The organism is Providencia sp. CIM-Carb-044 (assembly GCF_033901115.1).
Taxonomy (GTDB): Bacteria; Pseudomonadota; Gammaproteobacteria; order Enterobacterales; family Enterobacteriaceae; genus Providencia; species Providencia hangzhouensis.
Genome location: NZ_JAXADV010000003.1, coordinates 306,782 through 364,452 on the forward strand (window position 1 = coordinate 306,782; position 57,671 = coordinate 364,452).

The window sequence follows — 57,671 nt, forward strand, 5'->3', positions numbered from 1 at the left end:
TCTTTGCACAATTTAATTCTTCAATACCGCCATCAAGCAGTAAGAATACAAATGGTGCGGCACTGCCATCCATAATAGGGATTTCAGGCGCATTGACTTCAATAACAATGTTATCGATACCTAACCCTGCTAAGGCAGCATTCAAATGCTCAACAGTCGAAATACGCACATTATCTTCATTGACTAAGCAAGTACATAACATGGTGTCACGAACTGATTTCGCATCTGCCGGAAAATCAACCGGTGGATTAAGGTCAGTACGACGGTAGATGACCCCGGTATTGGCCGGCGCTGGACGTAATGTAAGCGTAACTTTCTTGCCGGTATGTAAACCAACACCAGTCGCTGTAATAATACGTTTTAGTGTCCGTTGTTTGATCATCGTATTTTTCTCGCAATGTTATAAGTCCTACTGATCATCATACAAGATAATCAGTAGGAAATTTTAGCACAAAAAGCGGAGAAACCAATATAAATAAAATTAATCGGCCTGTTTACGCAAGAACGCAGGAATATCAAGATAATCTGGTTCTTTATTTGTTTGCGTATTTTGGTCATTGACCGCTTTAGCCGCTGGTTTCTCTTCTGTTAATGAAGACATGCTATTTTGCATTTGCTGATAGCGCTGTTCCATTGACGCCTGCTGAGACATTTTATTGCTAACTAAAGTAATTTCTGGACGTTTGTCCATACCAATACCTGTAGCAACAACTGTAACACGCAGTTCTTCGTGCATTTCTGGGTCAAGAGATGTACCGATTACCACAGTTGCATTATCAGATGCGAAGGCACGAATAGTGTTACCCACCGTTTCAAACTCATCTAAACGCAGGTCGAAACCAGCTGTGATGTTAACTAATACACCACGTGCACCAGACAGGTCGATATCTTCAAGAAGTGGACTAGAAATAGCCATTTCTGCCGCTTCTTCTGCCCTATCTTCACCACGAGCAACACCTGACCCCATCATTGCGTAGCCCATTTCTGACATCACAGTACGTACGTCAGCAAAGTCTACGTTCATTAAACCTGGGCGTGTAATCAGTTCAGCGATACCTTGTACTGCACCTTTTAGTACGTCATTTGCCGCACCAAAAGCATCCAGTAATGAGATACCACGACCAAGTACTTTTAATAATTTATCATTTGGGATAGTGATCAATGAGTCAACATGTTTTGACAACTCAGTGATACCTGCCTCTGCAAATGCCATGCGCTTTTTACCTTCGAAATTGAAAGGTTTAGTCACGACAGCAACTGTCAGAATACCCAATTCTTTGGCAACCTCGGCAACGACCGGAGCTGCACCAGTGCCTGTACCGCCACCCATACCTGCTGCGATAAAGACCATATCCGCGCCATCTAAAGCATTACGCAGCGCCTCACGGTCTTCTTCAGCGGCATTACGGCCAACTTCAGGGTTTGCACCTGCACCCAGACCTTTGGTAATACCGGTACCGATCTGGATAGTTTGTCCAACTGCGGTTTTACGCAGCGCTTGTGCATCTGTATTGACAGCGAAGAATTCAACGCCTTCAATACGTTCACGCACCATGTGTTCAACGGCGTTACCGCCGCCGCCGCCAACGCCGATGACTTTAATCACCGCATCGTTGGTTAGCTCCATTGGTTCAAACATAATGTCTCTCCGTTTTGTGCTTACTACTTTTGAAGCTAATAATATGCTTCTTTATCAAAATTAAAATTCTTTTCTCAGCCAACTGGTGATTTTACTAAACCATCCACTAACTGATGCACGTTTTTCTACTTCGGTATCATCGCCTAAATGGCTTTCTTTACCGTAATGCAGAAGCCCTACTGCTGTTGAATAATATGGCTCCTGCGCATAATCCGTTAACCCTGTGATGTTGAGCGGTGTACCAATTCGCACTTGCGTATGGAACACTTTTTGCGCACATTCGACTAAACCATCAATTTGTGCGGCCCCACCAGTCAACACGATACCAGCTGCCAAATGGTGTTTGACACCTTGTTGGCGTAACTGTTCCTGTAAATTTAAAATTTCTTCATTTACTAAGTTTAACAGCTCAGTATACCTTGGCTCTATCACTTCTGCTAAGGTTTGACGCTGTAGACTTCTTGGTGGTCGCCCACCAACACTTGGTACTTCCACGGTCTCGTCTTTACTCACGATAGAACCGACTGCACACCCATGACGCACTTTAATGGCTTCTGCATCACTGGGTGGTGTTCCAAACGCATAAGCGATGTCGCTTGTCACCACATTGCCTGCATACGGGATGACTTTTGTATGGCGCAAAGCCCCGCCAGTGTAAACCGCCATATCCATAGTGCCGCCACCGATATCAACGACACATACACCTAATTCACGCTCATCTTCCGTTAAAACGCTATAACTTGCAGCGAGACCGGCAAAAATAAGCTGGTCAACTTTTAACCCACAGCGTTCAACGGCTTTAACAATATTTTTTGCCATATCGTTATGGCAGGTGATCAAATGGACTTTGGCTTGCATACGTACACCGGATAAACCAACCGGGTTTTTAATCCCTTCTTGGTAATCTATTGCAAATTCTTGCGGTATCACGTGCAAAATTCTGTGCTCATCGCGAACACGTACCGATTTTGCTGTATGCACAACACTGTCAACATCTTCTTGCGTCACTTCTTCTTCTGAAACTGGCACCATACCAATCTCATTTTGGCAACTGACGTGCTTACCCGATAGTGCAAGGTAAACTGATGAAATTTGGCAGTCGGCCATGAGTTCTGCCTGGTCAATGGCTCTTTGTACACATTTTACCACTGATTCAAGGTCGTTTACGCCACCTTTGTCCATTCCACGAGATGGACAACTTCCCACCCCAATAATATTAACCATACCATCGGGCAGAATTTCGCCAACAAGGGCTGACACCTTGGAAGTTCCAATTTCAAGGCCTACCACTAATTTTCTGTCCGTTGCTTTAATCATTTTTTCTGCCTAATTTTTGTTATTAGTCATCGTCTTTATTGTAACTCCGGTGGAGCATCAACCAACAGTGGCGCCCAGCCCACCGCAGCACCACTGGAATAACGTAAGTCAACATAGTCAACGCGTTTATCCGTTGTTTGCTGCAAAAGCGGATACAGTTCAAGGAACCTATTTAACCGCTCTGACACATCTTTCTTACCCAGTTCGATTCTAACATCGTTGTCTAAAATAATTTGCCATGCATTTCTGGCTGTCATCGATAGCGATTTTAGCTTTAGATTATGTGCAGCTAATGTGTTCTTAAAGACTGTGAACTCTTTAAGAACCTCTTTTTGGCTACCTTGTGGCCCATAAAGCAACACATAATCGCCTTTACCATTTTCACTAACCGGTAAGTTAAATACCCGACCTTGTTCATCCACCATGTTTTGGTCGTTCCACCTAGCGAATGGGCGGTATTCAACAATATGAATTTTCAATTCATCTGGCCATTGTTTACGCACAGTCACTTGGCGTACCCATGGCATCATGCTTATTTGCTTCTGGATAGCGTTGACATCGACGGTCATAAACGTCCCCGGCTGCCCTAGCGCTAAAATAGCCTTTCTAACATCATCATTTTTGGTGTAATGGCGCTCACCCGTTAACACTAACTTGGACATCGGCAGTCGATCCGCATCTTTCATCCAAGTCATTACCATCCAACCACTCCAGATGATAGTGCCAACCACAAATAGGAAGAAAAATAACCCACCTAAAAATGCACCATTACTAGGTCCTCCAGAACGAGGATCCTCATCGTTCTTTTGATTATGATGCCTAACATTTAGTGCTGCTTGTGACATATCAACGAGCCAATCTCAAAATTTGCACAACTAACTGTGAAAAACTCATACCTGCCTGACGAGCAGCCATTGGCACTAGGCTATGGCTTGTCATACCTGGAGATGTATTAACTTCCAACAGATAAAATTGGCCATCGCTGTCTTGCATTACATCAACTCGCCCCCAGCCTTCACAACCAACAACTTGGTAAGCTTTCAGCGCTAAGTCTGCGAGTTCTGACTCAAGCTGTTCATCTAAACCACTTGGGCAAAAATATTGAGTTTCATCAGATAAATATTTCGCTTCGTAGTCATAAAAAATACCTGGTGGTTGAATACGAATTGGCGGTAGAGTGTTGTCTCCTAACACCGCGACCGTGAACTCAGGACCACTCAGCCATTTTTCAATTAACAACGTTTCATCAAATTGAAACGCAAGATCCAGTGCAGCAGGCAATGCCTCTAAGTTATCAACTTTACTCATACCAACACTGGAGCCTTCAAGGCTTGGCTTCACGATAAGCGGTAATCCGAGAAATTGCACTTTAGCGACAATTTGCTCATAAGAAGCCTGCTTATACTGCTGTTTTGTTAAGTAAACATACGGCGATACACTTAATCCTGCACCTTGCCATAATTGTTTTGTTCTCAACTTATCCATGCTAAGCGCTGAAGCCATAACACCACTGCCGGTATAAGGCAGATTTAGTGTTTCTAACAGCCCTTGTAATGTACCGTCTTCACCACCGCGGCCATGTAACGCAATAAAAACTTTGTTGAAACCTGCATCTTTCAATGTTTCTACAGGGAAATCTTGAGGGTCGATAGGATGAGCATCAATACCTGCTTGGCGTAGCCCTGCCAGCACAGCATTTCCTGACTGAAGTGAAACTTCACGTTCAGCAGATGAGCCTCCTAATAGAACCGCAACTTTCTCTGTCATTTTTATTCCTCAATCATCGGTGGCTGTAATTTTGCTTCTGCTAGGCTTTTGGCTATTTTACCAATATTTCCTGCGCCTTGAACTAAAATTAAATCATTTTCATCAAGAGTTTGAGCTAAAATATGTGGAATTTGTTCAATATCTGCAACATAAATAGGATCAATCTGACCACGACCACGAATTGAGCGGCACAATGAGCGGCTATCCGCACCTGGTACATGCTTTTCGCCCGCTGAATATACGTCTAACATTAGCAGCACATCAACCTGCCCCAAAACGTTAACAAAATCATCGTATAAGTCACGAGTACGAGTATAGCGATGCGGTTGGAATACCATAACAATACGCTTATCTGGCCAGCCTGCTCTCGCGGCTTTAATCGTTGCATCCACTTCGGTTGGGTGATGACCATAGTCATCCACTAGCATCACTTCACCGTCTTTGTCATTCACATTTCGCAGAGGGAAATTCCCTAGGAAATCAAAGCGACGCCCTGTTCCTTGAAATTCAACTAGTGCAGATAAAATATGTAAATCGTCAATACCTTCTTCTGTGGCGACCGCCACTGCGGCTGTCGCATTGAGAGCATTGTGACGCCCTGGTGCATTTAGAACCACCGTCAGTTCTGGCATATTTTCACGGGCAATAGTGAAAAAGCCTTGATTTCCTTTTTGCTCATATTGCGTGATACGCACATCAGCGTCTTCACTAAAACCATAAGTGGTGATATAGCGACCAATTTTGGGTAGCAACGAACGAATGACTGGATCATCAATACACATCACTGCGCGCCCGTAAAATGGCAAATTGTGTAAGAAATTAATGAACGTATTCGTTAAATTATCGAAGTCACCTTGGTAAGTATCCATATGGTCTGCTTCGATATTGGTCACAACTGCAACTAACGGTTGCAAATGCAAGAATGAAGCATCGCTTTCATCGGCTTCTGCGATCAAGTAGCGGCTACTACCTAAACGTGCATGCGTTCCTGCTGATTTAACCAATCCCCCATTCACAAATGTGGGGTCAAGGCCTGCTTGTGCATAAATCCCAGAAATCATTGCTGTCGTAGTGGTTTTCCCGTGGGTACCTGCAACAGCAATGCCATGACGATAACGCATTAATTCCGCTAACATTTCCGCACGACGAATAACAGGAATACGCAATTCTTTAGCGGCTTGAATTTCTGGGTTCTCACTTGAGATCGCTGTTGATACGACGACGACACTCGCATTTTCAACGTTCTCTGGACGGTGATTAAAGTAAATCGTTGCCCCTAATGCGGTTAATTGTTGAGTCACTGCATTCGGAGCTAAATCTGAACCACTAATTTCATAACCTTCATTTGCCAACACTTCAGCGATACCACCCATGCCAGCACCGCCGATGCCGACAAAATGGATGTGCCTGACTCTTCTCATTTCTGGCACTGATGTTCTTAATTTCGCTAATTGTTGTGTATTCACTATATTTCTTCGCTTCTAATTAATTCGGTATCAATTATGACTAATATTATTTAGCCACTTCACAGATCACGGCAGCAACTCGCTCTGTTGCATCAGTAATTGCACAACTATGTGCTTTTTCAGCCATTGAGAGTAATTCGTTTCTGTCCCATTGCCCTAATAAGCTCGCCACAGCATCTGCGGTAAATTGTGACTGTTCTAAAATTTTAGCCGCCCCCGCTTTTTCTAGCGGTAATGCGTTCCAATACTGTTGACGGTCTTTATGTTGAAAAGGAACAAAAATAGCCGGTAAACCTGCGGCTGCAATTTCACTTACGGTTAGTGCGCCAGACCGACAAACAACAATATCTGCCCATGCGTAAGCTTGCGCCATATCATCAATAAATTCAGTAACTTTATACTCAGAATTGACTGAAACTTGCATGTGCTCATTATACAATGCTTCTGTCGATTCCTTACTGCCTTTTCCCGCTTGATGCCAGATATTTAACTGTTTGCCTACTTTTTCAGCAACCAGAGGCATCACCTGATTTAAAATCCGTGCCCCTTGGCTACCACCGACAACCAATACGCGTATAGCGCCTTCTCGGCCCGCTAAACGTTCCTGTGGTGCAGGTAGAGCCAAAACATCTTCCCGTACTGGATTCCCTACAACTGGTGCGTCAGGAAATGCCCCCGGAAAGGCTTGTAATACTCTTTTTGCAATTCGAGATAGCCATTTATTCGTTAACCCTGCAATACCATTTTGTTCATGAAGCACAACGGGTACACCACATTGCCATGCCGCAATACCACCGGGCCCCGAAACATAGCCTCCCATGCCTAATACAGCATCTGGCTGATAACGCTTGATAATTGTTTTTGCTTGGCGAATCGCTTTATAAATACGCCATGGCGCCCCCAGTTGGGCGGCAATGCCTTTACCCCTGAGGCCAGAAATTTGAATAAATTCAATATCGATACCGTGTTTAGGCACTAATGTTGCTTCCATTCGGTCAGCCGTGCCTAACCAACGGATTTCCCACCCTTGAGCCTGCAAATAATGTGCCACGGCTAAACCTGGAAAAACATGTCCTCCAGTTCCACCTGCCATGACGAGTAATTTCTTTGCCTGACTCATTTAGTGCTCCTTACAAACGCCTGCGCTTTTTCAAGGCGTGTTTCAAAATCAATTCTCAGTAATATCGCAATGGCAGCAGCCATTACCAGTAAACTCGAACCACCATAACTAATTAATGGCAATGTTAACCCTTTTGTCGGTAACATTCCGGATGCAGCCCCAACGTTAACTAAGGCTTGGAAGGTAAACCAAATACCAATTGAACAAGCTAAATAACCACCGAATAATTGGTTTGACATCAATGCGCGACGGCCAATCATCATTGCTCTAAATGCCAACATAAAGACCATCAGCAGAACCAATACAACGCCAAAATACCCGAGCTCCTCAGCTAAAACCGAGAAAATAAAGTCTGTGTGTGCTTCTGGCAAATACTCTAATTTTTGTACTGAATTACCAAGCCCTTGCCCAAACACTTCACCACGACCAAAAGCCATTAAAGATTGGGTTAGCTGATAACCACTGCCAAACGGGTCATCCCACGGGTTCAAAAATGATGTAACACGACGTAAGCGGTACGGCTCAAACCAAATCAAAGCCAATACCCCCACTGCGCAAGCGGCAATACCAATAATAAACGGCGCTAACCTTGCGCCCGCTAAAAATAACAATCCCAGAGTGGTAACCACTAATACGATAACGGTCCCTAAGTCAGGCTGTAATAAAAGCAATGACGCCATAACAATCAAAATACACATCGGTTTAATAAAGCCAAGAAAACGGGTTCTGACTTCATCGGATTTACGCACCAAGTAACTGGACACATAGCAAAACAACGTAAATTTCGAAATTTCTGCCGGTTGAATTTTTACCAAACCGATGTCTATCCAGCGTGATGCCCCGTTAACTGAACTTCCTGCAACCAGCACCACCACTAGCATGCCAAGTGAAACCATCAACAAAATGAAATTGTACTTTTCCCAAACTGCCATCGGGATACGCATGACACCCAACGCTAAAATAAATGCGATAACGATATACACCACATCACGCTTAGCGAAATAGAACGGGTCTTCTGTTAAGCGTTGGCCAACTGGCATGGAAGCGGATGTAACCATGATAAAACCCACTGCGGCTAAACCGAATGCCAACCACACTAATGTACGGTCGTAAAGCGTTGAGCCTGAAATCACGCCATTTTTTTCACCAATGACCCAATTTTTTAAACGCATCGCACCCGGTATCGTCATTAACCTAACTCCTGGGCTAATTGAGCAAAGACAGTTCCACGCTGCTCAAAACTTTTAAACTGATCCAAACTGGCACATGCAGGGGATAACAGCACCATGTCCCCCGCTTTTAATTGTGGCGCAATTTGGCGTAAGCTTTGTTCCATAGTCTCAGTCAATACTGATTTTTCAGGTGCCATATCAGCTAATGCTTTCCCATCACGACCAAAGCAATATAAGCGGTAGTTATCCGCAGCAATATATTGTTTTAATGGTGAAAAATCGGCTGACTTGCCATCCCCACCTAATAATAAATAGATATTGCCATCCACGTGTAACCCATTTAACGCCGCTTCTGTACTTCCAACATTTGTGGCTTTAGAGTCATTAATCCAGCGAACACCGTTATTGAATAACACTAATTCGAAACGATGTGCTAACCCCGTATATTCTTTCAATACTTGAAGGCAAGCTGGACGAGGAATATCCACTGCATCCGCCAATGCTAACGCGGCTAACGCATTAAGGTAATTGTGTTGGCCGGTTAAGTGCATTTCATTGACATCTAATAGCTCTTTTCCTTGAGCCACTAACACCCGTTTTTGGGTATCAAAGAAATAATCACCACTATTTAAGCCAAAGCTAATGCATTCATCCAAAGTATGATTAGCGGGTAAGGTCAGTATATCTTGTACGTTAACAATGCAGTTTTGAGCATTGTGATAAATTTTTAATTTCGCTTCACGGTACTGTTCTAGACCTAATGGATATCTATCCATATGATCTTCACTAATATTTAAGACTGTCGCGGCGGTCGCTTCTAAACTTGAAGTGGTTTCTAATTGGAAGCTGGAAAGTTCTAAAACGTACAGATTATGCCCTGCATTGAGTAATGAAAGTGCTGGCGTACCAATGTTGCCACCTACACCAACTGAAATACCCGCTGATTTAGCCATTTCGCCAACCAATGACGTGACAGTGCTTTTACCATTTGAACCTGTAATCGCGACAATCGGTGCATCTGCTTCACGGCAAAATAATTCGATATCACCCACAATTTCGATGCCATTTTCTGCAGCCTGCTGTAATTGAGGGGTCGCTAACGCAATTCCTGGACTAGCAACAATTAAATCGGCGGCCTGTAACCAGCTATTATTCAAACTACCACTATGGCACTCTACATTTTCTGGGAGTTTATCTACACCAGGCGGTGCTGCACGGGTATCCATAACGCGAGGCACCACGCCGCGCTCAAGGAAAAAGTGAACGCAAGATAGGCCGGTGATCCCCAGCCCAATAATAACGACGTTCTTACCCTGATAATCAACCATCTTAACGCACCTTCAAGGTTGCCAGCCCAATCAGGACTAGCATTAACGAGATAATCCAGAAACGCACGATAACACGTGGTTCTGGCCAACCCTTCAATTCATAATGGTGGTGAATTGGTGCCATACGGAAAATACGTTGTCCACGCAATTTAAATGAACCGACTTGTAAAATAACTGACAGCGTCTCAACGACGAACACACCGCCCATAATCACTAATAAAAACTCTTGGCGCAGTAATACCGCAATAGTCCCTAGTGCACCGCCAAGCGCCAATGAGCCGACATCGCCCATAAATACTTGCGCTGGGTATGTGTTAAACCATAAGAAGCCTAACCCTGCCCCCACAATGGCAGTACAGACAATCACCAGTTCACCTGCATGGGGTAAAAATGGAATATGTAAGTAACTGGCAAAGTTGACGTTACCTGTTGCCCATGCCACTAATGCAAAACCTGCGGCAACAAATACCGTTGGCATGATAGCTAAGCCATCCAAGCCATCGGTTAGGTTTACTGCGTTACTGGTTCCAACAATCACAAAATAGGTCAGCAAAATATACAGCATGCCCAGTTGTGGCATTACGTCTTTAAAAAATGGTACAACTAACTGAGTTGCTGGGGTATCTTTACCAATCGCGTACATGGAAAAGGCAACAATTAACGCAATCACGGATTGCCAGAAATATTTCCAACGCGCGATTAAGCCACGAGTGTCTTTACGAACCACTTTCCGGTAGTCGTCAACAAAACCGACAATGCCATACCCGACTAGCACGAGTAGTACACACCAAACGTAAGGGTTGTCTAAGCGAGCCCATAACAACGTTGAAACGGTAATTGAAAATAAAATCAATAACCCGCCCATGGTTGGGGTCCCACGCTTACTAAAGTGAGACTCAGGGCCTTCGTTACGAACGACTTGACCAATTTGCATTTTCTGCAGGTAAGCAATTAAATGAGGCCCCATCCACAGAGCAATGGCGAGTGCCGTCAGCAAACCGACAATGGCCCTGAACGTCAAATAAGAAAAGACGTTCAGAACAGAAAACTTGTGGACTAACATTTCGGCAAGCCAGACTAACATTCGAAGCACTCCTTCAATGCATTCACAACATCTTCCATCGCGGAGCTGCGTGAACCTTTAACTAAAATAGAAACAACGTCCTTCTGCTGCGCTAGCGGAATTAGTCGGGTTAATAAATCTGCTTTCACTGTGAAGTGCTCACCACACTCACTAAATTGGCTGATCAACTCACTTAACTGACCAACACTGAATACCTTATCTAAACCCGCCTGCTTAGCGGCAACACCTACACGTTGGTGGCAATCTTCGGCATAATCACCCAGTTCCCCCATATCCCCTACCACTAAGATGCGGTAACCCGGCATTTTTTCGAGGACCTGAATTGCTGCGATCATTGAGCCATCATTGGCGTTATAAGTGTCATCTAATACCACTTTGTGTTCACTCAAGCGCACAGGGTATAAACGCCCAGGTACCGCTTGCGTTTTTGCTATGCCGTTTTTGATATCTTCTAGGCTAGCGCCGACAGAAATCGCCAATGCACTTGCCGCTAACACATTAGCAATGTTATGCCGCCCTGGTAATGGCAAGGTGATATCGACACTACCAACAGGGGTATGTAACACAAAATCTGTTGTTAGCTGTTTCACTTGAATATCAGAAGGATAGAAATCCGCTTTTGCTTGTGAAGTTAGCGAGTAATACCAAACAGTTTGGCGTGGCTGAAACTGCCATTTTTCACTGTAGCTATCAAGGTTAACAATTGCGGTTCCTTCTTCTGGAACACCTTGATAAATTTCACCTTTGGCTGTCGCAACCCCTTCCGGTGAACCAAAGCCCGCTAAGTGCGCAGCAAATAAATTGTTAACTAACGCCGCTTCTGGTTTAACAATATTGGTTGTGTAGGCGATTTCATTTGTGTGATTAGCACCCATTTCTATCACAGCGAATTCATCATCATTTGTTAAACGAAATAGTGTCAAAGGCACACCAATATCGTTGTTTAAATTACCGGCGGTATATAAGGTTTTACCGCGCTCAGATAAAATGGATGCGGTCATTTCTTTAACAGATGTTTTGCCCGAAGAGCCCGTCAAGCCAACGATTCGAGCTCTGCTCTGCTGACGAACCCATGCAGCCAATTGGCCCATCGCAATACGCGAGTCTTTCACGATAACTTGTGGGCAATCTACATTCAGCTTGCGCTCAACAAGTAACGCTTTAGCTCCCGTAACCACCACTTGTTGTGCGAAATCATGGGCGTCGAAGCGTTCACCTTTTAAGGCAATAAATAGGCAATTTTCAGCAATTTTGCGGCTATCGGTACTAACAGAGCTAATCAAAACATTGGTATCTGGAGCAGACTCAATCTGCCCTTGGGTAATCTGTGCCAGCTGAACGAGTGTTAAAGAGATCATGCGATTACCCCCAACAAACGTGCCACCGTTAAACGGTCGGAGTAATCTAGCTTGCGCTGACCAATAATTTGATAATCTTCATGACCTTTGCCTGCAATCACAATCACATCATCAGGAGATGCCTGCAAAATGGTGTTTGTCACTGCTTCTGGACGACCTGGAATGGCCAAGGCACGGCTGGAATCTAATAGTCCAGCCATGATGTCATTAATAATGTCGATAGGGTCTTCGCTGCGCGGGTTGTCATCTGTGATCACGATTTTATCTGCATATTCTTCTGCTGCGGCTCCCATCAGAGGGCGCTTACCTTTGTCACGGTCACCACCGCAACCAAATACACACCATAATTGCCCTTTGCAATGTAAGCGTGCTGCCGCTAAGGCTTTTTCTAAGGCATCAGGAGTATGCGCATAATCAACAACAACTGTCGGTTTATTCGGTGCACTAAACACTTCCATACGGCCGCAAACTGGTGACAATGAAGATGTAGCAGCCAGCAGTTTGTTTAACGGATAATCCATCATCAGCAAAGTTGCCATTGCCACTAATAAGTTGCTGACATTAAATGCTCCCATCAATGGGCTTTCAAAGTCACCATTTCCCCATGAGGAATCAAAATGGATAGTGGCGCCTTTGTCGTGGTATTCAACTTCCGTTGCTTTTAACCATGGGCCTTGCCAATCTTGAGGAATTTTGTTTTCCATGGTCACCGCGCACGCTTGTGGTAAACGCTGCAGCCACTTCAAACCAATCGCATCATCCGCATTGATAATTTGCGATTTTGTATTATGTGTGGAAAACAATAGCCATTTCGCGGCTTCATAGCTTTCCATATCGCCGTGATAATCAAGGTGATCACGGCTTAAATTAGTGAACACAGCGGCATCAAACTGTAAGTCTGCGACACGGCCTTGTACTAATCCATGGGAAGAAACTTCCATCGCTGTTAATGTTGCTTTTTGGTTCAATAACTGGGTCAATTCAAGTTGAATATCTACCGCAGAGCCCGTGGTATTTTCGCTTGGTGACACATGGCCTAATAGGCCATTACCCACGGTTCCCATTACTGCGCTAGTTTCCCCTAGCCCTTGAGCCCACTGAGCAATTAATTGTGTGGTGGTGGTTTTACCGTTAGTCCCCGTCACACCAACGAGTTTCATTTTTGCAGAAGGTTGGTGGTAAAACTCACCGGCCAGTGCAGATAAACGGTTATTCAGGTCATTCAAATAAATAACAGGTACGCCATGAACGAAACGAATTTCGCCTTCAACGGCTTCACCTTCCGCCTCTGCTATTACAGCGGAAACCCCTTGAGCAATCGCTTGAGGAATATAGTGTCGCCCATCCGATTGATGACCTTTTATTGCAATAAACAGATCGCCCGCGGCAGCCTTTCGACTGTCTAGCGTCATCTCACGCAGTGAGATTGGAGTTGTGCTCACACCAAAGGGTGAGAGTAGGTCACAAAGATTACGATCTGCCACTTTTAACCTCTTTTTGACTATTTACGATTTCATTTTGTTCGTTTGGTTGCAATGCATCGGGTTCAACATTCATCAACCGCAAGACCCCACCCATGATTGAGCCAAATACGGGGGCAGAAACCGCACCACCATAGTATTTACCTGCACTTGGCTCATTGATAAGCACAACTAACGCATAGCGTGGATTACTCGCAGGCGCAACACCTGCGGCATAAGCTAAATATTTATTAACATAGCGCCCTTCAGGGCCCACTTTTTTTGCTGTACCGGTTTTAATGGCAATGCGATAGCCTTTAATGGCTGCTCGAGCTCCCCCGCCGCCGGGTAGAGCTACACTCTCCATCATATGCACCACAGTACGCATAATTGGCTCAGGAAAAACACGCGTCCCTGGCACGGGAGGGTCAACTTTAGTGATTGATAGAGGCCGGTAAATACCGAAACTCCCTATCGTTGCATAGGCTCGCGCTAACTGTAACGGTGTTACCATTTGCCCGTAGCCAAAAGAAAAGGTGGCCCTTTCTAAATCAGACCACCGTGTTTTTTTACTTGGAAAGATGCCACTACTTTCCCCGACTAACCCCAGATTAGTCGGCTTGCCAAACCCAAAGCGGCTATACACATCCACCAGCTCAGTGGCAGGCATCGCTAACGCAAGTTTTGAAACACCTACGTTACTCGACTTCTGTAAAATCCCAGTAATAGTTAGCTCAGCGTATCGTGCTACGTCCTTGATCTCATGACCACTAATACGATACGGATAAGTATTAATTACTGAGTTTTCTTTAATAATTTTGTTATGTAGCGCACTCATTACCACCATAGGTTTTACTGTTGAGCCCGACTCAAAAATATCCGTAATGGCGCGGTTACGCATCGCATCCATTGATGTACCCGTTAAGTTATTTGGGTTATAGGATGGGCTATTCGCCATTGCTAAAATTTCACCGGTATGAACATCAACTAAAATTGCCACACCCGATTCCGCTTTATTTTCCTGCACACCACGTGTTAATTCACGGTAAACAATGGATTGAATACGTTCATCAATACTTAATGTCAGATTATGCGCAGCTTGGCTGTCAATAGACGAAATGGTTTCAATCACTCGCCCATTACGGTCTTTACGGACTGTACGTTCACCCGGCGCACCTTTTAACCAACGGTCAAAGCTTTTTTCGACGCCTTCAATCCCTTCACCATCAATGTTTGTTACCCCCAGTAAGTGAGCGGTAACTGGGCCTGATGGGTAATAACGACGAGATTCTTTGCGTAAGTAAATACCCGGTATTTTTAATTTTTTAACGTAATCACCAATAGATGGGTTAACTTGGCGCGCTAAATACACAAAACGGCCTCTTGGATTGGCCGATATTTTGCTCGTAATTTGTTCTAATGGAATTTCAAGTGCGTCTGCCAGTGCTTTCCAGTGTTCGTCATTGCTTATTCCCCCTTTTTCAAATACCTCTTTGGGGTCTGCCCAGATCGCATTGACTGGCACACTCACGGCAAGTTGCCGCCCTTCTCGGTCGCTAATCATACCTCGTGATGTCGCAACTTCTTGCACTCGTAAAGAGCGCATATCGCCTTCTTTCACCAGTTTCTCTGGCGCAATAATTTGCAGATAAGCCACCCGCGTTAACAACCCTGCTAACGCTAAGACAATGCATCCGCACAGCAAAATAAAGCGCCAGCGGACAAAGCTGGTACTTTCTTCTTGTTTCTTATTTTTCGCTGTTTTTGGTGCTTTCATTAGGAACCTTTTTATTGCTTAGAAACAATAATTTTTTCTTGTGATGGTTCAACTTGCACCATCTGTAATTTTTCAACCGATAAACGTTCTATTCGGCTATAGCTCGCAAGGGCGTTTTCTTCAAGGATCAAATTACGCCATTCGATATCTAACAAGTCTTTTTCTTCATACAACTTATCTTTTGCGGCCGTTAGTAAACGCGTTTCATGTGCCGTCGTTACCACAAAAACAGCACTGATAATAATTGCCACTAATAAAATCAAAGGAACGATGCCATAACGAAATAAATCACGCCCAATGACGCGAGCTAGGCTGTGCCTTTCTGGAACCATTATTCCGCCGCCTTCTCAGCAAACCGCAACACGGAACTACGTGCGCGTGGATTTTCATTAATTTCGTTTTCCGAAGGTTTCATCTTACCTAGGTCACGTAACTGCGCTGCACCTAATTCTTTAATCTGCGCTTCAGTAAGAGGAATACCTGCTGGCACCGATGGACCTTTACTATTTTTGCGAATAAACCGTTTTACTAACCTGTCTTCCAACGAATGGAAACTGATAACTGATAAACGCCCTTGTGGTGCTAAAACGTTCATTGCGCCTTCTAACGCTTTTTCTATTTCTTCCAATTCACTGTTGATATAAATTCGAATGGCTTGGAAGCTACGCGTCGCTGGGTGCTTATGTCGGTCTTTCATTGGGCTAACTTTTGCAATTAATTCAGCAAGATGCCGTGTGCGTGTTAACGGTTCTTCTTCCGGGTTATGATTACGCTCAACAATCGCTCTCGCAATTCGTTTCGCAAAACGCTCTTCACCAAAAGTTTTTAAAACCCAAGCTATGTCATCCGCTTCTGCGTCCATCAACCATTGCTGTGCAGATTGCCCTTTGGTTGGGTCCATCCTCATATCTAACGGCCCGTCACGCATAAAGGAAAATCCGCGTTCAGCGTCATCTAACTGGGGTGAAGAAACGCCTAAATCCAGCAGTACGCCATCAATTTGCCCGACTAACCCTTCTTCTTCGACATACTCTGCAATCGCAGAAAATGGGCCATGTTTAATCATAAAACGAGGGTCATCAATAGTTTGAGCCGCTTTTATTGCCTCTGGGTCACGGTCTATGGCGATTAAACGACCATTTTCGCCAAGCTGACTTAATATCAACCTTGAATGACCACCACGACCAAATGTGCCATCAATGTAGATACCGTTAGGTTTAATGTTTAAGCCATTAACGGCTTCATCCAGTAATACTGTTACGTGTTTAAATTGCTGTTGCGTCATTATTAAAGTGACAAATCCTGTAAGCGGGCTGAAAGTGGTTCATTGGTAAGGCGCTCAGCGGCAATATCATCTTCCACTTGCTGATACCAAGTTTGTTCATCCCAAAGTTCAAATTTATTAATCTGGCCAACCAACATGACCTCTTTGGTTAGCCCTGCGTGTTGACGCAATGTACTGGCTAACAAAAGACGCCCCGCGTTGTCCATTTGGCATTCACTTGCATGGCCCAATAACAGCCGTTGCACGCGTCGTTCAGCAGGGTTCATCGTCGATAACCGAGAAAGCTTTTCTTCGATAATCTCCCACTCAGGTAAGGTATAAAGCAGCAGACATGGCTGGTGAAGGTCAATGGTACAAACCATTTGCCCTTTCGATTCCTCGTTCAGCATTCCTCGATAACGAGTCGGCACGGTTAGACGCCCTTTGCTGTCGAGATTAACCAGTGTTGCCCCACGAAACATACCCGATTAAACCCCTTTTATTTCCAAGCCACCCACTTTACCCCACAATTCACCACATATAAAGTTTACGAATGGTATGAAAACGTTGTCAAGCCAGTCGCACTCAGCTTTAGCTTTATTTACAGAACAATTCAGAAAAAATAAGGGTAGGTAAAATATGACTTGGAAAGAAAATGCGAAATAACAAGTTGATATAATTAATATATTTTATAAAGTGCAACTTAAATAAGCGAGATCACTCTAGATTGCTGCAAAATCATACAAATCATTATAAATTCAACTTAAGTCTCATTTTTAATCAGTATATCTTGTACCGGTTATTTACTTTTATTGAGTCCCCAAATAATCATTAATATCTAATAATGGTAAAAACACCCCGAAAGAAAAATAAAATCATTAAATATCAACATAATAAATAACTGTTTTAATAAACAGTATTTAATTTTAAATATTTATCGCACAAATCAGTAATACATCTACAATAAATTTATATTAATTTAATCATCCGATTTAGCTTTCATTTTAAAATCAGCAATAAATATCTTAAGATAAATCCTAAAGTTAAATATTTACCTACTTTTAGCTTATAAAAAAAAAGCCCCTATAAGATAGGGGCCGTTATATTACTCATTATTGTGACCAACATCACTCATTATCGTGTAAATATTCACTGTTCGATTAAAGTTAAGTCTATTTTACTACTGCTTACGACCTAAACTTCCACGACGGCATAAATCACGGCGAATGCGAGTAATACCAGGTTCCGGTTTTTGCTTTTCATCAAGGCTGGCAAGTACTAATTCTAAAATACGTTCAGCGATATCCCTATGGCGTTGTGCAAGGGAAAGCACTGGGCACTCGAGAAAATCTAATAACTCATTATCACCAAATGTGGCAATGACCATGTGCTCAGGTAAACGACCACTACGTTTCAACGCAACATCTAATACTCCTTGTAGTAAGGAAAATGATGTTGTAAATAACGCGTCAGGCATCTCGTTACCGCTATCAAGCCAATGTGCAAAAACCTCTGCTGCTGAATCGCGTTCATAGCTATTTGCATACAGATAATCAATCTTGCGCGGGTCTTCATGCCATGCTTTACGGAAACCTTGCTCGCGTAAATAGCTGACAGACAGTTCAGGTAACGCCCCCAAATACAATACGGATTCAGCATTAAACTTGCGTAGTTCTGCTGAAATCATGAAAGCATCTTCTTGGTCATCACCAACGACACTAATAAAATGCTCTTTTTCAAGGGCTCTATCAAGTGCGATAATCGGTAAAGAACGGTTCGCCCAACGCTGATAAAACGGGTGTTCCGGCGGTAAAGCTGTCGAAACAATAATGGCGTCAACTTGTCGTTGTAAAAGGTGCTCAACACAACGAATTTCATTGTCAGGTTGGTCTTCTGAGCATGCTATCAGTAGTTGATAACCACGTTGACGCGCCTGCCTTTCAAGGTAATTTGCTATACGGGTATAGCTGGTATTTTCCAAGTCTGGGATCACTAACCCTATAGAACGGGTACGCCCTGCTCGTAGCCCCGCAGCAACTGCATTTGGATGGTAATTGTGCTCTCTGACGACTGCCATCACTTTTTCTACAGTTTTATCGCTGACTCGATACTGCTTGGCCTTGCCGTTGATCACATAACTAGCCGTTGTGCGGGAAACACCCGCTAGACGGGCTATCTCATCCAGTTTCACGTTAACCTCTTTACAATTTTGGGAATAGCCCCGAATCATTCGGGGCCTTAAACGCGATTATTCTACCTTCGGAAGATAAATTTTTCATCGCATAATTTTATCACCGCGTGAAACTCCGACGATCCCTGAGCGTACAACTTCAACAATTTCAGCAACACCACGCACTGATTCGATAAAAGCATCCAGTTTTTCGCTTGTTCCCGCTAGCTGAACGGTATAAAGCGTTGGGGTTACATCAACAATTTGTCCACGGAAAATATCCGCACAGCGCTTCACTTCATCACGCCCATATCCAGAGGCCTGTAGCTTCACTAACATGATTTCACGTTCAATATGTGCTGACGCCGTCAGCTCACTGACACGTAGCACATCAACCAATTTATGCAATTGTTTCTCAATTTGCTCAAGAACTTTTGCATCCCCTTTAGTTTGGATAGTCATACGTGACAATGTTGGATCGTCCGTTGGCGCCACGGTCAAACTTTCAATATTATAACCACGCTGAGAGAACAGACCTATGACACGGGACAAAGCACCTGATTCATTTTCTAATAAAACGGATAAAATACGACGCATGATCAGGTCCTCTCTGTTTTGCTCAACCACATTTCATCCATTGCGCCACCACGGATCTGCATTGGATAAACGTGCTCAGTTTCATCAATATTTACGTCAACGAAGACTAATCGCTGATTTTCATTTACTTCAACAAGGGCTTGTTTTAGTTTTTCTTCCAGCTCATCAGGTGTTGTTATCGAAATACCAACGTGGCCATAAGCTTGCGCTAACTTGATGAAATCAGGCAATGATTGCATGTAGGATTGCGAATGGCGGCCTTGATAAATCATATCTTGCCACTGTTTTACCATGCCTAAGAAACCATTGTTTAAGTTGAGTACTAAAACGGGTAAACCATATTGCAGGGCTGTTGAAAGCTCCTGAATGTTCATTTGGATACTGCCGTCTCCGGTCACACAAACAACTGTCGATTTTGGATGCGCTAATTTCACCCCTAATGCAGCAGGTAAACCAAAGCCCATCGTGCCAAGACCTCCAGAATTTATCCAATGACGAGGTTTATCAAAGGGATAATATAATGCGGCAAACATTTGGTGCTGCCCGACGTCAGATGTCACATACGCTTCACCTTTCGTTAAACGGTAAATCATTTCAATAGCTTGTTGTGGCTTAACTTTTGTTGGGCTGGTTTCATAACGTAAACATTGTTTACTACGCCACTGTTCAATTTCTTTCCACCATGCAGTGAGCGCTTGGTTATCTTGTTTTGCTGAAGCTTGGTCTAACTGACCTAACATTTGCTTTAATGTAAGTTTCGCATCACCCACGATTGGGATGTCCGCATTAACCGTTTTTGAGATAGACGTTGGGTCAACATCAATTTGGATAACAGTCGCATTTGGGCAGTATTTTTCTAAGTTGTTCGTTGTTCTATCATCAAAACGAACACCAACAGCAAAAATCACATCTGAGTTATGCATAACCTTATTAGCTTCATAGGTTCCATGCATTCCAAGCATCCCGACAGACTGCTTGTGAGTTTCTGGGAAAGCTCCTAACCCCATTAAGGTTGATACTACTGGTAATTGTAGTTTTTCTGCCAACTCAATAAGTTCAGCAGAGCAATTCGCGTTAATCGCTCCCCCGCCAATATAAAAAACCGGTTTTTTTGCCGAAACTAATTTAGTTAACGCTTTTTTGATTTGACCTTTGTGGCCTTGCAGCGTTGGGTTATAAGAACGTAAAGAAACATTTTCTGGATAACGATAAGCAAACTTCAAGGCAGGGTTAACAGTGTCTTTAGGGAAATCAATAACTACAGGCCCAGGACGCCCACTTGCCGCAATATAAAAAGCTTTCTTGATGGTTTCAGGAATTTCTTCTGCGCTTTTAATTAAAAAACTGTGCTTTACTATTGGCCTTGAAATCCCAACCATGTCGCATTCTTGAAACGCATCATTACCAATTAGCGAACTGGCAACCTGCCCCGATAACACCACCATCGGTACTGAATCCATATAAGCTGTCGCAATACCCGTAATCGCATTCGTTGCCCCTGGCCCCGATGTCACTAACACGACCCCAACATCTCCTGTTGAACGTGCATAACCATCAGCCATATGCACCGCAGCCTGTTCATGACGCACTAATATGTGTTCTACCCCGCCAACAGTATGAAGTGCATCATAAATATCCAATACGGCACCGCCTGGATAACCAAACACGTGCTTTACTCCTTGGTCAATCAACGATTTGACGACCATTTCCGCTCCCGACAACATCTCCATGAGTTTGCCCCCAGACATTATTTGCAAGTGAAGAGGTATGCTCTACCTCTTTATTTTTATCATTTAAATAGTGAAATTCGTACTATTAACATATCTCTCCGGCTGAAACGAAGCAAACACCATTTCAGTGCAAGGATCACGAAACTTTCACATCATCTTGAACATGGGAATTTGATAGATAAATTGACTGCGTATGAAAATAATAGAAGGAAAAATGACTGGCATGAATGAAAAAACAGTGCAACTTTAATTAGTTGGAACCGTTACAATTTTTAATATTGAGCTATTATTTGAATGAATAAATAAAAACAGAACAAAAACAAGACCTGACTTACCCATAATACAGGTAAGCCAGATAATTAAATGGTAAATTATTCTTTGTACATCGATTCAATTTCTAATTGATAGCGCTCAGAAATGATTTTACGACGTAGCTTTAAAGTCGGCGTTAATTCACCTTTTTCCATTGAAAATGTGGTTGGTAGCAATGTAAAACGCTTAACTTGATGGAAATTTTCGATATTCTTTTGTAAATCTTTTAAGCGACTTTCGAATAATGCCACAATATTCGAGTCTTTTAAGAGTTCTAAACGATCTCGATATTTCAGGTTTATTGAATGGGCATATTCTTCTAAGCTGTCATAGCAAGGCACAATAAGCGCTGAAACAAACTTACGAGCATCGGCAATGACTGCGATGTGTTCAATAAACTTGTCTTGCCCTAATACGCCTTCAATCATCTGCGGTGCAATATATTTTCCGTTAGACGTTTTCATTAAATCTTTTAGTCTATCTGTAATATATAAATTACCTTGTTCGTCAATTTTCCCTGCATCACCTGTTTTTAACCAGCCATCCGCTGTAAATGTATCTAAGGTTTCAATCGGGCGGTTGTAATAGCCTTTCATAACCACCGGCCCTTTTACTTGTATTTCATCGTCTTTACCAATACGCACTGAAACAGAAGATAGCGGTGTACCGATCGAGCCTAATGGGTATTTCCCTTCTTCCCAGCAAGATACCGTGGCACAGGTTTCTGACATACCATAGCCGTATTTAATGTTTACCCCTGCAGAAAGGAAAAATGCAATCACATCGTCATCAAGACGGGCACCTGCAGCTGGCATGAACCGAATTCGCCCCCCTAACCCTTCACGAATTTTATTGAGGACCAGTTTGTCGACCATCGGGAAAATAGCGCGGTTAATAAAAGAGGGTTTGCGGCCTTTTGCTAAGGCTTTCACTCGGCTTCTGCCAAGGGATAATGCACAGCGAAATAGTGCCCTACGTACTAAAGGTGCTTTTGCCACTTTACTGTGTATTGCTGAATAAACTTTTTCATAAAAACGCGGAACCGCACACATTACTGTCGGTTTTACCTCAGCTAATGCTTCACGAACCTGATTGGTGTCCGTTAAATAAACGTTTAGTGCTCCAACGTGCATAACGTAAAAGCTCCACGCACGTTCAAAAACATGTGAAAGTGGTAAAAAACTTAAAGAAACATCATCAGCGGTGAGTTGTAATCGTTCGTCATGGAGATACAGCTGCGCAGCCATGTTGTAGTAATCCAACATAACGCCTTTGGGTTCTCCGGTAGTACCTGATGTATAGATGATGGTAAATAAATCACTGAGATTATGCGCAGCGATGCGTTCATCCAGTTCTGCTTGGTATGCGGTTTGTGATTGCGCCATAAACGTGGATAAATGCATGGTGTTGATTGAAATATCAGCCAACTTAACATTGTCATTCATCACAACAATCGTGGTTAATTGAGGGCAAAGAGCGGGTAATTGGCATGCAACTTGATATTGCGCCTCTTCCCCAACAAATAACACTTTAATATTTGCGTCGTTAATAATATACGCAGCTTGCTCGACACTGCTAGTCGCATAAAGTGGCACCGTGACCGCCCTAATTTGTAACGCGGCAAAATCCACTAATGACCAATTCATACTGTTGTGGGCAAATAACCCAATATTTTCTTGTGCGATAACGTTTAATGCTAAGAGGTGTCGAGAAATTGCTGAAGTGCGATCGCCAACCTCCCCCCACGTTAATGAGCTACGTTGCCCGTTATCCCATTGACTGAAAGCTATCCGGTTCGCTGATTCTTGTGCAGTAACCCTGCTACGTAAGCGATTAACCAAGTGGTATGGATATAGATTTTCAGTAATCAAAGTTTATTCCCTATAAGTCATTATCGATATAAGCTACTCGGCACATTCACAAGCACTTAACCATTCTTATTATTTCAGCTTACAAGTGTTAGCTGAATATTCGCAGTGTATCGACTAAAGAGATGCGTGAAAAGCATTTATATGTAAATTTTTTGCAAATGTTATGTCTGCTACAAAACTCACCATAGCACCTACGATAATGAGTTAATCAGCTTGTTGGCATGTATATTTTGTTATAAGCACGTTTGCAGAAATATAGAGGTTGTTGGCCTTAAGGGACAATTTCATTTGTTATTTTCCCTTAACAAAATGAGCTATTTCTTTCTCATCAGTTCGAGATAGCCTACAACCTCTAATATTTTAAATAGGCGTGTTATGCCGCAACAGGCTGTTCAGAGAGTTCCTCAATCAATTGATTAAATTGAGACTTCATCCATTGATGGCCTTTATCCCTAACCGTTGATTCATGCCAAGTTAAGTAACAAGGCAGTGTATCCTTAAGCCAAGGTAACGTTAACGTACGTAATTTAAGTTGCCCAAAGTGATGATTAACTAACCATTTTGGCACAATAGCCACGAGATCAGTTTGAGCAACAATACTCAATACACTATTTAAGTCAGTCCCTTGATAACTAACCGTATGCGATAACTCAGTATTATTATAATAAGGTTTACTAAATGACCCCATGTTATCCATTGACATAATAGCGTGGCGTTCATTATTTAGTTCAGTTTCAGAAATTGAATTACCAATACGTGGATGATGATTTGCCACCACTAATACCAATTCGTCATCAAATAAAACCTGATGTTGAAATTCCGTCTTTTCTAATTGATTATAGCCAAGGAAGAAATCCATTTCTTGGTATTTTAATTGATGAGCAATTTTATCACCCATAAAAGAATGAATGATTATATTAATATTAGGCGAAACTACCTTAAATTTTTCGACAATAATAGCAGCTAGGCGAATATCTAACGGTGAACAGATAGATAAATTAAATACCCGATCACTATTTTGTGGGTTAAAACCTGCGCTAGGTAATTCATTATGAACTAATTGTAATGCTTGCCTAATAGGCCCAAATAATTGTTTAGCACGCGATGTCGGCTGAATACCACGCCCATACCGCACAAATAACTCGTCATTAAACATTGATTTTAAACGTGAAACCGCATTACTTACTGCAGGCTGAGACATCCCTAGAACTTGCGCAGCTTTTGTCACATTTTGCATCTGCATAACCACGTCAAAAACCGTTAATAGGTTAAGATCAACATTACGTAAATGAATATCGCTACTATCTTTTTTAGCTGTTGAAATTGTATCAAAATCAGTCATTTTTTACTCCACTAATATATTTATCATTTTTCATTAACGAAAAGAGTCATTCATCTAAAGAAACCGACGAATATATAAATTCATTAAATATTATTCTTAAAACAACTTATAGATAATAAGCTATTTCGCTTTCCCTGCATTTATTAAAACGACGTTTATATTACTTAACCTATTAATTAAACTTGCAGTATAAATATCATCATAAAACGTAAATATTCATCAAAATAATGAGTGATAACTACTAATTAGACTTGCAATCACTCACCGTAAAAATAATAAAGCAATTTTTGCAAGAAATCATAATAAATCGTATTTAGAATCAATAAATATCCTCATTATCAGATTATTTTTTAAATACTCATTTATTAGATAATTAACTTAATTAAAAAGCATTGGTGTAGGTGATTCATTCCTTGCGTTGAACTTCAACTCATAGGAAAACAGAAAAACATCATAAAATTCAACACATTAAACCCAATCAATACTTAGACAATGCCTGATTGAAGAATTTTACCCTTATAATTACATAAAAATCCAGACAAAACAGAAGAGTTACACCAAAAAAATAGCAACAACCACCAACTAAAAGCCATAATTCATGATTGGTAAAAATATGCTAAAAATCTATGATTGACATTAACTTTAAGATAACGTATCAATAAATACAGTTTAATTAAGATACTCAAGAGAGACGGTTGCAATGACATTTTCTATTCGCCTACTAAGCCTACTACTACTCGCATTAAATTTGCGCGGTATGCTTATGGACGAAAAATAGAAACAAACTGTCCACAAACATTAAGAACCCGCGCAACCGCGGGTTTTTTTATGCCTGCGGCTTTGGAAGAACATAACACTCAGTAAAAACAAAATTCGATATGAGGAACACAATATGAGCAACCAAGTCATTATCTTTGATACCACCTTACGCGACGGTGAGCAGGCATTACAGGCTAGTTTATCAGTCAAAGAAAAATTACAAATCGCCTTTGCGTTAGAACGTTTAGGCGTTGATATCATTGAAGCCGGTTTCCCAGTCTCTTCACCAGGTGACTTCGAGTCCGTTCAAACCATTGCCAGAGAAATCAAAAATAGCCGAATTTGTGCATTAGCACGTTGTATTGAAAATGATATTGATGTTGCAGCCGAGTCATTAAAGGTCGCTGAAGCCTTTCGTATTCATATTTTCTTAGCCACCTCCAACTTGCATATGGAGAAAAAATTAAATAAATCCTTTGATGGCGTAATGGATATGGCAATCAATTCCATCAAGCGCGCTAGACGCTATACCGACGACGTTGAATTCTCCTGTGAAGACGCCGGCCGTACTGACCCTGACAATTTGTGCCGTATTGTTGAAACAGCTATAAATGCGGGTGCCACCACCATTAATATCCCAGATACTGTTGGTTATACAACGCCTTACCAATTTGGCGGAATTATCACTGATTTGTATAACCGTGTGCCAAATATCGATAAAGCCGTTATTTCTGTTCATTGCCATGATGATTTAGGGATGTCGGTTGCTAACTCAATCAGTGCCGTGCAAGCCGGTGCCCGCCAAGTAGAAGGGACAATTAATGGCTTAGGTGAACGCGCTGGCAACACGGCATTAGAAGAAGTGATTATGGCAATTAAATTGCGCGAGCAAATGTTAAATGTGCATACCAATATTAATCACAAAGAAATTTACCGGACCAGCCAATTAGTTAGCCAATTATGTAATACACCAATCCCAGCGAATAAAGCGGTTGTCGGCAGCAACGCATTTGCTCACTCATCAGGAATTCACCAAGATGGCGTACTGAAAAACCGCGAAACCTATGAAATCATGACGCCTGAGTCCATTGGCTTAAAAGAACAACAACTGAATTTAACCTCACGCTCAGGCCGTGCCGCTGTTAAGCACCGTATGGAGGAAATGGGGTATCACGAAGGTAAAGACTTCAAGTTGGATGAATTATATACTGCATTTTTGAATTTAGCCGATAAAAAAGGTCAAGTGTTTGACTATGACTTAGAAGCCTTGGCTTTCTTTACTAAACAACAAGATGAAACTGACCACTTCGTAATGGACTATTTCAGTACGCAATCAGGCTCTAGTATTGTTGCGACAGCAACAGTCAAAATGCAGTGTGGTGATGAAGTGAAGTCTGAAGCTGCAACCGGTAATGGCCCCGTTGATGCGATTTACCAAGCTATCAGCAACATTACACAATTCCCTATGAAGTTAGTCTCTTATCAGCTGTCAGCTAAAGGCCACGGCGAAAATGCATTAGGCCAAGTAGATATCGTGGTTGAATGCCATAACCGTAAGTTCCACGGGATGGGGTTAGCGACAGATATCGTTGAATCTTCAGCAAAAGCCATGGTGCATGTGTTGAATAGCATTTGGCGCTCAGAGCAAGTTGAAAAAGAAAAACAAAAAATAAATCAAGAATCACAATCAAACACAAAGGAAGCTGTTTAACAATGTCTAGTTATAAAATTGCCGTATTACCGGGAGATGGCATCGGTCCAGAAGTGATGGCGCAAGCTCACAAGGTTTTAGCTGCTATCAGCAAACGTTTTGCAATAACAATCAACACCACTGAATATGATGTTGGCGGTGCGGCAATCGACAAGCACGGTGAGCCATTACCACAGGCCACAGTAAAAGGTTGTGAGGAAGCTGACGCTGTCTTATTTGGTTCTGTCGGTGGGCCGAAATGGGAACACTTGCCACCTGATAGCCAGCCTGAACGTGGTGCATTATTGCCTTTACGTAAGCATTTTAAATTATTTAGTAATTTACGCCCTGCTCGCTTATATCAAGCATTAGAAGCATTTTGCCCATTACGTGCAGACATCGCAGCTCAAGGCTTTGATATTCTTTGTGTGCGTGAATTAACAGGTGGGATTTACTTCGGTCAACCAAAAGGCCGCAAAGGTGAAGGCCAAGAAGAATACGCATTTGATACTGAAGTTTATCACCGCTATGAAATCGAGCGTATCGCACGTATTGCTTTTGAATCAGCCCGCAAACGTAATAACAAAGTCACATCAATCGACAAAGCAAACGTGTTACAAAGCTCGGTCTTATGGCGTGAAGTGGTCAATCAAATCGCAAAAGAATATCCAGATGTTGAAGTCAGCCATATGTATATCGATAACGCAGCCATGCAAATGATCAAAGCCCCATCACAGTTTGATGTGGTGTTATGTTCTAACTTGTTCGGCGATATCATTTCTGATGAATGTGCGATGATCACCGGTTCCATGGGCATGTTACCTTCTGCGAGCTTAAATGAAGTTGGATTTGGTTTGTATGAACCTGCGGGAGGCTCTGCTCCAGATATTGCTGGAAAAAATATTGCCAACCCAATTGCACAAATTTTATCTGCTTCCATGTTGCTAAGATTTAGCTTAGACCAAGCCGATGCAGCAGATGCAATCGAGCGTGCGGTCAATAAGGCCTTAGAAGAAGGTTTTAGAACATCAGACTTAGCAGGTGCAGGTCAGTCAATAAGTACCAGTGAAATGGGCGATATTATTGCTCGTTATATTGTAGAAGGGGTTTAACATGGCCAAGACTTTATATCAAAAATTGTATGATGCCCACGTTGTCCGTGAGGTCGAAAATGAAATCCCTTTGATTTATATCGATCGCCATTTGGTACATGAAGTGACATCACCTCAAGCGTTTGATGGTTTGAGAACTAAGAAACGTCCTTTACATCAACCAAGTAAAACTTTTGCCACAATGGATCACAACGTATCAACGCAAACCAAAGATATTAATGCGTGTGGCGATATGGCTCGTATTCAAATGCAAGAGTTGATGAAAAACTGTAAAGAGTTTGGCGTAACTTTATATGATTTGAATCACCCATACCAAGGTATTGTCCATGTGATGGGGCCTGAGCAAGGTATTACTTTACCCGGTATGACCATTGTATGTGGAGACTCCCACACCGCAACACACGGTGCATTTGGCTCATTAGCCTTTGGTATCGGAACATCTGAGGTTGAGCACGTGATGGCGACTCAAACGCTGAAACAAGCACGCGCTAAAACAATGAAAATTGAAGTCGTAGGCAAAGCTCCAGCAGGTATTACCGCAAAAGATATCGTTTTAGCGATTATCGGTACAACGGGCAGCGCAGGCGGTACTGGCTATATTGTTGAGTTTTGTGGTGAAGCTATAGAAAACTTAAGCATGGAAGGCCGCATGACGGTATGCAATATGGCAATTGAATTAGGCGCGAAAGCGGGAATTATCGCACCGGATGAAACCACTTTTGCCTATATGAAAGGTCGCCAATTTGCACCTAAAGGCCAACAATGGGACGATGCGGTTGCTTATTGGAAAACATTAAAAACGGATGATGATGCACAATTTGATAAAGTCATCACTATTCAAGCAAGTAGCATCGCGCCACAAGTCACTTGGGGAACCAACCCTGGGCAGGTGATTGCCATCAACCAGCCGATCCCTGCTCCTGAGTCATTTGCAGACCCTGTTGAACGAGCTTCCGCTAAAAAAGCATTAGCTTACATGGGGTTAGAGTCTGGCATTAAATTATCTGATGTCAAAATTGACAAAGTATTTATTGGTTCATGTACGAATTCACGTATTGAAGATTTACGTGCCGCTGCTGCAATTGCAAAAGGTAAAAAAGTGGCTAATGGCGTACAAGCTATTGTTGTTCCGGGATCTGGCCCTGTTAAGGCCCAAGCTGAGCAAGAAGGTTTAGATAAAATTTTCATTGAAGCGGGTTTTGAATGGCGTTTACCGGGTTGCTCTATGTGTTTAGCGATGAATAATGACCGCTTAAACCCTGGCGAACGCTGTGCATCAACCAGTAACCGTAACTTTGAAGGCCGCCAAGGTCGCGCAGGTCGTACTCACTTGGTTAGCCCAGCAATGGCAGCTGCCGCAGCGATTAATGGCCATTTTGCTGATGTACGTGATATTCAAATCTAAGGAGAAAATGATGGAAAAGTTTATTACACACGTCGGGATTGTCGCTCCTTTAGATGCAGCCAATGTGGATACTGATGCCATTATCCCTAAACAGTTTTTGCAAAAAGTGACTCGCACAGGTTTTGGGCAACACTTGTTTAATGACTGGCGCTTTTTAGATGAGAACGGGCAACAACCTAACCCTGATTTCGTCTTAAATAAGCCAGTTTTTAAAGGGGCAAGTATTTTATTAGCTCGCGAAAACTTTGGTTGCGGTTCATCCCGTGAGCACGCACCTTGGGCATTAACTGACTTTGGTATTCAAGTGGTTATCGCCCCAAGCTTTGCTGATATTTTTTATGGTAACTCGTTCAACAACCAATTATTACCAATCAAATTAAGTGAAGCTGAAGTGGATGAGCTGTTTAACTATGTTAATAGCCATGAAGGTTGCCAGTTTACGGTAGACTTAGAAGCTCAAACCGTGACTGCTGGTGATAAAACCTATCATTTTGAAATTGATAGCTTCCGCCGCCACTGCATGATGAATGGCTTGGATAGTATTGGTTTGACGTTGCAGCATGTCGACCAGATCACCGATTTTGAAAGCAAGATTCCATCCTTTATGCAGTAAATCCTTTTCTACGCCTACTTTGGTGGGCGTAGTTCCTCTTTTAGCTCTAATTATCCAACTAAACCGCCTACTTCGCACCAAAAATGCGGAATTCATCCATCATTAAAAATTTACAATCCAAAATCACTTCCCCGTTAATATCTTCCTGTATAATTAATAACAAAATAAGATTTTTGCCTTTAACTGAACGATTTTTTCTAAATAGTTCGCACTGTAGCTAGGCGGTGAGAGAAGATATCTTGGGGAGCATACATAAGTATGTGACCCAAGTAGCTGAACGAAACCAACAACGCGACAGTGCGAAATATGACGAAAAAATAAAAAAAAGCCGGTAAAAACCGGCTCGGTGATAAACACCATTACTCTAAATGGGGGAGTCGGCCTGCAACATGCAGACCAAACGAGCTACTTACTGCCTTCTATTATCGTGAGATTTTAGGAAATTAAAATTGATGTATTTTTTGCCGGAGTTCCTCTTTTATGTCTAATTCACGATTACAAACCCAGTTCATTCGTCTCTGGCAACACTTTCAGGGCCAAGACAGTGAAACAACTCTGCAAGATATCGCTGATACGCTGTTTTGCTCTCGCCGTCATGTTCGGACGCTACTTAATAATATGCAGTCACAAGGTTGGCTCAGTTGGCAGGCTGAGTCTGGTCGAGGAAAACGCTCGGCCCTTATTTTTCATGTTAATGGCTTAGAGCTACAACAGGCACAGGCTGAACAACTACTCAAAGAAGAAAGTATTGAAAAACTTGTCGCCCTAGTGGGTGATAAGGAAACCATTCGCCAAATGGTATTGTCTGAACTGGAACGCAGCTATCGACAAGGTAAGAATTTATTACGGATTATTTATTATCGAGATTTCCCGACACTTCTTCCTGGCGCCCCCATGCGCCGCTCAGAAATTCACTTGATGAGTCAAATATTTAATGGCCTTACCCATATAAATGAGGAAAAAGGGGAAGTGGAAGATGGCCTTGCCCACCATTGGCAACCCATCAGTGATACCCAATGGCGTTTCTATTTACGCCCTGCTATTTATTTCCACCATGGGAGAGAAATGGCTGCCGACGATATTATCTATTCCCTTTTACGCTTAAAAACCTGTTGGCCGCTATTTTCACATATACAATCCGTCAGCTCACCGCAACCTTATGTTATTGATATCACGTTAAGTGAGCCTGATAAACAGCTACCTTGGTTATTAGGCAGTCATCATGCGGCTATTTTACCGAAAGAGTGGGAGAGCCTCGAAAACTTTAGCCGTTGTCCTATCGGCACTGGCCCCTATCAAGTAGAAAAAAACTTGCCACAAAAGCTGACTATCACGGCTTTCGACCGCTATTTTGGCTATCGTGCACTGCTAGATGAAGTGACCATTTGGGTGGTTCCTGAACTTTCAGAACAAATGGTTTGTACAACATTAAAAATGGATGGTGACAAGCACCATAATGATTCACTTGAAAGCCGCATGGAAGAAGGCTGCTATTTCCTCTTAATGGATCAGCGCTCACCGGTTGCTCAGCGTGAAGATGTCCGTAAATGGTTATGTAGCTTTTTAACACCCGTCAACCTACTTGCCCATTGTGAACCGTTTTATCAGCGCCATTGGGCGCCAGCTTATGGCTTATTACTCCATTGGCATCATAGTAAAATGCTAACCTTGTTCCCTAAGCCTGAAGATTTGACTGAGCTGACTGTTACTTTTTATCGCAACCACCATGAGTTCTATGCGATTAGCCAAATTATGAAACGCGTGTTACAGACACAAGGCGTGGAGCTCAAGATTAATATCATTGATTATGATGATTGGTTTAATGGCAATGGGCAAAGTGATATTTGGTTAGCAACAGCTAACTTTTTTAAACCTCTTGAATTTTCTATCTTTGCTACCTTGTACGAAATGCCATTACTGCGCGAATGCCTTAATAACACTCTCCGCGATGAACTTAATCTATGGCGTAATAACCAATTAGATGTAGAAGCCTGGTGTGAAAGCTTAATTGACTCGCAAATTTTCCACCCTATTTTTCATCATTGGCTTGAACTACAAGGCCAAAAAACCATGCGCGGCGTACGGATGAATACCTTTGGCTGGTTTGATTTTAAATCTGCATGGTTTAAACCCTCTGAGGATAACCTAGCAAAATAATGATAGTTATAAACAGATAAAATGAATAATAAGGATGTTATTCACTTTTTCTGTGGATATCCATGTGAACAACCTCATGGTAATCAGGGTATATCCCCAAGCCACTTTTTTATCAAAAAAAAGAATAGTCAAATAATCATTGATAAATCAAATAAGTAAATAACAAAAAAGCGTTTTATCCACTGGCTATTTTTCTAGCTAAAATACTTAAGACTTTAACTGAGCAAAGATCAAACAACGTTGTATTTATCCACAAGATATGTGCTCAACTTACTCATATTTTGTGATATTCGTCATAAAAACCGTTTAGTCAAGGCTGTAAATACACACAGTAATCTCTATTTTTCACAGTTATCCAGAAATCCTGTGGATAACCTAGTGCATGATCCTGTGATTATCTTGGGATGAACTTGAATAACCTCTGTTATAATTTATGACCTAGATGAATAAATAACATTATATCCCTATATATCAAATAGTTAAAAACATCAAAGAAAAAGTGTTATACTTCTTCAGTTCTATGTATTTTCACTGGCTACTTTTTATACATTAATATTCAAACCATGATGCCATTTATTGCGCCACCGCCACCTGATAACGAAGCAACCTTAATGGGTCGAGCGCAAGCCCTTGCTGGCTATACGCTTGGTGAGCTCGCCCAACATGCTGCTATCCCTATCCCTCCTGACCTCAAACGAGATAAAGGCTGGGTTGGTATGCTATTGGAATATTATTTAGGTGCGAGTGCGGGAAGCAAGGCAGAGCAAGATTTCGCTCATATTGGGATTGAATTAAAAACCATTCCTATTGACCGTTATGGTGCTCCACTCGAAACGACCTTTGTTTCTGTAGCGCCATTAACGGGGAATAGTGGCTTAACATGGGAAAATAGCCATGTTCGCCGCAAACTATCCCGCATTTTATGGTTTCCTATCGAAGGGGAAAGGCAAATTCCACTCTCACAACGCAGAGTCGCAAACCCGTTAATCTGGAGCCCATCTCCCTTTGAAGAACAGTTACTAAGACAAGATTGGGAAGAGCTAATGGACCTCATTGTATTAGGCAAAGTGGAAAGTATCACTGCACGCCATGGGCAGGTATTACAGATCCGCCCTAAGGCCGCAAACAATAAGGCACTAACGGAAGCGATTGGTGAGTTCGGTCAACCGATTATGACGCTACCTCGTGGTTTTTATCTCAAAAAAGATTTTACCGCGCCCCTGTTAGCGCGGCATTTTAATCTAAGTTAGTCGCTAACCATCGCCTGTACCAAAGCAGACGATAAATTATTATCACTGTTTAATTTGTTAATTAGAAGGTACTAAGATGTTTGAATGGATACTGGACCCCAATGCTTGGATGGCACTCGCCACACTAACCATATTAGAAATTGTCCTAGGCATCGATAATATTATTTTCCTCAGTATTGTGGTGAGCAAGCTTCCAAGCCACCAGCAAAATAGTGCCAGACGGACAGGCCTTATTGCGGCAATGGTGATGCGCCTTGCGTTATTGGCTTCGATTGCTTGGTTATCACGCCTTACCACGCCGCTTTTCACTGTCGCAGACCATGTTGTATCCGCTCGCGATCTCATATTATGCGCAGGTGGGATTTTCCTTATTTGGAAAGCAAGCCAAGAAATTTTTGATACGATTGAAGGGGAAAGTGAAAATAATCTAGCAAATAAAAAAGTGAGCTCATTTTGGGGCGCTATCGTGCAAATTGCTTTATTAGACATTATCTTCAGTTTAGATTCCGTGATCACCGCAGTGGGGCTATCAGACCACTTATTTATCATGATGGCAGCGGTAGTCATCGCTGTACTCATTATGATGCTTGCGGCCAAACCCATTGGCGACTTTGTTGAGCGCTACCCCTCCGTAAAAATCTTAGCCTTATCGTTTTTGATTCTAGTTGGTTTCACTTTACTACTTGAAAGTGTTCAAGTTCACGTATCAAAAGGCTATATCTACTTTGCGATGTTCTTTTCCATGGCAGTACAAGTCCTTAATATCTTGCGCAGCAAAAAATGGAAAACCAGAAATCAAACTAATTAAGATGGTGACCTAACCGCCTGTTTAGCCGCTAAAATAGCCCCCTCTACCGCTTTTTTTGCTTGCGGGCTATTTTTCCAGCAACTTGAACCTGTCAATGCAGCACCAGAAATTAAAATTTCATCGTAAGATGCTTCACTCAGTTGTGCGAGTGAGCTAAAACCCATTTGTTCTAAGCGGCTAATCACCATGGGACCGACACCTTTAACGGCCAACAAAATCTGCTTTTCTGATTCGGAAAATGCCATTTTACTCTTCTCTTTGTTAATGAATTGATGTTTATTACGCTAATATTTTGCATTTTACCTATTTAATACTTTAAAATTGTAACTATAACAATGCCAGTTTTAATAATTATTAACTGACCTATCTTATCACCCAATCTGTACCTGCTCTGTGTTAGGAATTCACCATGTATAACGTTCCACTAACCAACCTGAATCAACACACGATGAAATTACCTGATAGCCGTCTATTTTGCTGGTTCGAATCAGGCCCTAAAACAGGTTTTCCTGTTATTTTTTGTACTGGAGCGGGAATGAGTGGTTCATTAGGATTTGGTTTGGATTTACTCGAAAAACTAAATATTCGTTTAATTGTTCCTGAACGCGCGGGTCTTGGTGAGTCAACATTTCACCCTGAAAAATCATTGAAAAGCTTTGCTATGGATGTTCAAGCCCTACTAGATGAACAATCTATTACTCAATTTTCAGTTGTCGGTTTTTCTCAAGGCGCCGTTTTTGCCATGGCCGTCGCCCACTATTGCCAACCTATTTCACTGTCTATCGTGTCAGGACAAGACCAATTTGAATACCCTGCAACTCGTGCGGTACTCAGTGCTGATGTTGTGAACATGCAAGAACAAGCCCTTAACACCCCTGAAGCGCTGTCTGATTGGTTATTAAAAAATGTCACTGGTGAGTGGTTATTAGCATTTATTCTTAATTGCAGCGCAGAAATAGACCAGCAACTTTATAATGAAGAACATTTCCTTGAGGCATATAGCCATTGCATGCGACGTGCTTTCGCCCAAGGCAACCAAGGTTATGTTCAAGACTTATTAATTGCATTACAGAAATGGGAATTCACCCCTGAAACGACCCGCGTGCCAGTCTCTTTATGGTATGGCGAACTCGATATGAGTACAGTTCATTCCCCTGATTTTGGCAAAATATTAGCCAGCCGTTTTCCCAATTGCCAACATCATTTATTAAGTGATGAGGGAGGCTCCCTACTTTGGACACAAGCAGAAGCTATTTTAGCCGATATTCAGCAGCACGCTACATAAGCAAAAACCGCGATGAGTTATTCATCGCGGCTATTATTTACATCCTAGATTCACATAAGTGAATTAACGGTACACAATCCCGCCATCAGTCAAAATAGATTGACCAGTAATATAGTCAGAATCATCGCTCGCTAAGAATGCAACCAAACCAGCCACATCATCTGGCGTTTGCGCACGACCTAATGCGATGCCTTCGACATATTTTTTATAGGTTTCACCTTTTGGCGTACCGGTGATTTCAGAGAAGCGCTCATCAATCTCTACCCACATATCTGTTCCAACAATACCTGGGCAATAAGCATTCACAGTTATACCTGAACTTGCATACTCTTTTGCAGCCGCTTGAGTTAATGCACGTACCGCAAATTTTGTAGCGGAGTAAACTCCTAACATCGCAAAACCATCATGTCCTGCAATAGAGGAGGCGTTGATGATTTTTCCTTTTTGTTTACGTTCTTGGAATTTTTCACTGGCAGCTTGAATTCCCCACATGGTTCCATCTACGTTGATTTTGAAGATTAAATCCATATCTTCTTGGCGAACATCAGCGATTGGCTTAACTTGTGCAATCCCTGCGTTATTAATCATTACATCAAAACCACCTAACTCAGCTTCTGCATGAGCCACCGCAGCAAAAACTTGGTCACGTTGACTGATATCTGCGGCAAATGTTGTTACTTTACGGCCTAAAGCTTCAATTTCTTTGGCAACATCTTGGAGCTTGTCTTTTTTCAAATCTACCAGTGCGATATCAGCCCCTTCTTTCGCTAAACGTAATGCGATACCACGGCCAATCCCTTGAGCTGCACCAGTAACTAAAATAACTTTATTATTTAACGCCATACTTATCTCCTACTGAGTAATAGCCAAATTGACTAGTTCACCTTTAATATTAAGTTAGCAACAATAACAACAAGTTACAAAGCAATGATTTTACTCTAACATTTAATATTTATAAAAAATATTACACTATTAACATGGTGAATATATTTTTTTTACCGTAGAAAAAAGCATATAGACGTAAATTACAAGATTATTGTTAATAAAAATCATTCTCAAATCAATAAACAAAAAGTGCGATTCCTTCATTTTCAGTACAATTAATAATCACATAGATAAATTGTGGATATAAAAAAGCCACCAATCGGTGGCTTCTTGATACAGTAAAATATAAATAACTTATTTTTTAGCAGCTTGGATATACAGCATTTCTAATGCAATAGACGCTGCGGCGAGTGCCGTGATTTCAGATTGGTCATAAGCCGGAGCCACTTCGACTAAATCCATACCCACGATGTTTAAAGACTGTATTCCACGCAATAATTTCAATGCACGATCTGACGTTAAACCACCAATAACAGGGGTTCCTGTCCCCGGCGCAAACGCTGGATCAAGGCAGTCAATATCGAAAGTCAAGTAAACAGGTAGGTCGCCAACAATCTCTTTGATTTGCGCAACCATATCATCCACACTACGATCATTCACCTGACCTGCATCCAATACAGTAAAGCCATTGTCGCTGTCATGTTCGGTACGAATACCAATTTGTACTGAATGATTTGGGTCGATCAGACCTTCTTTTGGTGCATGATAGAACATGGTTCCGTGGTCAAATTTGCTACCATTGCCATAGGTGTCCGTGTGTGCATCGAAATGAACTAAGGCCATTTTACCAAAGTGTTTCGCATGAGCTCGCAGCAATGGCAGTGTAACGAAATGGTCACCACCAAAGGTCAAGCAACGTTTACCTGATTCAAGTAGTTTTTCAGTGTGTGCTTGCAGCTTGTCACTCATGTCTTGCGCATCACCAAAAGCAAATACCACATCACCACAGTCAACAACATTCAAACGGTCTGTTAACTTGAAATTCCAAGGCCAGCGGTGGCTTTCCCATGCAAGATTTGTGGAAACTTGGCGAATTGCGGCTGGCCCATGACGACTACCTGCACGACCTGAAGTTGCCATATCGAAGGGTACACCGGTGATCACCCACTCTGCATCTGAACTATAAGGCTGAAAATTCAGCGGGAAACGTAAGAAACCAAATGCGTTAGAAACCAGTGAATTATCAACTTGATTGCCTAAAGTACTATTAATCATTTCTGTTCCTCAAAATAGGCCTGCCCGTTAGCAAGCCCTTTTAATATTCGATTCGAATCGTTTTACCTAAATCAACTTCGCGCAGTATAAATAATAAACAAATCATGTTATTTGCACAAAGTTATTATCTGTTCAGTATCTTAATGCGCTAAATAGTTCGTGCTGTCGCTAGGCGGCAAAATGAGCCAATCCCTAGGAGCATACACAAGTATGTGACTAGGGTTGGCAAATGCAGCCAACAACGCGACGGTGCGAAATATAACGCGCATTTACTCGTCTTCTAAATAAGTATACCCATATAGGCCATTTTCGAATTCTTCTACAAAATCTTTTTGCAGTTGCTCACTCAAGCCTGTCCCTTTTACTTGCTCTGTGAAACTTTCTAATAGGACTTCTGGGACTAATTTGACGTATTGCAGCATATCTGCCACAGAATCGCCCTCTTCACTTTGCAAGTAACGCAGATTACCTTGGCTATCAACCCAGACATCTATTGCTGCGGTATCACCAAACAGATTATGCATATTACCTAAAATTTCTTGGTATGCCCCAATCATAAAGAAACCTATCATTGGTGGGTTTTCTGGGTCATATGCAGGCATTGGCATTGTGGTTTCAACGCCATCACCATCAACGTAATGGTCAATAATACCGTCTGAGTCACAGGTGATATCTAACAGTACTGCACGACGGTCTAATGGTTTATCTAACCCTTCAATCGGTAATACTGGGAACACTTGGTCAATTCCCCAAGAGTCTGGTAGCGATTGGAATAAGGAAAAATTCACATAAAACTTATCAGCCATGCGCTCTTGAAGTTCGTCGATTATCGGACGATGAGCACGATTGCTTGGATCTAAATCCTGTTGAATGCGGCGGCAAATATTTAGGTATAACTCTTCTGCCCATGCACGTTGGGTCAAATCTAACACACCATGAGCATATTGAGTGTGCGCTTCTTGTAAGTCGAACTGGCTATCATGCAACCATTCGCGTAATGAACGGCTATTACCTTGGTGCTGCATTGACTCCCACGTTTCCCATAAAGAAATTAATGAACGTGGCGCATCTTCATGAGGCGGTGTTGTTTTGGTAAATTCATTACGTTCAACCCCAATCACATTGGACACTAACACCGTATGGTGCGCTGTCAACGCACGGCCTGATTCCGTAATTACCGTTGGATGTGGTAAATCAAACTCTTCACACGCATCCCCAATCGCCCAAATGACATTGTTGGCATATTCATTTAAGCCATAGTTGACTGAGCAATCGGATTGAGAGCGAGTACCTTCATAGTCAACACCTAGGCCACCACCCACATCAAAGCACTGAATGTTGACTCCTAGGCGATGCAATTCAACATAAAAACGGGCTGATTCACGGACACCGGTTGCGATATCACGAATATTAGCCATCTGGGAGCCTAAATGGAAATGAAGCAACTGCAGGCTATCTAGGCGATTAGCATTGCGTAAAATTTCCACTAATTGCAGTACTTGAGTTGCAGCCAAACCAAATTTAGATTTTTCACCGCCACTTGCCTGCCATTTACCTGAGCCTTGGGAAGCCAAACGGGCACGAACCCCTAAGCGTGGCGTGACATTTAAGCTTTCCGCTTCTGCCAATACCATCTCAATCTCAGACATTTTTTCGATAACAAGGTAAACCTTGTGACCCAATTTTTCCCCAATTAATGCTAATCGGATATATTCACGGTCTTTATATCCATTACAGACGATAACGGTTTGTGTTTTACCTGCGTTCGCTAAAACGGCCATTAATTCAGCTTTTGAACCCGCTTCAAGCCCTAACGGTTCCCCAGAATTAACCAGTGATTCAATGACTCGGCGTTGCTGGTTAACTTTTATTGGATAAACCAGGAAATAATCGCCTTTATAGCCATAAGACTCACGTGCACGTCTAAATGCTGCGTTTATTGAACGTAAACGGTGCTGCAAGATTTGCGGGAAACAAAACAGTGCAGGCAAGCGTAAATGCTCCTGCTCTTCTTTAACCTGATTAACGAGGTCAGCTAAATCAACAAAGGTGTCAGGGTTCTCAGGGTTCGGGCAAACACAGACATTTCCGCGCTCATTCACCTGATAGTAACCACCACCCCAATACGCGATGTTGTACGTCTGACGCATTTTGCGAGCGATATTATCATTCATAATAAACTCCTTTTATGGAGGGGTGAGTGACGCGTTCTCCTTCCTGATGCATGTCAGTGAAGACATAACACTGCAAGGCAGTTATGTCGGGGAAACGGCAATACTCAGATTTTAATAAAAAGTGCTTAGAACTTCTAAACAGTGACAATATACGACCTTAAGCTGACAGATTAATGACTCAGCCTCGAAGGTGTATTAAAGATGTGACGGTAACTTCGTGATGAAGTAAAGAATGACAGGAAAGTAAATGCCAAAGTCACGCGGCGATCCGCATATGACGGTTGGATACTGTTATTCAGTAGATTATGGATCATTACCCATTAACCCCCAATATAACTGTTTACCCCTTTAAAATTTCAATGTGGTAGCACTATTTTGGCAGTTTGACCTGTTGATTTAAGCTATATCACCTTATTTTTTATTGAAATTCAAAAGTTTATAAACATTCCTGATAGATAGCAGAAATTTTATATTATTCTGCTGGTATATAACGGGAAATAACAACCATCCGTTACGGTCGCAGTTTATACATCTATTGCGCTCAAAAAGCAAAACCAAAATGACTAAATTGCGATAAAACTTTACCAATGGTTGTTTTATGTCTCTATTCGTTTTTTATATAAATACAGGTAGAAATTTTTACTGTATGGGACTAAAATAGCCGTCTAGATGTTAAAACATCCAATTATAAATTTGCGAATTCTTAAGGTATTAATCTCATGGCTACACATCTCTTTACTTCTGAGTCTGTATCAGAAGGGCATCCAGATAAAATTGCTGATCAAATCTCTGACGCAGTACTTGATGCTATTCTGGAACAAGACCCGAAAGCTCGCGTTGCCTGCGAAACCTACGTCAAAACAGGTATGGTAATGGTCGGGGGAGAAATCACCACCAGTGCTTGGGTTGATATTGAAGAAATCACGCGCAAAACTGTTCGCGAAATTGGCTACACCAGTTCCGAAATGGGCTTCGATGCCAATTCATGTGCCGTTTTAAGTGCGATTGGTAAACAGTCGCCCGATATCAATCAAGGTGTTGACCGTGTTGACCCATCAGAACAAGGTGCCGGTGACCAAGGCCTAATGTTTGGTTATGCAACCAACGAAACTGATGTATTAATGCCTGCTCCTATTACTTATGCACACCGCTTAGTTCAACGCCAAGCAGATGTCCGTAAAAATGGCACATTGCCATGGTTACGCCCAGATGCAAAAAGTCAGGTTACTTTCCAATACGACAATAATAAAATTGTCGGTATTGACGCTGTTGTTTTATCTACTCAGCATTCTGAAGATATTCAACAAAAAGACCTGCATGAAGCCGTGATGGAAGAAATCATCAAGCCAGTCCTACCGGCAGAATGGTTATCAAAAGATACAAAATACTTTATTAACCCAACAGGTCGCTTTGTCATCGGTGGTCCTATGGGTGACTGCGGTTTAACAGGCCGTAAAATCATTGTAGATACCTACGGCGGTATGGCTCGCCATGGTGGTGGGGCATTCTCTGGTAAAGACCCGTCAAAAGTTGACCGTTCAGCAGCCTATGCAGCACGTTACGTGGCAAAAAACATTGTCGCCGCGGGCCTTGCTGACCGTTGTGAAATCCAAGTTTCTTACGCTATCGGCGTGGCAGAACCGACATCGATTATGGTAGAAACCTTTGGAACAGGTAAAGTTGATGAGTCATTATTGATTCAATTAGTTCGTGAATTCTTTGATTTACGCCCTTACGGCTTAATCAAAATGCTTGATTTATTACACCCGATTTACCAACAAACTGCTTCATATGGCCATTTTGGTCGTTCTCAGTTCCCTTGGGAAAAAACTGACAAAGCTGAAGCATTGCGTGCCGCTGCAGGCCTGTAATCTCTTTAGTCAATAAGTCACATACAAAAACCCATCAAATGATGGGTTTTTTATTGCTCACAATGAGCGATTAATTTTTTTGCGTAAACTGGAAGATAGCCATCCCCGCAACCATTGCTAATGTAAATATTATCCCTTGTGTCAATCCCATTCCTGTTAACAATAATGCAGGTCCTGGGCAGATCCCTGCTAACCCCCACCCCACACCAAATAACACACTTCCGGTGACTAGTTTTTTATCTATCGTTTGATTGGTAGGAATTTGCAATGGGCAATTAAGTACACTAACAGAGCGTTTTTTAACCCCTAAGAAAGCAATACCACTGATTACCATTCCAACTGCCATCGTAATTAATAAAGAAGGATCCCACGTTCCCGTAATATCTAAAAATGCCAAAATTTTTGCTGGATTTCCCATCCCGGCAATGACCAATCCTAAACCAAACAGTATCCCTGAAATTAATGCGATAAGAATAGGCATTGCTTTATCTCCCTATCCCATAATGGTTGGCTAGTGCGACTGTCGCAAAAGCAACAATCATAAAGACTAATACTGCAACAATTGAACGACGGGATAACCTTGCCATGCCGCAGATCCCATGACCGCTAGTACAGCCACTTCCCAGTCGTGAGCCAAAACCGACAAATAACCCAGCTAATACTAAAATAGGTGTGCTGGTCGCAATGTTAACTTCTGGTGTATACGCCAACCAAGTAAACAACGTTGGGGCGCTCATCAAACCAATAATAAATGCCAATTTCCATGCAGTATCCCCCTTAGTTGGTTTCAATAAACCGCCTAAAATACCGCTGATACCTGCAATACGACCGTTAAACACTAATAAAATTGCTGCGGCTAAGCCAATCAACACACCGCCAATCGCGGCAGAAAGTGGCGTAAAATTAGCCCAATCTATTGTCATTTCATTTCTCCTTCACAGGGCAATAAAGCTGATATAACGTATTGAGCAACGTAAATAATTTTTCATCTGCTATCGCATAGTAAATGCGCTTTCCTTCTCGACGCGTCATCACTAAGCCTTCATTACGCAATACTGTTAATTGTTGAGAGAGTGTCGGTTGTAATATTCCTAACTGCTCTTCTAACTCGCTAACGCAGGCTTCACCCTGTGTTAATTGGCATAATAAAATTAAGCGATCTGGATTCCCTAGTGTTTTCAATAATGAAGCCGTTTCTGATGCGGCCTGCTTCATCGCTAACAGTTGCTGTTCAGAGGTATTATTGGGCATATGTTATTTCTAGTTAATATTATATAAAAATACAATATATGTTTTGATATAATATTTGTCAATTATTGCTTGTTTATGTCCATTACCTTCACGTATCCTTTACCCCATGAAAACAATCCGTGTTCCACTCTTTTTACAGCAACAAGTCATGCGCACATTGCGAGAAAAACTCGCACTTGCAGAACACAAACTCGAACAATCATTTTCAGAGCCAACGGTTAATTACAAACAACGGGGGACAACTGCGGGTAGTGCTTACTTAAAAGAATGGGAAATTCGCCTTAACCCCAGTTTACTTATCGAAAATACAGAGCAATTTATTGATGAGGTTGTGCCTCATGAATTAGCGCATTTGTTGGTTTTTCATGTATTTGGCCGCAAAGGTATCGCACCGCATGGCAAAGAATGGAAATGGATGATGCAACACGTACTGGAAGTCACGGCGAAACGTACGCACAACTTTGCGGTTACAACAGTAAAAAGTAAAACATTTCTCTACCGTTGTGCCTGTGAAGCGTCCCATGAATTAACCATACGCCGCCACAACAAAGTATTACGTGGTGAAAACCAATATTTATGTCGAAAATGTGGAGAAGTATTGAAACAAGAAGGGATTTCTGTCGCTGCGGCAGAAAATTAGACTTTCTGCCGCATCAAGTTTGAGATGTGCGCTTAAGCAAACTCCGTCATCACTAATTTTGCGATTTCAAAGTAGATAATTAAGCCTGTACCATCAATGAAAGTTGCAATGAACGGGGCAGAAACAACTGCTGGGTCCACTTTCATTTTCTTCAATACCATTGGAATGATTGAAGAAACAATCGCACTCCACATTGTAATGGCAACGATGGTTAAGCTAACCACAATAGTCACTTCGTGGCCAACACCTAAAATCCATGCACGAATTAATGCCGCACCACCGATGGTCACCGCCACTAAAAATGAGGTAGAAACCTCTTTCTTCAGTACGGTACCAAGGTTACGTAAACTCACCTCGCCCAATGCCATTGCACGGACTAATGTTGATGTAATTTGTGTTCCACTATTACCGCCTGTACCAATCAACAGCGGAATGAAAAACGCTAACGAAATTGCGGCTTCGAGCTGTTCTTCAAATGCTTTTAATACAGTTCCTGTATACGCTTCGGCCACAAATAGCATCAATAACCAAACGACACGTTTACGCCATAAAGTTACAGGGCTTGTCGTTAAGTAGGGCTCATCTAATGGGGTAGTAGCGCCTTGTAGCTGCGCATCGAGTGTATTCTCATCTTCAATCAGTTCGGCGATATCTTGCGGACGCAAAACACCCATTAATTTGCCAAATTGCACCACAGGTATCATATCTAAACCGCTATGATTAATCAGATCATAAACATCATGACGTGATTGTTCTGGGGCAACAGAAAAATAATTGTGTCGCATGATATCAGAAACTAATAAATTTTCAGGTGAAGCTAATAATGATTTAACTGAAAGAATGCCATTTAAATAATTGTCATTGTCGACAACAAATAAATAGGTTGGGATTTGCTCGCCATCAAGGTGTTCAATAAGATTTTTTTTCACGCAAGCTATTGAGTCTGCGACAGATACTGGCAAATATGATTGACTCATATAAGCGCTGACTGTTGCATCATCAACTTTTGCTGGCTGTGTGTTATTGTCTTTGAGGCGTGCGCCTTTCATTGCGGATTGAGCAATAGCAACTGCTCCCGCTTTGTTCTGGGTAGTGAATGTCATTTTTTTAGTCCCTATTACTGTTGGTTACTCAAACAGTACTCACATAGGGGCGAAACCAGATGAGAGAATGCGAAAGCTATCTCTTCGTCTCGGTTTTAGCACTATACAACGTATCCTGACTTAGCAGGAAGTTACATGGGGATATACCTTCGGTCGATATATCCTGTCCTAATCTTGGGCGTCTCTCGACGTCGTCAGATCAGTAACCTATGTTTGTATAGGAGCCTCGCCTAACGAGATACTGCACTTTGGATGCGGCGCGAATTATACCCATTGGTGAATTAATTGCCACCCTATATCTACGTTTTTTTACGCATGGAAAACTTATTGTTTAGGTTCCGTTTAAGTTTATATTAAATATATCTTTATAAAGTAACAAAATGTAACTAATAATAAGAATGAATATTAGAATTGAAGTAAATATATTTATTTACTTATCAATAACCAACCCTTTGAGAAATCAAAGTATCATTTGTAATATTATTTAGTAAACCTTACCGATAATTAATCAAAACTTAATTCTCTATTTACCGTACAATACAAAAAAAACAATATAAAGGAGTAAGCCCAATTTAATATAATTAAAACGCTTTATTAGAGTACAAGTAATCACTAATATCAGTCATTAGTTGGTTTTTTATATTAAAAATAAGCCAGCAAACAAATAATGAAGTAAGAAAATACACTTAAGGCATTATTTAATTCGAAATTATCATTAAAAAGCATTCTTTTAAATTGTTAATATTTAATTGCAGATATCAATTTAGTATTAAATATTACAAGAATTATCTTAGAATATTTTTTATTTTATATAACAGTGAAAGTTTTATTATGGATAAAGTAATTGTTGGAATGTTAACGAAACTAACATTTCGCGTAAACGATGAAATCAAAATTGCTGCCATTTCTGCTTTAGGTGATTTCAAAGCAACGATTGAATATAATGATGCCATCATACGAATCATAGACTTATGTCAGGACCCAAACAAAGAGGTTGCTGTATCAGCGATTAATACATTAAGTAAATTATCTATTTATTTTTTAAATAGCTCACTACCGAAACATTAATTGCACTCTCATTTTGAGTATTGTAAATAATTACTATGATTTATTTTAAATAATACTGTCCCATTAATACTCTAATGAGACAGTTTGCACATGTTATATAATTTTACGCTATTTCAGTGTCACCCTGTAATTGGCAACTACAAGCTAAAACATAGCCCTCAGCTATTTCTGCTTCAGTTAATGTCATTGTGCTTGTTGTTGTGTATTTACCTGATAACACTTTTGTTTTACAGCTTCCACAAACCCCTGCTCGGCAAGCTGCAATAACGGGCTGTTTATTTTGCTCCAGTGCAGATAATAAAGAAGTACCTACAGGGACTTTAAAGTCGACCAATCGTTGACGGATTTTTAATGTAAGAATATCTTCACTATCAACAACCTCTGGTTCAGTTGAAAAACGCTCCATAAAGAAATGTTCAGCAGGGACGCCTAAATTAGCAGCAAATTGCTGTGCATTTTTCATGTAAGGCACAGGCCCACACGTCATCACAATTCGTGAATCAATATCGGGTACTAACGCTTTCAATTTCTCTTCAGTTAAACGTCCTTGTGCAATATCGCCATTATCTGGTGTTTCTGCCATAACACACAATTGCAACCGTTCTGGATATAAGCGGACGAGTTTTTGCCATTCCTCGGCAAAAATAACTTGTTTATCATCGCGAACATTGAATAGTACTTTTACATGGGAGCTCGGGCGGTTCACCATCAGCCAACGTGTCATTGACATAATTGGTGTCACACCACATCCAGCAGCTAACATCAAATACTCAGTGTTTTTTAGATTAGCGCAGGTGAATTCCCCTTGCGCTTCAGAAAGCCAAAGATAGTCGCCTTCTTTAACCGAACGTGTTAACCAATTTGACCCTTCACCATCGTCTAACCGCCTGACAGTAATGGAAATAAAACGACTTTGCCCCGGTGATGATGAAAGAGTATAAGCACGCATGACATCATCACTATTTTTAATGCTGACCAAAGCATATTGACCAGGTGAATATGTATAAAAATCATGATTGATAAGGTTGATTGTCCAGACATCTGATGTTTCTTGAATAATAGAATGAACTTGCATTCTATTTGGACATAAACTGCTTGGCATGGTCATCGCGCTACTCCTTTAAAGGGGGTCGCAGCCCCCATCTTTCACATCGTTTTTAAGCTTTTTCTATCGGTTTATTGATCATGCAGGTAAAATTTCTGCCAGATCTTGCTCAACTGTCGTAATACTACGCATACCAAACTTCTCATTTAGCACATTTAATAAGTTTTCAGTTAAGAAACCAGGTGCTGTTGGGCCGGTGTAAATATTTTTCACACCCAACGCTAATAATGTTAAAAGGATGACAATCGCTTTTTGCTCAAACCAAGACAGAATCAGACTCAATGGCAAGTCATTAATACCACAACCAAGTTTCTCTGATAGATTCACCGCAAGCATAATGGCAGAATATGCATCGTTACATTGGCCCACATCCAGTAAGCGTGGTAGCCCTTCTAATGTGCCAAAATCTAATTTATTAAAACGATACTTACCACATGCGAGTGTAAGGATTAAGCAATCTTCAGGTACACTACGGGCAAAATCCGTATAATAGCTACGTTCGCCACGGCTACCATCACAACCACCAACAAGGAATACGTGACGTAGTTTTTTCTGTGAAACTAAATCAATCACCGCGTCTGCCGCACCTAACAGTGTTTGACGACCGAAACCAACCGTAATTTTGTGCTCGATTTCGGTATACGGGAAACCGGCAAGTGACTGAGCTTGAGCAATCATTGCAGAAAAATCATCACCCACTAAATGTTTTGCACCAGGCCAACCCACAATACTACGCGTCCAGATACGGTCTTTATAATCCCCAACATCAGGGTCAATAATGCAGTTAGAGGTCATCAAGATAGACCCAGGGAATTTTGCAAATTCCACTTGCTGATTTTGCCAACCGCTACCATAGTTACCGACTAAATGAGGGTATTTTTTCAGTTCTGGGTAACCATGTGCTGGCAGCATTTCGCCGTGGGTATAAACATTGATACCCGTACCTTCAGTTTGTTCTAACAACATTTTTAAGTCTTTCAGGTCATGACCTGAAATTAAAATACATTTCCCTGCGACTGGACGAACGTTGACTTCCGTTGGCGTTGGGTGACCAAATTCGCTCGTTTCACCTGCATCCAAAATTTCCATGATCTTGAAATTCATTAGACCAATTGCCATGGCATTATCAAGCAGTTCATTCATATCCGATGGCAATGTTCCAAGCCAAGCCATAATTTCATGATATTGGCCATAAACCTCATTATCATACTGACCTAAAACATGGGCGTGTTCCATATAGGCTGCCGCCCCTTTTAAGCCATATAGGCATAACATACGTAAACCGTGAATGTCTTCGCCGACTTCAGCTTTATCAATATCTAATGAAAATTGAGCCGCTTGTGCCTGTAAGGTTGGAATGTCAGTACCATTTAATTGCAAATTAATTAATGGATGATTGAAAGCCACTACACTATTCACGGATTGGCAATGTTTTATTAATTTATCACGTAAATAAATAGCTTCACGGGCGTAACCGATAATACGCTCTGAATCAAAATTGACGTTGGTTAAAGTAGAGAAAAATGCGCGCGGAGCAAAACTATCAATATCATGGTCAATAATACCCAGTGAGCGGGCAGTGACTGCACTTGCAGATAAGCTTTGCAATACAGCAACTAATAAATCTTGTAGGTCAGAAGTTTCTGCTGTTTTACCGCACATACCCTGCGCGTATGCACAGCCATTACCAGCTGGAGTTCTAATTGTTTGTTCACATTGCACACAGTACATGTTGTTCGCCTCTTAAAGTTGCATTTCAAATACAACATTAAGACTACGCTCTTTATTAGAATAAAAAAGTGGAATTATTCATTATCTAATGGTTTATTGATCTATATTAATATTCATTGCAAATGAGAACTATTCACAGTAATGAAAGTATGCTATTCGTGCTGTTGGTTTTGTTTTCACTTTTCTTGCTTAAATGCACTATTTTGCATTTTATTTATATCCTGATAACGCTCTTACGATAACTCTTGTTATACTTACCTATAAGTGTTTGTTATTCCATCGTATAAAGAGAATCCAATAAAGATGAGCCAGGTAAATTCAGCTAGTAAATCTATGATAAAAACCCGATTGCGGATTTTTAAACGGCTAAAAGAATCAGATAAAACACCTGTAAAAATCTTACTACTTGCGGCACTCATTGGTGCGGCGGTCGGTCTTATCGGTTCACTATTTGAATTAGGAACAACTTGGATTAGCAACTATCGCGTGCAATCGGTGAGTGAATGGGTTGCCCCAAAATGGCTGATGGTTGTTGGGATGTTTTTTACCTCGGCACTTCTTGCCATGTTAGGCTATTACCTTGTTAAACGGTTCTCTCCTGAATCTGGTGGGTCTGGGATCCCAGAAATTGAAGGTGCATTACAGGATTTACGCCCCGTAAGATGGTGGAGAGTCATCCCAGTTAAGTTTATTGGTGGATTAGGAACATTGGGCTCAGGTATGGTATTAGGCCGTGAAGGACCAACCGTGCAACTTGGTGCGAACCTTAGCCAAATGTTTTATGATTTATTTCGTTTAAAAGATAATGAGTCACGCCACACCTTGCTTGCCTCTGGTGCGGCGGCAGGTTTATCTACAGCATTTAATGCCCCTTTAGCTGGCATCTTGTTTATTATTGAAGAAATGCGTCCGCAATTTAAATACAGTTTAATTTCAATTAAAGCGGTATTTATCGGTGTTGTTACCTCCACCATTGTCTATCGGCTAATCAATGGAGAAGCTATTGTATTAAATATCGGCCAATTTTCTTCTGCACCTATGAATACTTTATGGCTTTATTTAATTTTAGGATTAATGTTTGGTGTTATCGGTATCTGTTTTAATGGTTTTTTATTGTACCTACAAAGTAAATTTTTAGCATTTTACCAAAATAAAATTTCTCGCTTTGTATTGATGGGCGGGTTAATTGGTGGTGCTTGTGGTGCAATTGGCGTTTACCTGCCTGAAATTGTAGGTGGTGGATATTCCGTGATCCACCAGATGGTAGCAGGCCAATTTACCATCACTTTGTTATTCATATTCTTTGCTTTGCGGTTTTTAACTTCGACGATTAGCTTTAGCTCTGGGGCTCCAGGTGGTATTTTCTCTCCTTTACTCGCCCTTGGGACATTATTTGGTGGTGTTTTCGGCTACGCCGCCCTCGAAATATTCCCTAATTACCAAATTGAAGTGGGGACTTTCGCTATTGCAGGCATGGGAGCTTTATTTGCCGCAACCGTCAGAGCCCCATTAACTGGGATAGTCTTAGTTTTAGAAATGACAAATAACTACCAGTTAATCTTACCGATGATTATTACCTGCATTGGCGCCACAATGATGGCCCAATTTTTAGGTGGCAAACCGCTATATTCTGTATTGCTGGAAAAAACTTTAGCCCGTAGCGAAAAAGAAACCGCTCCGCCTGTCACTGACAAACCTTAAATAGTAGAAGCAAAAAGAGTTGCCGACAGCGGCAACTCAGACTGCTGACAAACATATTATGTTTGGCGGCAAGTCGAATAGGTTTTGAAAATAAACTAGGAAAATCAATTTATTGATTTTCGGCTGATAACACAAAGCGGGAAAAACCACGCTTTTATCCCGCTTTGTCAACAACCTCAGTTGCCGACAGCGGCAACTCTTTTATTAAGATAACCTATGCTAATTTCTTACTTACTTCTTCCTTGCAATGAGTGTTGCAAAATTTAATTTAATACGATTACCTTGTGAATCAGTGCGGTGTAAATGACCAGGGTTTTCGTTATATTTTAAAATATCCCAATCTTTATAATACCCTTCTAGCTCCCCTGGTTTTAAGAAGCATTTAAATGGCACTAAATCCAGCGGTGCATCTGGCGTTTCAACGGCACACACAATAACGTTAACTCCCCCTGGCAGGGTATGTTCTTGCATATTAGTAATAACATTGGCGATTTTTTCTCGCTGCAAGAACATTAGCACGACAGTGGAAATAATAAGTTCGTAGTTCTCTTGTATTTGGTGACTATTAATATCATAAACAGCCGTATGAATATTCTCTACCCCAGCTTGTTTTTTAACGAAGTCAATTGCTTGGATATGCTGAGGGTTGATATCTACCGAGGTCACGTCATACCCCTGCAAGGCAAGATAAAAACTATTACGCCCTCTTCCCGAACCTAAATCTAATGTTTTACATGGCTTACTCAGGTGATTCTCACACAAATAGCGCACTTCTGAATGTGGAGTCGTTAACCCATGCTCTTTATAAAATTTCAGTTCTGGTTTGCATAAAAATGCCAGTTGGCATTCCATGTCATCACTACAAGCAGAAATACGATGCCAAACTTGAGGTTCAATAATAGGCGGCTGGTTATGAATATCAAAGGTAAAGTGTTGCTCGCTGCCGTCTTCATTAAAAATGATAAAATCTAAAGAGCCTTTTAGCACTTTCAACTGTGCGTATGTATCCTCTTTTGTATTATGGCGCTCTTGGAACATTAACGGCAAAGAAGCTTTATTCCAAACTGGCATAGTTTTGTAACACACGAGATCATTCATATCATCACCAATAAGTTGCATTTTAAATACATCTTATACCGTTCGTTTGCTATCTGCAAAACATTCATAAATTAATTATCGCGGGCTTGATTCATATCAACCCCCTATAGACCAAGAGGGCTGAAATGCTTCATGGGCTCAGTTAATAACCTAACTGTTCCGCACTTAACCCTAAGAATTCAAAAGGTTTTGTAACTACATAACTGTTGGTCGCATCCCCTGAATAGATATGGCTCTGCTCTTCACCGAGATCCAGCTTTTTCACTTTTCCAGTTTCCGCTGAAAAGTCAATTTTTGCCAAATCAGTCCAAAAAATATTTGGAGTTAATGCTGACTCGAAAAAGTAGAGCTGACGTTTATGGTCAACTAATGTCCGCCAACGTGTTGACGATATTTCAGGCGAATTTTCAGACGTCAATCCGTAAGGGACAGACACATTACGTACGACACTGAAAACACTGGCGACCGCTTTATTAGGCGTTGTTTTCTGAGGAATTGCATTAATATAAAACTGCGCGCGAGCAAATCTATCAGCGGAGCGGTTAGTCCCCGGTAACATTACAGTGCCGCCAATTCCTTGCCAATATTCCTGCATTGCTAATTGCTTCTCATAAGTCGGCGAGTTAGTCATAACTTGATACTTGCGACTGTGATGAATTACCTGCTTACCATCGATATATTCAATAATCGCGCTATCACCACTCGCATCTGATAATGATAAATGTAAAGTCGCTAACCTATCTTGTCCTGGCACATTATCTGTTGCGACTACGAGTGGATTCTTTTCTAGCTCAGCAACGGCTTCTTCCACTGTCGCATAGTTATCTAGAACATATTGCGCCCATAAAGATATCGACAACGCAGGTTGCTTATTATCTATTTGAGGATATTTTGATTCCGCGAGCCACAGTAAATTGGCAACCAGACCTTCCTCGTTCACTCCGTCCGTTGTTGAAATATCATAACCCGAGGCTATCACGCTGCCGTATTTTGATTTCCATTTTAAAGAGTTAGGCCCTGCAATGCCATCACGCTCCATCCCTCGAGGAAAGATCCATAGATTGGTACCAATATCGTATTTCCAATCCATTGTTCTTCCGGTCATTATTTGTTCATTTTCACCTAAATAAACAACTCGAGTACAAGCTTGGCTAACTGTAATCGGCATTGATATCGCAGCAGTTGCGGCAAGTGCTACGATACTTTTCTTAATAAATTGCATGCCATCTCCAAAATAGTTAAAAATAAATTTACATAATAAGCATACTACATAAATACGAACTATTTATGCTCAAAGAATAATGTATTAAAAAAAGTGCGATTAACACAATGAAATATAATAAATAATGACACAAAATGGCACCCATATTAACCAGTGCCATTTTGCTGGAAAGAATTAATTATTTACTGATGAAAATAAAGAACGTAGTAATGCCGCTTTTTTCTGATTATCAGGCATAGATAATATTTCATTATAGAAACTAATAGAAATACGGCACGCTAATGCAGGTGATTTCTTCCCTGCTTCTAAATTTCCAAGGATTGCGGTATCTTCACCATACTTTGCAGAAAGCCCACTAGCAAGCTGTGTTAATTCCTCAGAATACTCTTTTGGGGACATCAACGCCTGTTTTACACCAGCTTCACTTGAAATTAAGAGCTCATTGGTCGCTTGGATTTGTTTCAACAAAACAGCTTGGCTTTTTTGTGGTGGAATAATTTCCGCTGTTTCTCTTAAGTGCGGAAACAATGAATAAAAACACGTTTTTCCTGTTGGGTCTTCTTCTAATAAGATTTTCAGGTAATCATTCACTCTGCTAGTAAAATTAATTACGGAATCATCAGAAGCATATTCCATACGTTCTAGCACCAGCTTCATGACATTGCCAACAACCTGATCAAACAGTTGACGACGTAAATCTTCATTAGCTGGGTCGTATTGCGTGATTAGATGCTCAAAACTTTGATAGGTTTCAGGGCTTATTTTCTTCACCGTCGCGATAATCGGCAGTTCTTTTTCAACTTGGGCAAGTGCCTCTGAATGAATTGCACTATTATTTTCTGTAGATAACACATTATTATCTTTACTTAACCAATAAAAACCGAATGCGAATGCAATAAAAATAATGCTAACAATTAATGCGGTTTTACGTGAGTTATTTGTATTCAAAGTTACCCTGCCTTTTCTTGGTAAAACGGTTCCCACAAACACTTTCAAGCTACTTATATACTGTAGAACCCATCGCATATAATGTCATGGCATCTAAAAACAATAGTCATCACGGACCTAGATTATTAATGCCACGAATTGACCTATAAAAAGTGATAATGTTTATTTTAGCTTGTATCAAAGTCGTCAAGCTATAGGAATAAGGGAAAATGCGAGGCTAAGACGGGAGAATTTGCCATAAATAAACAATTTAGAAAACGCTAGATATAAAAAAACCTTCAAGACTTGAAAGCTTGAAGGTTTATTATGATAAAAATCTTATTTAACTTGAACACCTTCAACTGAAATCAACAGTTGTGCTTCTTGAGATTTAGGGCCCAAATCAGATTTGATGTTAAATTCTTTCAGCTTAATATTACCTTCAGCTTCAAAACCTGCACGGTATCCACCCCAAGGATCTTTACCTTCGCCCATTAATTTAGCATCTAATGTAATCGGCTTAGTAACACCATTTAATGTGAAATCACCTGTGATTTTGTATGTTTCACCGTCTTTCTTCACTTCTGTTGAAACGAATTTTGCTTCAGGGAATTTTGCTGCATTTAAGAAATCACCACTGCGTAAATGTTTATCACGCTCTGCGTGGTTAGTGTCAATGCTGCCTGTCTTAATAGTTACTTCGACTTTATCTTTTGATGGGTCTTTTGCATCATAAGTGAAAGACCCATCAAAGTCTTTAAAACTACCATATACCCAGCTATAACCTAAATGCTGAATACGAAATTCAATAAACGCGTGTTGGCCTTGCTTATCAAATTGGTAAGTTTCTGCTAATGCTGAACCTGCCGTTAAAAAAAGTGCGCCAGTAGCCAGACCAAGAACCGTTTTCTTCAACATAATTATCTCCACGTTACTTATCGGGGTTAAAACCCAACATTCTTTTTAATGTAATATCACGATCAAAAAAGTGATGTTTAAAAGCTGCAAAAGCATGCAACACTGATAATAGAACCACTGCCCAAGCTAAATATAAATGAACTTCACCTGCTGTATCTGCTTGTGTTGAAGCACCAGTAAATAGTGCAGGAACCTCAAACCAATCAAATACACTGATAGGCTGTCCATCAGCGGTTGAGATTAAATAACCACTGATCAAAATACTGAACAAAATAATATAAATCAGAATTTGAACAATAATAGAGCTAGCTTTCGTTAATTTACTGTAGCTTGCTAATGGCTTCGGTGGCGGTGAAATAAATCGCCAAATCACACGAAATGCCATAACAATAAATAATAATATTCCTATACTTTTATGTATCTCAGGAGCTTGATGATACCAACTATCATAATAGCCTAGTGTCACCATCCATAAACCTAAAGCGAACATTCCATATACGACAATTGCGACTAGCCAATGTATGAGCAAAGAGATATGCCCATAACGACTTGCATTATTTTTCCATTGCATGATAAAAACCATTTAGAGAAGAAGGTAATATTTTATTAACTAAGCCGTAATAATCATAAGGTGAAATTAATTTTATTCCTATCCCAAAGTTAAACAAATATTTTGTTGAAGACATTCAAATACGATCAACATAATGAAAAATAGATTACTATTTGATTTTGTCTAGTTTTAATTATAAAAGTTGAATAAAGATTCTTCCAGTTTTGTAAATGGTCGTAACTAAATACTTAGTTCATTTATTTATTAATTTCAATTAAATCTAGCTTATTCCTAATAGATATAAGCTGTTATTCATAAAATAACATTTGTAGGTCTGCCTTTTTCCCCATACATTGGTATTCTTTCTTTTAACATTGCAAACTGATTGATAGGTTAAATACTATGTATAAACTTTGGATAGCAAATAAAAACTACTCTTCATGGTCACTACGTCCCTGGGTTTTACTAAAGGTATTACAGATCCCGTTTGAAGAAAATTTGTGTTTATTTGAAAACGGCAAAAGCAGCCATGAAAAATTCAGTCGTTTTTCACCTACAGGCTTAGTCCCTTGTTTAATCGATGAAAACCAAACAATATGGGATTCATTAGCCATCTGTGAATATGTTGCAGAAGACTACCCTCAAGTCTGGCCAAAAGAGCGAAAAGCCAGAGCATGGGCTCGTAGTGCAAGCGCAGAAATGCACTCGGGTTTTAGTGCATTACGCCAGCAATGTCCAATGGATGGTACTCATAATTCACCACTTAACAATATTTCAATTGAATTACAAACCGACTTAAATCGATTGCAGAAATTATGGCAGGATGGGTTAAACCAATTTGGTGGCCCTTGGCTTGCAGGTAGTGAATTTACGGCTGTAGATGCTTTTTTTGCACCAGTTGCCTTCCGAATTCGCAGTTATCACTTACCTGTAAACCCAGCTGCCAAACAATGGGTTGACCGAATTTTAGTTTTACCCGCAATGAAAGAATGGCATGAAGCAGGTTTACAAGAACCCTATATTGAACACTAAAAATAGGCTAATCGGGAGGCATTATATGCCTCCAGCTTTATTTGATTAGTAAAAAATCACCTGCTCGAACATCAAAATTAATATTTAACCAATTTGTCGGTCATTCAAGCTACATTAGGTTATTTAACAGACAAACAGTGGGCTATAATTTTTCATTCCACGGGTCTGCGGTCATAATATCGCCAAGTGGTGTGTGTAATGTAACCTTTTCATTTTTAAACCACTCAGCTAATGAAAACCCACCTTTAGGGGTTTCGATATGAATATCAATTGGGCAATAAGGAGTGTTCGCCTTAATTGCAAACTCAGCAAAATCTTCTTTTTCTTGACGATGTGGACAGCGAATGACCACATCAAGGTCGCAGTCTGACAACATACTTTGGATATCTGTCGCTAAAGTGTAAGCACAACTCCCTGTTACTCCCCATTGCCAAGGCCATTTAGTCTGTGAAATGATCCATAAAACCTGCACCGGTGGTAAAGCGATAAACATTGAACGTTGTAGTTCCACCGAATTCGCCACCAAGGATTCCACATTCATAATGTGCGTAATTGCAGGTTTTTCAATTTGTGTTGTAACGCGTTGGTGTGGCTTAATTCCTCTAATTGCAACAGTCAGTTTATTCTCATCCGCTTTATTTCGGTATACCGTCAACGGTAACTTACTGTTCCACTGTGAGCCGACCCATTCAGGAAGCGATTCTATCGCGACATCATTATTGCTGCCGACCCAAACAAAATCATGAGGATTGATTATTTGCATTTTATTACCTTTATGATTGCTACAACTGCTCTCCCCTATTATGCCTTTTTTGTCACATAAAAACAGAATATCGCAACCAACAATTCAACACATGCCATTTAATGGTAACTTGTCATAAATACTGAGTTCTCACCTTGAAATTTTATACCGTATATTATTTAATTACGTTATTAATTAATAGGTTAAGCCTCTATTTGTGAGCATCGGATTATGAGAACGTTTCCTGCTATCCACGATGGAATTATTTTTACCAGTTGTATGTTTTTTAGCGCCGCAACCGCTTTTGTGATCTTAGATGCACAAGCTGCGATGTGGGCAACATTCTCAACGCTGTATTCCTTTAATTTATTCAATGCAGCAAAAGAATATAAGAATTATGCCTATACCGCTTGTTGTTTATTGATGATTTTAGTCGCTATTTTTATCGGTGATACGTTACGCCTTGGTACCGCATATTATATTTATCTCGCCATTTTTTCGTTCATTTACTACCAATTGTATGGCACAGATCCTGCTATGGATTTAACCATGAAATTTATGATTATCATGTCGACAATTGGTACC

Annotated in this window: 51 protein-coding genes and 1 riboswitch (2 of these 52 running past the window's edge); of the genes, 14 read left to right on the plus strand and 37 right to left on the minus strand. The window is 41.2% G+C overall.

Annotated features, from left to right (window positions below; all coding sequences use genetic code 11):
* The 21 genes from lpxC to leuO all read right to left on the minus strand — a co-directional run.
* On the minus strand, positions 1-382 hold the beginning of the coding sequence (lpxC, locus tag SJ312_RS07920) for a UDP-3-O-acyl-N-acetylglucosamine deacetylase (RefSeq protein ID WP_319867368.1). The gene continues 536 nt to the left of window position 1, outside the view; the window shows 382 of its 918 coding nt (coding positions 1-382); it begins with the start codon at positions 380-382; its stop codon lies off the left edge, out of view.
* Positions 383-481: 99 nt separating this feature from the next.
* A complete protein-coding gene (gene ftsZ / locus SJ312_RS07925) occupies positions 482-1,639 on the minus strand; it encodes a cell division protein FtsZ (RefSeq protein ID WP_004262022.1) in 1,158 nt (385 codons plus the stop codon).
* A gap of 60 nt (positions 1,640-1,699) precedes the next feature.
* Positions 1,700-2,956, minus strand: a complete 1,257-nt coding sequence (ftsA, locus tag SJ312_RS07930; protein WP_004262024.1) for a cell division protein FtsA — start codon at positions 2,954-2,956, stop codon at positions 1,700-1,702.
* 35 nt (positions 2,957-2,991) lie between these two features.
* Positions 2,992-3,801: a cell division protein FtsQ gene (ftsQ, locus tag SJ312_RS07935; protein ID WP_004262025.1), complete on the minus strand. Its 810-nt coding sequence runs from the start codon at positions 3,799-3,801 to the stop codon at positions 2,992-2,994.
* Between the two features lies 1 nt (position 3,802).
* Positions 3,803-4,723 carry a D-alanine--D-alanine ligase gene (locus SJ312_RS07940; RefSeq protein WP_112307299.1) on the minus strand — a complete coding sequence of 307 codons (921 nt, stop codon included), beginning with the start codon at positions 4,721-4,723 and terminating at the stop codon, positions 3,803-3,805.
* 2 nt (positions 4,724-4,725) lie between these two features.
* A complete protein-coding gene (gene murC / locus SJ312_RS07945; protein WP_319867371.1) occupies positions 4,726-6,189 on the minus strand; it encodes a UDP-N-acetylmuramate--L-alanine ligase in 1,464 nt (487 codons plus the stop codon).
* 46 nt (positions 6,190-6,235) lie between these two features.
* Positions 6,236-7,309 carry an undecaprenyldiphospho-muramoylpentapeptide beta-N-acetylglucosaminyltransferase gene (gene murG / locus SJ312_RS07950; protein ID WP_004262030.1) on the minus strand — a complete coding sequence of 358 codons (1,074 nt, stop codon included), beginning with the start codon at positions 7,307-7,309 and terminating at the stop codon, positions 6,236-6,238.
* Positions 7,306-8,499 carry a cell division protein FtsW gene (ftsW, locus tag SJ312_RS07955; protein WP_004262031.1) on the minus strand — a complete coding sequence of 398 codons (1,194 nt, stop codon included), beginning with the start codon at positions 8,497-8,499 and terminating at the stop codon, positions 7,306-7,308. The genes murG and ftsW overlap by 4 nt, the downstream gene beginning before the upstream one ends.
* Positions 8,499-9,809, minus strand: a complete 1,311-nt coding sequence (gene murD / locus SJ312_RS07960) for a UDP-N-acetylmuramoyl-L-alanine--D-glutamate ligase (RefSeq protein WP_110592159.1) — start codon at positions 9,807-9,809, stop codon at positions 8,499-8,501. The genes ftsW and murD overlap by 1 nt, the downstream gene beginning before the upstream one ends.
* 1 nt (position 9,810) lies before the next feature.
* The gene (gene mraY / locus SJ312_RS07965) at positions 9,811-10,893 is read right to left on the minus strand and encodes a phospho-N-acetylmuramoyl-pentapeptide-transferase (RefSeq protein WP_004262035.1); all 1,083 of its coding nucleotides are present in this window, start codon (positions 10,891-10,893) and stop codon (positions 9,811-9,813) included.
* Positions 10,887-12,251: a UDP-N-acetylmuramoyl-tripeptide--D-alanyl-D-alanine ligase gene (gene murF / locus SJ312_RS07970; RefSeq protein WP_319867372.1), complete on the minus strand. Its 1,365-nt coding sequence runs from the start codon at positions 12,249-12,251 to the stop codon at positions 10,887-10,889. The genes mraY and murF overlap by 7 nt, the downstream gene beginning before the upstream one ends.
* Positions 12,248-13,735, minus strand: a complete 1,488-nt coding sequence (gene murE, locus SJ312_RS07975) for a UDP-N-acetylmuramoyl-L-alanyl-D-glutamate--2,6-diaminopimelate ligase (protein ID WP_110592161.1) — start codon at positions 13,733-13,735, stop codon at positions 12,248-12,250. Before murE ends, murF begins: the two co-directional genes overlap by 4 nt.
* Complete coding sequence (gene ftsI, locus SJ312_RS07980; protein ID WP_319867374.1) at positions 13,722-15,488, minus strand: peptidoglycan glycosyltransferase FtsI; 1,767 nt, start codon at positions 15,486-15,488, stop codon at positions 13,722-13,724. The genes murE and ftsI overlap by 14 nt, the downstream gene beginning before the upstream one ends.
* Positions 15,489-15,499: 11 nt before the next feature.
* Positions 15,500-15,820, minus strand: a complete 321-nt coding sequence (gene ftsL, locus SJ312_RS07985) for a cell division protein FtsL (RefSeq protein WP_272657464.1) — start codon at positions 15,818-15,820, stop codon at positions 15,500-15,502.
* Positions 15,820-16,773, minus strand: a complete 954-nt coding sequence (rsmH, locus tag SJ312_RS07990; protein ID WP_110592162.1) for a 16S rRNA (cytosine(1402)-N(4))-methyltransferase RsmH — start codon at positions 16,771-16,773, stop codon at positions 15,820-15,822. Before rsmH ends, ftsL begins: the two co-directional genes overlap by 1 nt.
* Positions 16,774-16,775: 2 nt before the next feature.
* Complete coding sequence (gene mraZ, locus SJ312_RS07995) at positions 16,776-17,234, minus strand: division/cell wall cluster transcriptional repressor MraZ (protein WP_004262043.1); 459 nt, start codon at positions 17,232-17,234, stop codon at positions 16,776-16,778.
* A gap of 698 nt (positions 17,235-17,932) precedes the next feature.
* Positions 17,933-18,943 carry a catabolite repressor/activator gene (cra, locus tag SJ312_RS08000; RefSeq protein ID WP_094961381.1) on the minus strand — a complete coding sequence of 337 codons (1,011 nt, stop codon included), beginning with the start codon at positions 18,941-18,943 and terminating at the stop codon, positions 17,933-17,935.
* An 84-nt stretch (positions 18,944-19,027) separates the two neighbouring features.
* Positions 19,028-19,519, minus strand: coding sequence for an acetolactate synthase small subunit (gene ilvN / locus SJ312_RS08005; RefSeq protein WP_004262045.1), 492 nt, complete (start codon positions 19,517-19,519; stop codon positions 19,028-19,030).
* 2 nt (positions 19,520-19,521) lie between these two features.
* Positions 19,522-21,249, minus strand: coding sequence for an acetolactate synthase 3 large subunit (gene ilvI / locus SJ312_RS08010; protein WP_036958468.1), 1,728 nt, complete (start codon positions 21,247-21,249; stop codon positions 19,522-19,524).
* Positions 21,250-21,620: 371 nt separating this feature from the next.
* Positions 21,621-23,432, minus strand: a complete 1,812-nt coding sequence (locus tag SJ312_RS08015) for an AMP-dependent synthetase/ligase (RefSeq protein ID WP_036958469.1) — start codon at positions 23,430-23,432, stop codon at positions 21,621-21,623.
* A gap of 373 nt (positions 23,433-23,805) precedes the next feature.
* A complete protein-coding gene (leuO, locus tag SJ312_RS08020) occupies positions 23,806-24,774 on the minus strand; it encodes a transcriptional regulator LeuO (protein WP_140171045.1) in 969 nt (322 codons plus the stop codon).
* Positions 24,775-25,666: 892 nt separating this feature from the next.
* Between leuO and leuA the strand changes: the two genes are divergently transcribed.
* The 7 genes from leuA to SJ312_RS08055 all read left to right on the plus strand — a co-directional run bounded on the left by leuA (position 25,667) and on the right by SJ312_RS08055 (position 34,568).
* Positions 25,667-27,244 (plus strand): 2-isopropylmalate synthase, encoded by a 1,578-nt coding sequence (leuA, locus tag SJ312_RS08025; RefSeq protein WP_004262054.1) that lies wholly within the window; start codon positions 25,667-25,669, stop codon positions 27,242-27,244.
* A 2-nt stretch (positions 27,245-27,246) separates the two neighbouring features.
* Entirely contained in the window at positions 27,247-28,335 is a 1,089-nt protein-coding gene (gene leuB, locus SJ312_RS08030; RefSeq protein ID WP_272574675.1) for a 3-isopropylmalate dehydrogenase, read from the plus strand.
* Between the two features lies 1 nt (position 28,336).
* Complete coding sequence (gene leuC, locus SJ312_RS08035) at positions 28,337-29,740, plus strand: 3-isopropylmalate dehydratase large subunit (RefSeq protein ID WP_319867377.1); 1,404 nt, start codon at positions 28,337-28,339, stop codon at positions 29,738-29,740.
* A gap of 7 nt (positions 29,741-29,747) precedes the next feature.
* Positions 29,748-30,353, plus strand: a complete 606-nt coding sequence (leuD, locus tag SJ312_RS08040; protein ID WP_071585891.1) for a 3-isopropylmalate dehydratase small subunit — start codon at positions 29,748-29,750, stop codon at positions 30,351-30,353.
* Between the two features lie 480 nt (positions 30,354-30,833).
* The gene (gene sgrR / locus SJ312_RS08045) at positions 30,834-32,510 is read left to right on the plus strand and encodes an HTH-type transcriptional regulator SgrR (RefSeq protein WP_136134536.1); all 1,677 of its coding nucleotides are present in this window, start codon (positions 30,834-30,836) and stop codon (positions 32,508-32,510) included.
* 566 nt (positions 32,511-33,076) lie between these two features.
* The gene (gene mutH, locus SJ312_RS08050) at positions 33,077-33,760 is read left to right on the plus strand and encodes a DNA mismatch repair endonuclease MutH (protein WP_036958529.1); all 684 of its coding nucleotides are present in this window, start codon (positions 33,077-33,079) and stop codon (positions 33,758-33,760) included.
* A gap of 76 nt (positions 33,761-33,836) precedes the next feature.
* Positions 33,837-34,568: a TerC family protein gene (locus SJ312_RS08055; protein WP_004262066.1), complete on the plus strand. Its 732-nt coding sequence runs from the start codon at positions 33,837-33,839 to the stop codon at positions 34,566-34,568.
* Here the strand turns inward: SJ312_RS08055 and SJ312_RS08060 are convergent.
* Positions 34,565-34,813: a hypothetical protein gene (locus SJ312_RS08060; protein ID WP_004262067.1), complete on the minus strand. Its 249-nt coding sequence runs from the start codon at positions 34,811-34,813 to the stop codon at positions 34,565-34,567. The genes SJ312_RS08055 and SJ312_RS08060 overlap by 4 nt on opposite strands.
* A gap of 164 nt (positions 34,814-34,977) precedes the next feature.
* Between SJ312_RS08060 and SJ312_RS08065 the strand changes: the two genes are divergently transcribed.
* Positions 34,978-35,853, plus strand: a complete 876-nt coding sequence (locus tag SJ312_RS08065; protein ID WP_096863193.1) for an alpha/beta fold hydrolase — start codon at positions 34,978-34,980, stop codon at positions 35,851-35,853.
* Between the two features lie 63 nt (positions 35,854-35,916).
* Here SJ312_RS08065 and SJ312_RS08070 read toward each other — a convergent pair whose 3' ends face one another.
* From SJ312_RS08070 to speA, 3 genes are all read right to left on the minus strand, one after another.
* Positions 35,917-36,696: an acetoin reductase gene (locus SJ312_RS08070; RefSeq protein ID WP_004262072.1), complete on the minus strand. Its 780-nt coding sequence runs from the start codon at positions 36,694-36,696 to the stop codon at positions 35,917-35,919.
* A 336-nt stretch (positions 36,697-37,032) separates the two neighbouring features.
* Positions 37,033-37,953, minus strand: coding sequence for an agmatinase (speB, locus tag SJ312_RS08075; protein WP_094961355.1), 921 nt, complete (start codon positions 37,951-37,953; stop codon positions 37,033-37,035).
* Positions 37,954-38,222: 269 nt separating this feature from the next.
* On the minus strand, positions 38,223-40,127 hold the full coding sequence (speA, locus tag SJ312_RS08080; protein WP_004262076.1) for a biosynthetic arginine decarboxylase: 1,905 nt from the start codon (positions 40,125-40,127) through the stop codon (positions 38,223-38,225).
* Between the two features lie 719 nt (positions 40,128-40,846).
* Here speA and metK point away from each other — a divergent pair.
* Complete coding sequence (gene metK, locus SJ312_RS08085) at positions 40,847-41,998, plus strand: methionine adenosyltransferase (RefSeq protein WP_004262078.1); 1,152 nt, start codon at positions 40,847-40,849, stop codon at positions 41,996-41,998.
* A 70-nt stretch (positions 41,999-42,068) separates the two neighbouring features.
* On the opposite strand, the gene SJ312_RS08090 is transcribed toward metK, so the two are convergent.
* From SJ312_RS08090 to SJ312_RS08100, 3 genes are read right to left on the minus strand one after another with little or no spacing between them, the layout of a single operon-like run.
* Entirely contained in the window at positions 42,069-42,479 is a 411-nt protein-coding gene (locus tag SJ312_RS08090) for a DUF6691 family protein (RefSeq protein ID WP_004262080.1), read from the minus strand.
* A 4-nt stretch (positions 42,480-42,483) separates the two neighbouring features.
* Complete coding sequence (locus tag SJ312_RS08095; protein ID WP_004262082.1) at positions 42,484-42,921, minus strand: YeeE/YedE family protein; 438 nt, start codon at positions 42,919-42,921, stop codon at positions 42,484-42,486.
* 1 nt (position 42,922) lies between these two features.
* Positions 42,923-43,249 carry an ArsR/SmtB family transcription factor gene (locus SJ312_RS08100; RefSeq protein ID WP_004262083.1) on the minus strand — a complete coding sequence of 109 codons (327 nt, stop codon included), beginning with the start codon at positions 43,247-43,249 and terminating at the stop codon, positions 42,923-42,925.
* Positions 43,250-43,355: 106 nt separating this feature from the next.
* Here SJ312_RS08100 and SJ312_RS08105 point away from each other — a divergent pair, with 106 nt between their 5' ends.
* Positions 43,356-43,889 carry a SprT family zinc-dependent metalloprotease gene (locus tag SJ312_RS08105; RefSeq protein ID WP_165879853.1) on the plus strand — a complete coding sequence of 178 codons (534 nt, stop codon included), beginning with the start codon at positions 43,356-43,358 and terminating at the stop codon, positions 43,887-43,889.
* 32 nt (positions 43,890-43,921) lie between these two features.
* Here the strand turns inward: SJ312_RS08105 and SJ312_RS08110 are convergent, their stop codons facing one another.
* The gene (locus SJ312_RS08110) at positions 43,922-44,992 is read right to left on the minus strand and encodes a magnesium transporter (protein ID WP_004262087.1); all 1,071 of its coding nucleotides are present in this window, start codon (positions 44,990-44,992) and stop codon (positions 43,922-43,924) included.
* A gap of 73 nt (positions 44,993-45,065) precedes the next feature.
* Positions 45,066-45,237: riboswitch (M-box (ykoK) riboswitch) on the minus strand.
* Between the two features lie 586 nt (positions 45,238-45,823).
* Between SJ312_RS08110 and SJ312_RS08115 the strand changes: the two genes are divergently transcribed.
* On the plus strand, positions 45,824-46,060 hold the full coding sequence (locus tag SJ312_RS08115; protein WP_047756882.1) for a HEAT repeat domain-containing protein: 237 nt from the start codon (positions 45,824-45,826) through the stop codon (positions 46,058-46,060).
* 103 nt (positions 46,061-46,163) lie between these two features.
* Here SJ312_RS08115 and hcr read toward each other — a convergent pair whose 3' ends face one another.
* Positions 46,164-47,168 carry an NADH oxidoreductase gene (gene hcr / locus SJ312_RS08120; RefSeq protein ID WP_036958472.1) on the minus strand — a complete coding sequence of 335 codons (1,005 nt, stop codon included), beginning with the start codon at positions 47,166-47,168 and terminating at the stop codon, positions 46,164-46,166.
* A 75-nt stretch (positions 47,169-47,243) separates the two neighbouring features.
* Positions 47,244-48,896, minus strand: a complete 1,653-nt coding sequence (gene hcp, locus SJ312_RS08125; protein WP_094961350.1) for a hydroxylamine reductase — start codon at positions 48,894-48,896, stop codon at positions 47,244-47,246.
* Between the two features lie 303 nt (positions 48,897-49,199).
* On the opposite strand from hcp, the gene clcA reads away from it, so the two are divergent.
* Positions 49,200-50,597 carry a H(+)/Cl(-) exchange transporter ClcA gene (gene clcA, locus SJ312_RS08130; RefSeq protein ID WP_319867379.1) on the plus strand — a complete coding sequence of 466 codons (1,398 nt, stop codon included), beginning with the start codon at positions 49,200-49,202 and terminating at the stop codon, positions 50,595-50,597.
* Between the two features lie 231 nt (positions 50,598-50,828).
* On the opposite strand, the gene tehB is transcribed toward clcA, so the two are convergent.
* From tehB to SJ312_RS08155, 5 genes are all read right to left on the minus strand, one after another.
* A complete protein-coding gene (gene tehB / locus SJ312_RS08135) occupies positions 50,829-51,716 on the minus strand; it encodes an SAM-dependent methyltransferase TehB (protein WP_004262097.1) in 888 nt (295 codons plus the stop codon).
* Positions 51,717-51,837: 121 nt separating this feature from the next.
* The gene (locus tag SJ312_RS08140) at positions 51,838-52,917 is read right to left on the minus strand and encodes a linear amide C-N hydrolase (protein WP_004262105.1); all 1,080 of its coding nucleotides are present in this window, start codon (positions 52,915-52,917) and stop codon (positions 51,838-51,840) included.
* A 174-nt stretch (positions 52,918-53,091) separates the two neighbouring features.
* Positions 53,092-53,865, minus strand: a complete 774-nt coding sequence (locus SJ312_RS08145; protein WP_036958473.1) for a hypothetical protein — start codon at positions 53,863-53,865, stop codon at positions 53,092-53,094.
* 318 nt (positions 53,866-54,183) lie between these two features.
* Positions 54,184-54,762 (minus strand): YceI family protein, encoded by a 579-nt coding sequence (locus tag SJ312_RS08150; protein WP_004262112.1) that lies wholly within the window; start codon positions 54,760-54,762, stop codon positions 54,184-54,186.
* Positions 54,763-54,775: 13 nt separating this feature from the next.
* A complete protein-coding gene (locus SJ312_RS08155; protein ID WP_319867381.1) occupies positions 54,776-55,333 on the minus strand; it encodes a cytochrome b in 558 nt (185 codons plus the stop codon).
* A gap of 381 nt (positions 55,334-55,714) precedes the next feature.
* Here SJ312_RS08155 and SJ312_RS08160 point away from each other — a divergent pair, with 381 nt between their 5' ends.
* Positions 55,715-56,344 carry a glutathione S-transferase family protein gene (locus SJ312_RS08160; RefSeq protein ID WP_004262116.1) on the plus strand — a complete coding sequence of 210 codons (630 nt, stop codon included), beginning with the start codon at positions 55,715-55,717 and terminating at the stop codon, positions 56,342-56,344.
* 142 nt (positions 56,345-56,486) lie between these two features.
* On the opposite strand, the gene SJ312_RS08165 is transcribed toward SJ312_RS08160, so the two are convergent.
* Positions 56,487-57,107, minus strand: coding sequence for a malonate decarboxylase holo-ACP synthase (locus SJ312_RS08165; RefSeq protein WP_319867384.1), 621 nt, complete (start codon positions 57,105-57,107; stop codon positions 56,487-56,489).
* Positions 57,108-57,317: 210 nt separating this feature from the next.
* Here SJ312_RS08165 and SJ312_RS08170 point away from each other — a divergent pair, with 210 nt between their 5' ends.
* Positions 57,318-57,671, plus strand: the beginning of a protein-coding gene (locus SJ312_RS08170; RefSeq protein ID WP_004262118.1) for an FUSC family protein. It continues 615 nt past the right edge of the window; the window shows 354 of its 969 coding nt (coding positions 1-354); the start codon lies at positions 57,318-57,320; the stop codon falls past the right edge of the window.

What these genes read in the sequence shown, in the direction of transcription:
- leuO (WP_140171045.1), bottom strand. Translation starts at nt 24,774, where the DNA reads ATGACTGATTTTGATACAATTTCAACAGCTAAAAAAGATAGTAGCGAT.
- ilvN (WP_004262045.1), bottom strand. Translation starts at nt 19,519, where the DNA reads ATGCGTCGTATTTTATCCGTTTTATTAGAAAATGAATCAGGTGCTTTG.
- murG (WP_004262030.1), bottom strand. Translation starts at nt 7,309, where the DNA reads ATGAGTCAGGCAAAGAAATTACTCGTCATGGCAGGTGGAACTGGAGGA.
- ftsW (WP_004262031.1), bottom strand. Translation starts at nt 8,499, where the DNA reads ATGACGATACCGGGTGCGATGCGTTTAAAAAATTGGGTCATTGGTGAA.
- tehB (WP_004262097.1), bottom strand. Translation starts at nt 51,716, where the DNA reads ATGCAACTTATTGGTGATGATATGAATGATCTCGTGTGTTACAAAACT.
- mutH (WP_036958529.1), top strand. Translation starts at nt 33,077, where the DNA reads ATGCCATTTATTGCGCCACCGCCACCTGATAACGAAGCAACCTTAATG.
- leuB (WP_272574675.1), top strand. Translation starts at nt 27,247, where the DNA reads ATGTCTAGTTATAAAATTGCCGTATTACCGGGAGATGGCATCGGTCCA.
- ilvI (WP_036958468.1), bottom strand. Translation starts at nt 21,249, where the DNA reads ATGGAGATGTTGTCGGGAGCGGAAATGGTCGTCAAATCGTTGATTGAC.
- rsmH (WP_110592162.1), bottom strand. Translation starts at nt 16,773, where the DNA reads ATGACGCAACAGCAATTTAAACACGTAACAGTATTACTGGATGAAGCC.
- SJ312_RS08115 (WP_047756882.1), top strand. Translation starts at nt 45,824, where the DNA reads ATGGATAAAGTAATTGTTGGAATGTTAACGAAACTAACATTTCGCGTA.
- SJ312_RS08165 (WP_319867384.1), bottom strand. Translation starts at nt 57,107, where the DNA reads ATGCAAATAATCAATCCTCATGATTTTGTTTGGGTCGGCAGCAATAAT.
- murF (WP_319867372.1), bottom strand. Translation starts at nt 12,251, where the DNA reads ATGATCTCTTTAACACTCGTTCAGCTGGCACAGATTACCCAAGGGCAG.
- metK (WP_004262078.1), top strand. Translation starts at nt 40,847, where the DNA reads ATGGCTACACATCTCTTTACTTCTGAGTCTGTATCAGAAGGGCATCCA.
- clcA (WP_319867379.1), top strand. Translation starts at nt 49,200, where the DNA reads ATGAGCCAGGTAAATTCAGCTAGTAAATCTATGATAAAAACCCGATTG.
- ftsA (WP_004262024.1), bottom strand. Translation starts at nt 2,956, where the DNA reads ATGATTAAAGCAACGGACAGAAAATTAGTGGTAGGCCTTGAAATTGGA.
- SJ312_RS08150 (WP_004262112.1), bottom strand. Translation starts at nt 54,762, where the DNA reads ATGTTGAAGAAAACGGTTCTTGGTCTGGCTACTGGCGCACTTTTTTTA.
- SJ312_RS08090 (WP_004262080.1), bottom strand. Translation starts at nt 42,479, where the DNA reads ATGCCTATTCTTATCGCATTAATTTCAGGGATACTGTTTGGTTTAGGA.
- SJ312_RS08065 (WP_096863193.1), top strand. Translation starts at nt 34,978, where the DNA reads ATGTATAACGTTCCACTAACCAACCTGAATCAACACACGATGAAATTA.
- SJ312_RS08160 (WP_004262116.1), top strand. Translation starts at nt 55,715, where the DNA reads ATGTATAAACTTTGGATAGCAAATAAAAACTACTCTTCATGGTCACTA.
- mraY (WP_004262035.1), bottom strand. Translation starts at nt 10,893, where the DNA reads ATGTTAGTCTGGCTTGCCGAAATGTTAGTCCACAAGTTTTCTGTTCTG.
- SJ312_RS08055 (WP_004262066.1), top strand. Translation starts at nt 33,837, where the DNA reads ATGTTTGAATGGATACTGGACCCCAATGCTTGGATGGCACTCGCCACA.
- SJ312_RS08140 (WP_004262105.1), bottom strand. Translation starts at nt 52,917, where the DNA reads ATGCAATTTATTAAGAAAAGTATCGTAGCACTTGCCGCAACTGCTGCG.
- sgrR (WP_136134536.1), top strand. Translation starts at nt 30,834, where the DNA reads ATGTCTAATTCACGATTACAAACCCAGTTCATTCGTCTCTGGCAACAC.
- ftsZ (WP_004262022.1), bottom strand. Translation starts at nt 1,639, where the DNA reads ATGTTTGAACCAATGGAGCTAACCAACGATGCGGTGATTAAAGTCATC.
- mraZ (WP_004262043.1), bottom strand. Translation starts at nt 17,234, where the DNA reads ATGTTTCGTGGGGCAACACTGGTTAATCTCGACAGCAAAGGGCGTCTA.
- leuD (WP_071585891.1), top strand. Translation starts at nt 29,748, where the DNA reads ATGATGGAAAAGTTTATTACACACGTCGGGATTGTCGCTCCTTTAGAT.
- murD (WP_110592159.1), bottom strand. Translation starts at nt 9,809, where the DNA reads ATGGTTGATTATCAGGGTAAGAACGTCGTTATTATTGGGCTGGGGATC.
- ftsL (WP_272657464.1), bottom strand. Translation starts at nt 15,820, where the DNA reads ATGGTTCCAGAAAGGCACAGCCTAGCTCGCGTCATTGGGCGTGATTTA.
- SJ312_RS08155 (WP_319867381.1), bottom strand. Translation starts at nt 55,333, where the DNA reads ATGCAATGGAAAAATAATGCAAGTCGTTATGGGCATATCTCTTTGCTC.
- SJ312_RS08060 (WP_004262067.1), bottom strand. Translation starts at nt 34,813, where the DNA reads ATGGCATTTTCCGAATCAGAAAAGCAGATTTTGTTGGCCGTTAAAGGT.
- speA (WP_004262076.1), bottom strand. Translation starts at nt 40,127, where the DNA reads ATGAATGATAATATCGCTCGCAAAATGCGTCAGACGTACAACATCGCG.
- speB (WP_094961355.1), bottom strand. Translation starts at nt 37,953, where the DNA reads ATGATTAATAGTACTTTAGGCAATCAAGTTGATAATTCACTGGTTTCT.
- SJ312_RS08105 (WP_165879853.1), top strand. Translation starts at nt 43,356, where the DNA reads ATGAAAACAATCCGTGTTCCACTCTTTTTACAGCAACAAGTCATGCGC.
- ftsI (WP_319867374.1), bottom strand. Translation starts at nt 15,488, where the DNA reads ATGAAAGCACCAAAAACAGCGAAAAATAAGAAACAAGAAGAAAGTACC.
- SJ312_RS08110 (WP_004262087.1), bottom strand. Translation starts at nt 44,992, where the DNA reads ATGACATTCACTACCCAGAACAAAGCGGGAGCAGTTGCTATTGCTCAA.
- SJ312_RS07940 (WP_112307299.1), bottom strand. Translation starts at nt 4,723, where the DNA reads ATGACAGAGAAAGTTGCGGTTCTATTAGGAGGCTCATCTGCTGAACGT.
- SJ312_RS08100 (WP_004262083.1), bottom strand. Translation starts at nt 43,249, where the DNA reads ATGCCCAATAATACCTCTGAACAGCAACTGTTAGCGATGAAGCAGGCC.
- leuA (WP_004262054.1), top strand. Translation starts at nt 25,667, where the DNA reads ATGAGCAACCAAGTCATTATCTTTGATACCACCTTACGCGACGGTGAG.
- SJ312_RS08070 (WP_004262072.1), bottom strand. Translation starts at nt 36,696, where the DNA reads ATGGCGTTAAATAATAAAGTTATTTTAGTTACTGGTGCAGCTCAAGGG.
- hcp (WP_094961350.1), bottom strand. Translation starts at nt 48,896, where the DNA reads ATGTACTGTGTGCAATGTGAACAAACAATTAGAACTCCAGCTGGTAAT.
- ftsQ (WP_004262025.1), bottom strand. Translation starts at nt 3,801, where the DNA reads ATGTCACAAGCAGCACTAAATGTTAGGCATCATAATCAAAAGAACGAT.
- leuC (WP_319867377.1), top strand. Translation starts at nt 28,337, where the DNA reads ATGGCCAAGACTTTATATCAAAAATTGTATGATGCCCACGTTGTCCGT.
- hcr (WP_036958472.1), bottom strand. Translation starts at nt 47,168, where the DNA reads ATGACCATGCCAAGCAGTTTATGTCCAAATAGAATGCAAGTTCATTCT.
- SJ312_RS08095 (WP_004262082.1), bottom strand. Translation starts at nt 42,921, where the DNA reads ATGACAATAGATTGGGCTAATTTTACGCCACTTTCTGCCGCGATTGGC.